The organism is Aeromonas sp. R10-1 (genome assembly GCF_040908465.1).
Classification (GTDB): Bacteria; Pseudomonadota; Gammaproteobacteria; order Enterobacterales; family Aeromonadaceae; genus Aeromonas; species Aeromonas caviae.
The window spans coordinates 1-57671 of sequence record NZ_JBFODT010000007.1; the positions used below are offsets into that span (position 1 = coordinate 1).

Consider the following 57671-nt stretch of genomic DNA (forward strand, 5'->3'; position numbering starts at 1 on the left):
GGTGTAAGAGGTATCCAACGACTTGGTGGTGTTCATCAAGTTACGCTGGGCGTTCAGTGATGAAGTGTTGGTGTTGATAAACATGGCCATAAAAGGTCTCTCCTGATGAACAAGGAACTGCGGGCCCTGTGTGTTGTGTCATACACAATCAGGTTCCCACCGTTCAGATGGACAGATTGAACGGTCTGTCTCATCTGGCGGGTCCTCTGTTTGAACGGACATCGGACCCGCAGTTGCGCAAATGTTGGTTTTCCGAACACCCCTCGATTTGCTTCATCTTCTGTAACGGCCTGCCTCTCAGAACCTTTAAAACAATTTATGCATACCAGGTCACTAAAGTGAGAAAGCGGAGCCTTGGTAGCCCATCGGCCACTTCATTTCCCCCTCCCTTGGTCCTCTCCCGCCTTTTTCATATCTGATGCCATAAATTGGCATGGGTTGTGCAGTGTTTTCTGTGTCGCCATTTTTTCGGCGCCCATAAAAAAGGCCGACAATGTCGGCCAAAGAAGAGCTTACGCTCAGGAGAACAACCTCGAGGGTGACAGAGTGAACGATCTGCGCAACACTCGAGGGGTATACCAATAAGAGAACTTCTCTTTCGATAGAACAAGGCGTAAATCCGAACACCCCATTGTTCCATCTTGTTTACTAGGGCGGCCTGAACAACCGCCCTTTTCTTTTTCTCGGCATCAGGACCTTAGTTCTGCAGCAGGGAGAGTGCAGACTGGGGACGCTGGTTGGCCTGGGCCAGGATGCTGGAAGCCGCCTGTTGCAGGATGTTCTGCTTGGTCATGTTGGCGGTCTCGGTCGCAAAGTCTGCATCGCGGATACGGGAGCGAGCGGCAGAGACGTTTTCCGAGATATTAGCCTGGTTGCGAATGGTGGAGTCCAGACGGTTTTGCACCGCACCCAGTTCGGCACGCTTGCTGTCGACCACGGTCAGCATGGAATCAACCGCCGCCAGCACGTTTTGGGCGTTGCTCTGGCTGCTGATACTGATACCACCAGCGCTACCGCCGATAAAGACAGTAGAGATACCGACAGCTGCGCCCGTAGTAGCAATCGTCGTTGCCGCCGCAGCCGCAATCCCGGAGATGCTGAAACCATCGGCCTGACTCAGGCTGAAGCTGATGGTCTGGTTGGCATCCGCACCAACCTGGAAGGTGCCACCGAAGGAGCCGTCCAACAGCTTGGTACCTGCGAAGGTGGTTGCAGTGGAGATACGGTTGATCTCGGCACCCAGCTGATCCACTTCTTTTTGCAGGGCTTCACGATCCTTGGCGGAGTTGGAACCGTTGGCGGATTGTTGAGCCAGGGTACGCATGCGTTGCAGCATACCGGTCACTTCATCCATCGCCCCTTCAGCAGTCTGAGCAAGGGAGATGCCGTCGTTGGCGTTGCGGTTGCCCTGGTCCAGACCGTTGATCTGGGAGGTCAGACGGTTGGAGATCTGCAGACCTGCCGCATCGTCCTTGGCGCTGTTGATGCGCAGGCCGGAGGCCAGACGGGTGTAGGAGGTATCCAGGGATTTGGTGCTGTTCATCATATTACGCTGAGCGTTGAGCGATGAAACGTTGGTATTGATATACAGACTCATGATTTTTCTCCTAAGCTATTAAAATTTAACTTTAATTCACTCAGGCTTTATTGTGTTTTGTGCCTGATATGTTTAGTTAACGGCGCCTTTTCACAAGACTTTAATTTCTTTTTTCTGCCTTTCTGGCAGTAATCGCCGCCTAACCTATATATCGGCCTCTATTCCCTTCCCTTGAGAAAAAAATCGGGATTTTTTGTCACCTGACTACCTGCCCCCCGGGCCATAGTGGCCACAGCCCGCATCAGACAAGGCGGGAGCGTGATCTTCACCCAGCCTTCAGAAACCGGCGCTGGCTCCCACTTTTGCACGCCAGCATTGCTCATCCCCACACCTTGCCCCTAAAATCGCCGCCCCATCATCTATTGGACGTGAGTTGTTCTCCATGCAGACACTGGTTGAGCAGATTGTTTACATCAGCGACATGTTTGGTACTGCGGTATTCGCGTTTTCGGGCGTACTGGTGGCCGGCCGTCTCAGGATGGATGGTTTCGGTGTCATGGTGCTGGCGGCGGTCACCGCCATCGGGGGTGGCACCATCCGCGACATGATCCTGGGGGCAACCCCCGTCTTCTGGGTGCGCGACCCCCTCTATATCTGGGTGGTCATTGCCACGGCGCTCATCGGCATGTGGATGGTCAAACTGCCCCGTCGCATGCCCTGGTACGTGCTGCCGGTGGCGGACGCCTTCGGTTTGGCGCTCTTTACCGTGATCGGGGCACAAAAAGCCCTCAACTTTGGTACATCGGGGCTTATCGCCGTATTGATGGGCACCATGACGGGGGTTGCGGGCGGCATGATCCGTGACGTGCTGGCCCGGGAAGTGCCCATGGTGCTGCAAAAGGAGATCTACGCCACCGCCTGCATTCTGGGCGGCATCCTCTATACCTTGTCGCTGGAGGTCGGGGTAGAGAGGGTCAGCGCCATGCTCATCAGCATGCTCGGGGTGTTTGGTCTGCGGGTGGCGGCCATCTACTGGCACCTCTCCCTGCCCACCTTCTCGCTGCAGCGCAACTGAGAAGCCTCAGAGTGGGCGAGATCCCATCCCGGCAGGGACAAGATTGAACCAAGCCGGCTTTTCTGTTGTCATACAGGGGTCGTTTCAAGCCGGAAAACCTCATGCAAAAACTTGGGCTCATTACCACGCTTGTTCTGATGATGGTGGCAGCGGCTCATGCGGGGGCACAGGCCCTGTTCGGGCGTCTGGCATCCACCCCGGTGCAGCAGTTCAACCAGCAGATCCGTCAGGCGAGCAGCAGTCAGCAAGGCTGGGTCAACGACTATCGCGAAGTGGCTCGCCGCTTCGTCGGCCATAAAGATGTACCCACCCGTATCCATGCTCAACAGCTGGACAACGATCTGGTGCTCTCGGTGGCCCTTGATGGCCAGCGTAGCGACATGCTCTACATCCTGACCCTGTTTCGCAGCAACAACCTGTGGCAGATGCGTCAGGCCGAGATGGGCTGGCGCTGTCAGGGTCAGGAAACCTTCACCCCGGTCCCCTGCCCCTGAGCATCTACCTTCATCCGAGTGAAATAAAAAATCCGGCGCCTTGGCCGGATTTTTTATACGCGTCTTGCCGTCACATCACGGACGGTAGACCTTGACGTTGGCAAAGCCCTTCTCTTTCAGGTAAAGCGCCTGCAACTTGCTCATCACGCCGCGATCGCAATAGAGCAGGTAGGTCTTCTCTTTCGGCAGATCACCAAAGGCGGTGGCCAGCTTGAAGAAGGGGATATGCATGATCTCGCGCCCTTCCACCACCAGCGGCTTGTCGTCATGCTCCTCCATGGAGCGAATGTCCAGGATCACCTCGTCGTCACCGCTCTCGGCGGTGGTCTCCACCTCCTGCACCTCGGCGGCAGTCTCTTCACCGATGCGACGAATGTCGAGGTAACGGGCCTCGGCCACCACCTTGTCCAGAATGGCAAAGTCGAAGTTCTCCTCTTCCGCCTCGATGCGGGAGAGCTCGGCCTTCACGGTCGGCTTCTTGGAAATCACGCCGCAATACTCCGGCATGGTCTCCGCGAACTCCAGGGTGCCGATGCGGCGGGCTTCGCTGATGATGTCCGGCTTGTCCCAGGTGATGAGCGGGCGCAGGATCACCTTGTCGGTCACCCGGTCGATGACGTTCAGATTGGTGAGGGTCTGGCTGGAAACCTGGCCAACGCACTCGCCGGTCACCAGGGCCGGGATCTGGAACTCGTCGGCCACCTTGGCAGCGGCACGCATCATCATCCGCTTGAGCACCACACCCATCTGGCCGTTGTCGATCTTCTCGAGGATCTCGGCCACCACGGGCTCGAAGTCCACCGCGGTGAAGCGCACCCGGTGGGAGGAGCCGAAACGGTTCCACAGGTGATAGGCCACCTGCTTGACGCCAATCTCGTGAGCCGCCCCACCCAGATTGAAGAAGCAGTAGTGCACCCGGCAGCCGCGCTTGATGAACTGGAAGGAGGCGACACCCGAGTCAAACCCGCCGGAGAGCAAGCTCAGCACATCTTCCTGGGTGGCGATGGGCATGCCGCTCAGCCCCTGGTGGATGGCGCTGACGATGAAAAGCTCCTCGCCATCGATCTCGAGGTTGATCTTCACATCCGGGTTCTTGAGGCGCACGCCGTTGCTCACGCAGTGCTGGTTCAAACCACCGCCCACGTAGCGCTCCACTTCGAGGGAGGAGAACTCGTGCTTGCCGTGGCGCTTGGCACGCACGCAGAAGGTCTTGCCCTCGAGCTGATCACCCCAGACGGCTTTCACCTGCTCGAAGATGTCGTGCAGGTCGGTAAACTTGCTGGCCTGCACCTCGAGGAAGGCCTGAATGCCGGGGATGCAGGCCAGGGCTTCGATGGCTTGCTCGCGGAACTGGTCATTGCGCGAGCTCACGATCAGCTTGTCCCAATCCATCCGCACCCGGGCATCGTCGTCGAAGCGGCGCAGGACATTGCGGATGTTGCCCTGCAGGATCTTGATGAAGCGCTGGCGAACCGACTTGCTCTTGATGGTGATTTCAGGGAACAGCTTGATAATGAACTTCATGGTAATGACTCGGGTGGCCTTGATTTAAGGGCGCGAATTATATCAGAACTTTGTGACCAGCGCCTACTGCATGAGCGGCCGCTCACATTCCCCCACGCAAAGTTTGCCGCATCCGGGCAATCATGCGTATATTCCCACCCCTGCATCCTGGCAACACAGCATTCATGAAAACCCATATCTACTACCCCGGCATGGAGGTACGCGACGAGCTCTGGCTCAAGTTTGCCCTGCTCTATCTGGAGCGGCTCGCCTTCGTCTTCACCGTCAGTGAGAAGAGCGGTCTCACCGCCCTGCTGGAGACCCTACGCCAGCAAACCGACCTGCTGGCCGAGCCGCCAGAACCCGCCTTCTTCGCCCATATCACGCCCCAGGTGGAGAGCCAGATTGCCGGCCTGGTCGCCCCCGACTTCGTGCGTCACAAGGTGTTTGGCAACAAGGAGCTGATCGGTCGCTGGCGCCAGCCTGCCAACCACGACTGCTTCTGCCCGGCTCAGGCGGGACTGGAGCGGCTGCACGGGTTTTGTCTGTCCCACGGCTTTGCGACGCAGGATGAAGGGGGGATCAGAATGGCGCGCCGCTTTGCCAACCTGCTCTCCATGCGCCTCGCCCGTGAGTGGGCACTCGCCAATGACGGGGCGCTTATTACCGATCACGACTATCTCGACCGCCTGCTTCACCTGCTCGAATCCCGCTACCACAATCGCGGCGGTCAGGATTGCTTCCACCTCGAGATCCCGCTGCAAGTGCCCACTCACCTGGCCGACATCCCGTTTGCAGAGCTCATTGCCCTGCGGGGGCGAAGCGGCTTTCGTCAGCAGCTCGCCGAGCTCCATCAGGCCCTCGATGCCCTGCTCGCCATGCTGGGCAGCGGCTACGCCGAACCCGCCGTGTTGACCCGCTTCGAGCAGGCCCAGCAGGGGTTCACACCCTTGCTGGGACCCGAGACCGTCACCCTGCCGCTCACCACGCTCGTCAGTACTGGCTTACCGGCCATGGCGATGATCCACCACCTCAAGGAGAGTCACCCACAGAGCGACCTGGTATTTCATCCCATCAAGAAGAGCCACTTCCACCAGCGCAAGAGCCGGCATTTCTTCACCCGGCTGGGGCAGGTCAAGCCCTGACTCCCCACTTCTGCCGGGGAATCGACAATCCACTGACGGCATCGGTACCATCCCCGATGCCGTCAATATTCTGGCGCTCACCACGCCCTCAGGAGGGGTTTTCCAGCCGAAACTCGATGCGATCGCTGTTTCCCGCCTCATCCACTACCACCAGCTGATAGCGGCCCGCCTTGCTCACTACTTGATCCCCGTCCCAGCGCAGCCGCTGGCCGTTGAGAAACCAGGCCGGCTTGCCGACACCGCCGAGCACCCTGGGCTGCAACCGATAGCGCTGACTGCGGATAAGGTTGCCCTCCCCCAGCGCCAGGATGCGGATGGGGGCCTGCTGCTCGGCGCTCTGCCCCTCCCCCGCGCAGCCCCTGGCAAGCAGCGCCTGACGCCGCTCGCCCGGTGAGCGCCACGGCTCCAGCGACAGCGGCCAGAGCGCTCTAAAAGTGGATTGTGCCGCATCGGGGCAGCGGGTCAGCGTCGGCTTGCCGTCGACAGTGAGCGCAACCTGGCGCAGCGGCGAGGGCCAATCCATGGGGTCCGGCAAGGTGGGAGGGTCGCGCCCTTCCAGCAACCAGGCGCTCTGATGCTGCAAACAGGCCTCAGGCAGGGTCGTGCTCCCCTTGCGCCCCAAGGGCCAGCAGATCTCCGCTTCGCTCACCGTGTTGGGTTGTGCTGGCAGGGGACTGTTGTCGGCCAGCCGCGAATAGACAGAGAGCAGCAGTGGCACTGCCGCACTCTGTCCATAAAAGCCGGGCATGGGGGTGCCGTCGGGGCGCCCCAGCCAGACGCCGATGGTCCAGCGACCGGAGACCCCCATGGCCCAGCTGTCGCGATAGCCATAGCTGGTGCCGGTCTTCCAGGCCAGTCGGTTGACCCGGCCGGTCGCCTCGCTGGCAAAGGGTTGGTCCGCACGTCCCTGCGCGCTCAATATTTGCCAGATGATCCAGGCCGCTCCCGGGCTCAGCAAAGGGCGCGACACCGCCTGCTGCCCCGCCAGCCAGACCGGCATCGCCACCTGCCCCTGCCGGGTCAGTGCGCTGTAGAGGGCCACCAGCTGCTCAAGCCGAATGCCCGCTGCCCCGAGCGCAATGGCCGGATTGGGTTTGTCGGAAAGGGCCAGCCGCACTCCGGCGTTGTCGAGGCGGCTGACCAGCTTGTCCGGCCCCAGCGCCTCCAGCACCTGCACCGCCGGCACGTTGAGGGATTGCTGCAGTGCCTGGGCGAGGGTTACCGGCCCCTGAAAGGCGCCGGAAAAATTGGCGGGGCGATAGTCCGAGCCCAGCCTTGGCGCATCGGAGAGCAGGGAGGCCGAGTGCACCAACCCTTCGTCCATGGCCAGACCGTAGATGAAGGGCTTGAGGGTGGAGCCGGGAGAGCGGATCGCCTGCACCATGTCGAGGTAACCGTGGCGACGCAGATTGCCATACTCGGCGCTGCCCACATAGGCGCGTACCGCCATGGTTCTGTTGTCTACCAGGAGCAACGCCGCTGAGGTCTGCTCGGGGAAGCGACGGATATAGCTCGCCACCCGCCCTTCCAACCAACGCTGCAGATCGCCGTCGATGGTGGTATGCACCAGGGCCCCGGCCTGATGGTCGGCGGCGAGGCGGGCAAACAGCGGCGCCTCCATCGGCGTGAAGTGACCGCGGGCCAGCACAGGCTCGATACGCCCCTCCAGCCACACCTGTTCGGGCCAAACGCCCTGTGCCACTAGCCGCTGCATCACCTTGTCACGGGTGGTGCGGGCCCGCTCGGGATGCCGGTCCGGCCGGTTGCGGCTGGGGGCCTGAGGCAGCACCGCCAAGAGCGCCGCCTCGGCATGGGTCAGCTTGGCGGCGCTCTTGCCGAGATAGGCAAAACTTGCCGCCTGTACCCCCTCCAGGTTGCCGCCAAACGGCGCCCGGTTCAGATAGACGGTAAGCAAGGTGCGCTTGTCATAGTGCCACTCCAGTTGCAGCGCGCGCGCCATCTGACGCAGCTTGCCGGGCACGCTCCTGTGGTAGGGCTCGATAAGACGCGCCACCTGCATGGTGAGGGTCGAGCCGCCCGACACGGCGCGCCCGTAGCGCAGCCACTGCCAGACCCCACGCACCATGGCCACCGGATTGACCCCGGGATGACGCCAGAAATGGCGATCCTCGTAGCCCAGCAGCGCCTCGATATAGCGAGGGGAGACCTGCTCCAGGGTCACGGGGTAGCGCCACACGCCGCTGGTATCGGCAAAGGCGCGCAGCGGCCGCCCCTTCATGTCGAGCACCACCCGTGCGTAGGCACGGTCGAGTGGCGGCGGCGGGAATAGTCGATCCAGCGCCAGCAATGACAGGGGCAGTGCTACAACGCCCAGCACCGAAAAGCGCAGCCAGCGTGGCAGGCCACCAAGCCAGAGCCAGCCAGCGCGGCCAGTGCGACCCAGGCTCAGCCAGCCACGCTGCCAGAAAGTGAGCGGGCGAACCCGCTCAAGGGAGGGTTTGTTACTCAGAGATGATCACCTCGTGGATATCCTCACCCACAGCCCGCAGCTCGGGGCGGTACATATCCTCCACCTGGGTCGGCGGCACCTGATAGCGACCCGGCGTCACCGCCCGCATCAGGTAGATCAGTTGCTGGTTGCTCCCGGCACTCAGATCCAGCGCTGCCGTGTAGCGGTCATCACGAAACTCCTGATGCTTGAGGTAGTCGTTCCACTCGCTCTGCCACGCTGGTTTCCCCTCGATGGAGAGCTCTTCGAGCTTGATGCTGTTGCCAAGGGCCGGGTTCTCCAGCTCGAAGCCGGCGGGCACCATCTCCACCAGCAGGGCATCGGGCACCGCCGATTCACTGCTGACATTGAGCCGCACCACCACCAGATCGCCGACCTTCACCTTGGCCGGGTCAAAACGCTGACCGTCGCTGTTGAACCAGCTGCGGGTCACGCTCATTCCCTTGCTGATCCGTGCCGGCGCCTGCTCGGGGTAACCGACCAGGGTGCGCTGCACATAGAGGGATCCCTTGCCCTCATTGGTAACCACACTGGCCGCCAGTGCCTCGGGGGTGCCCTGCTGCAGCGGAGCCGAACCGCTCAGGGATCCAATGCCAAGAGAGGAGGTCACCCTGGCCTGCCAGTCGACGGCCGGATCGACGCGGGCGAGTCGCAACAGGGCGAGCCGCTCCTGAGTGCTGAGCCACTGACGATGGGCCAGGGTATCGGCCACCTTGGCACTGAGGGCCGGCCAGATCTCCGCAGCCAGCTTGTGCTGGCGCAACAACGAAAGCTCAAGGGCTTGGTCGCGCAGCGGCGAGCCGTAATCCCCCAGATAGTCGTCCCCGCGCTCGGTCGCCAATGCCCGGCTGAGGGCCTTGGCGGCGTTCTGCTCATCCCCCATGGCCGAGAGGGCCAGCGAGAGGTGGAGCAGCGGCAAACCGGAGCGGGCGTGATCGGCCTGCTGCTCCCAGATAAGACGCAGGGTAGCGAGTGGGGCCTTGCCCACCCGGGCCAGCACATAGGCACTGTAGGCCTGATAGGCCAGCCGGCTGTGCTCGGGGGCACTGCTCCAGCGCTCACCATACTGACTGTCGGTGAGATAGCTTTGCAGCCGGTTCAGCGCCTGATTGAGCATTGCCTCCGGCACGGCATCGCCCGCCTCCTTGCGCGCCAGCAGGTAGTCGGCGGCATAGGCGGTGAGCCACTGCTCCTCGTCGGAGCGAGCATCCCACAGACCAAAACCACCGCTTGACAGTTGCAACCGCTGCAGCCGCTGTAGCAGGGCGCGCTGCACGTCTGCCTCGCTCGCCGCTTTCTTGCCCTCTGCGGGTTTGCTCCAGAAAGCCCGCTCATCGGCCGTGGTCAGCAAGTAAGGCCAGGCACGGGACAAGGTCTGCTCCAGACAGGCGTAGGGGTAGTCGGCCAGCGCCTGCCACTGGGCTGCCGGATCCCAGGGGGGAGTGCCGGAGAGGCTGAGCAGCCCCTGCAGGTTGGCACGATCCAGCCCGGCCAGCTCAGCTGGCGCAAAGCTCATATCTTGGCCGGGAGCCAGCATCTGGTAACGCTGGCGAGTCTCGGCCGGCCAGGGGGAGCGCAGCGGCAAAGTCCAGTCGCGGCTGATGGCAAAATCCTTGCCGCTGGCAGCCAACTGCAGGCTTGCCACACCGCTCGCCCCGGTCACGGTGAGCGGCAGGGTCAGCCACTGCTCCTCGCCGTTTTTAAGGGCCAGGGTGCGGGGCAGCTCGCCGTTTGCTTTCAACCCACCATTGAGGGTCCAGACAAGGGAGAGGGTCTGATCCTCGCCGCTCATGTTGCGCAGCTGCACCAGCGCCCGGGTCTCATCCCCTCTGGCACCAAAGCGCGGCCAGCCAATCTCGGCCACCAAGGGCGCCACCACCTTGACGGCGCGCTCGGCCTCACCGACCTGCTGTTCGTTCCAAGCCAGCGCCATCAGCGCCAACTCGCCGTTGAAGTTGGGCAGCTCGAGCGGGATCACCGCCTTGCCCTGCTGGTCAAAACTCACCTCGCCGCTCCAGAGCGCGGCTATTTCGACCCGGCTCTCCAGCGCACCGCCCTTTTTCAGCGGCGCCCGATCGCCGCCGTAGTTGAGGCGGGCCAGCTTGCCATCCTGCGGCGGGATCACCTGGCCGTAGTTGTCGAACAAATCTTGGGCGAAGCGCTTGCGACCAAAGAAGATCTCGAACGGGTCAAGAGGCTGGTAGTCGCTGATATTGAGCACGCCCCGATCCACCGCAGCCAGCACCACCCGTCCCTGACTGTTGGGGGTGGAGGTCGCGGTCACTTCCAGCCGGGTGAGCGGCACCGCTTTATCCGGCGCGCTCAGGGTAAGCGGCAGCCGGCGCGCTTCCCGATCCAGGGTGAGCGACACCAGACCGACCGAACGCAGGCTCTGCACACTCTTTTGGCTCACCGGCTTTGAGTCACTGTCTGGCGCGGCGATCTGGGCCGAGATATGCAGATCATGGCGCTGCCACTCGGGGCTGACCGGGATCTCGAACTCGCCGCGGGCATCCTTGGCATCGCCACCGGCCCCCTTGAGCTCGATACGCTGCCACCAGCGCAGGCCGTCGCCATCTTCCACCAGCAGCAAGCCCTTACCGGGGCGCGGCGCCACCAGGGTCACTTTGGCCTTCTCCCCGGCCTGATAGGCGCGTTTGTCGAGGGTGATGGCAATCTTGTCAGGCCGTGCCTGCTCGCCACCACCGCCCCAGGCGTAACTACCTATCTCCACCCGCAGGCTGGATTGATGGCCCTGACTGTTCTCCACTTCCAATCGATACCAGCCCGCCGCCAGTTGCAGCGTGAGCGGGGTCGGCCCCTTGCCATCCAGCTGCAGGGTCTGCTCCTGCTCCAGATAGGGCTGGCTGTTGAATTCGTACTTCCACCCCTCCCCATCGGCGTAGTGCCAGTAGTAGTCGCGGTACTCGTTGATGAGGCGCACCTTCACCGCCCCCGCCACCGGCTGGCCTTGCTCATCGAGGTTGAGGATCTGGAAGGGGAGCGGCTTGCCCCCCTCTACCCGCTCTGCTACGAAATCGGCCTTGAGTGCCGGCCACTGGCTGCCCTCGGGCCAGCCATACTGGGTGCGGCTGCGATTGACGGCGCGGCCACCGGGCTCTGAGAGCGACACCCGATAGGCCACCTCCAGCGGCCCGAGGGCGCGCACCCCATCGAGCTCATCAGCAAGCGAAAAAGTCCCCTGCCCCTGTGCATTGAGAGTGAGATTCAGCGCCTCAAGATCCTTGGCCTGCTCGGCAAGCAGCACGTCACCCAACGTGAACTCCTGCCACTGGGTAAAGGGCATGGTGGCGCGGCTTAACTTCACCTCCGCCTTGGCCTTGGTGGCACTGGCTGGTGCGCCGTAGAGATAGTCCCCTTGCAGTGGCAGAGTGAGGGCGGCGTCCAGACTCGTCACTTCCCCATCCGGCCCCTTGCCAAGCTGCAGTTTCAGCCGCTCCGGCAGAAACTCCTCCACCAGAAAAGGCCACTCGAAGCGGCTACCGGCGGCGGTCTTGAGGTTGATGGTCCAGCGCCCGAGCGGTGAATCATCCGGCAGGCGCAGGCCGTAGTGGGCCGCGCCAAGGTTGTCCGGCAGCAGGCGCTTTTGTTCGAGCAGCTGGCCGTCCGGCTGTTTCACCTCCAGCTCCACCGCCATGCCCGGCAACAGCTGGCCATCCTGCCCTTTTAGCAGGATCTCGCTGTCGAGCCGCTCGCCGGGGCGATAAAGGTCGCGCCCGCTGAACAGATAGAGCTGCTGAGCCTGCCAGGGCTGGGTGCCGAGATCGAAGGTGGAGAGATCGAGCGCCGCGCCATCGAGGCGCAGCACCGCCAGATGCTTGCCCTGCTCGGCCAGCAGCAGGCGAGCCCCCTGCACCTGATCGAAGCGGCGATGACCTTGGGGGTCGGTGGTTTGCACCTGCAGCCGGTTGCCCTTCTGGTCGAGCAGGGAGAGCTGCACATCCTTGAGGGGGTCGGCGCTGGCCAGGGAGCTGACGAACACCTCCAGCTCATCGCGGTAACGGCGGGCACTGAGCCCCATGTCGCTCACCGCAAAGTAGGTGGTCTCCTTGCGCCAGTCATAGTTGCCAAGGGGGGACATCACCGCAAAGTAGACGCCAGCCTCCGCCAGCTGCGGCTCCTTCACATTGATGAGGCGGGTCTCGCGCCGGTTGGCATCGAGCTCCAACGCATAGCGGCCGCTGAATACCCGCTTGGCCCGCTTGGTGATCTGCTCAAGCTCCCAGTTGCCCATGCCGGCACCGGGGCGATACTCGGCCAGGAAACGGGGCAGGTATTCGGCATCGACCCGAAAGAAGTCGATATTGACCTCGTCCACATTGACCGCGCTGATGGGCAGGCGCAGCTCGTCGCGCAGCGGCAATACCATGCCGCTCGCGGTAAAGGAGGCCCCCGCCTCCAGCGGCCGGGTCTTGAGGGTCCAGCGCTGGGGGGATGGGCCCAGCCCCGCCTTGAGGCTCACCTCGTAGCGTTTGTCGGGCTGAACGTTCGGGAAATAGAGGGTGCGACCATCGTCGGCGAGGATCCACTCCCCCTGCACCTGCTTGCCCCCTTCACTCACAGAAAGCCAGCTCTGCCAGTTTGCCTTGGGCGCCAATGGGCCGGAGAAGACCAGCGCCAGCGCCGGGGCATCGCGATATTGACGGGCATTGGCCTGCACCACGGAGGCGGGCGCTCCCGCCTCCTGCCGGGCCATCGGGTCAGTCGTCGGCACCTGGCTGACAGGCTTGTCGGGGCCGCAACCAGCCAGCAGCAGCGCCGCCAGCCAGGCCACACGGGGAAGACGAGTCACGGGGCAGGAGAGAGAGAGGTGCATGGTGTTCATCCCGGGTTGGATCGCCGCAGCGCAGGAGCCAATAGAATAAAGCGTCACTCCCGGGAACACCAACTGCCATGTCGGGCGGCATCGGCCAACAGAAATGGGCACATCGCCTCGGACGGGAGCGCGACGCCCCGTGAACCGCGAGGTTTATTCGAGACCCTGCATGCGATGTCCTGTTCCATGAAAGAGGATTGTCGTGATTTTCTGAACCCAGGCTAAACCGGGCACCACTGTTCACTTGTGCGTGATCGGGCCATTCATTATTCTCGGCCCTGCTCAATGCAGGCCTTCCAATCAACGACATATCAAGCAGATAAATATTTTTTAAGCCTTGAACACCTGTGCCATACATAACGTGCAGGTGCGCTCGATGTATGCCTCAACCATTGAAAACAAACTTATTAATTGTCCATCGACCAGAATGCCGACCTTGAGTTCACACAGGGTCAGCGGGGTCATGCATCCATCCCTCTCTGGAGTCATATCAGCATGGAAAATAACGATCTGTCCCTCGTCGAAAAAAGATTGGTTGCCCGATTCCTGGACATGTTCATCAAATTTGGCCTTATTCTGGCGCTAGGCTCGTTCTGCTTCACCGTGTTCTACCCCTTCATGAACATGATGCTGTGGGCCCTGATCCTGGCGGTCACCCTTTACCCCCTCCATCAGCGCTTTGCCGCCCGACTCGGGGGAAAACAGGGCCAGTCGTCCACCCTGCTGGTCCTGCTGGGCATCCTGCTCATCGTGGCCCCCACCGTTGCCATGCTCGGCTCCCTGGGAGACAGCGTCAGCGCCCTGATAGACAAGGTGAACAACAACACTCTGGTGATTCCGGCGCCTTCCGCCGACATCGCCAGCATCCCGCTGATCGGTGCCAAGCTGCACGCCTTATGGACCAAGGCATCCGTGGATCTGCCGAGCCTCCTCATCAGCTACAAGCCGCAGCTCGGCGACATGGCCAAGCAGACTGTCGCCATGCTCGCCAGCATGGGAGGCGGCCTGCTGGGCTTCGTCGCCTCTTTCATCGTGGCTGGCATCATCATGGCCTGGGGTGCACCGGGTGCCATCAGCGCCGAGCGCATCGCCATGCGCATCACCGATGAGCGCAAGGGCCTCGCCCTGACCAAGCTGTGCACCAGCACCATCCGGGCCGTGGCCATGGGGGTCATCGGGGTCGCCTTCATCCAGGCCCTGCTGGCTGGCGTCATCATGTCCCTCGCCGGGATCCCGGCGGTCGGCATCTTCTTCGTCCTGGCGCTGATCCTGGGTATCGCCCAGGTCCCCGTCATCCTGGTCACGGGACCGGCCATTGCCTTCATGTGGATGGCGGGGGATCACGGCACCCTGCTCAACGTCATCTACTCAGTGCTGCTGGTTGTGGCCGGCATGGCCGACAACGTGCTCAAGCCGCTGCTGCTGGGGCGTGGCGTCGATGCGCCCATGCCGGTAGTGCTGCTGGGGGCCCTCGGCGGCATGGCCACCAATGGCATCCTCGGCATGTTCATCGGTGCCACCCTGCTCTCCATCGGCTATCGCATCTTCATGGCCTGGGTCAACGACGGTCTGGCCAACGCGGAAAAATAACCCCATGGCCGACGCACTTTCTCTCCTTCGCCCCCTGTTTGCAGGGGGCACCTGCCTGCTGCTCGGTGCCTGTACTCTGCTCGGGCCCGATTATCAGGCCCCCGGTGTCGAGGAGATGGCCAACTGGCACAGCGCCAGCGAGGGTCAGCAGGCGGTGACGGTGACCGACTACCGACGATGGTGGGACAACTTGCACGATCCCGTGCTGAGCGCCCTGGTGGAGGAGGCCTTCCTCAAGAATCCGGACGTGCGGATCGCCGGCCTGCGGATCCTCGAGGCCCAGGCCCAGCTTGGCATCGCCGAGAGCCTGCTCGGCCCCCAGGCGACGGTGGGAACGGCAGAATTCCTCCAGGCAGGTCAGACCCGGGGCGGCCACAGCAGCGCGGGCAGCAGCTACGGCGCCGGCTTCAACCTCGGCTGGGAACTCGACTTCTGGGGCAAGTTCCAGCGCGGAGTCGAGGCGGCGGATGCCAGCTATTTCGCGAGCCTGGCCCAGTATGACGACATCCAGGTGTTGATGGCCGCCCAGGTGGCCCAGCTCTATGTGAGCATCCGTACCCTGGAGGCCAGGCTCCAGATCGCCCGGGAGAATGCCCGCATCCAGCGGCGCAGCCTGGAGATCACCGAGCGACTGTTCAAGAGCGGCAACAGCGCCGAGCTGGACGTGCAGCAAGCCAGGACGCAGTACCTGGGCACCCTGTCCGGCATTCCCCAGCTCGAGACCAGCCTGCGCCAAAGCCAGAACGCCCTCTCCACCCTGCTCGCCCGCGCCCCGGGTCCCCTGCCCGAGATGACCACCAACACCGGCAAGATCCCCCAGGGCGAGCTGGCCCTGGTCACCGAGATGCCCGCGGATCTGCTGCGCCGCCGTCCCGACGTGCGGGTGGCGGAGCGCCAGCTGGCCGCCCAGTCGGCCCTCATCGGGGTGGCCGAGAGCGAGCTCTACCCCTCCATCACCCTGCTCGGCACCCTGGGAGTCAATGCCAGCGGCGGGGAAAGTGGCACCTTCTCCTGGGCCGTCGGGCCGTCGCTGAGCTGGAACCTGCTGGATCAGGGGCGGCTCGGCAACCAGATCCTGGTGCAGGACGCCCGCTTCCAGCAGCTTCACGAACGCTATCGCGACAGCGTGTTCAAGGCGGCCCGCGAGGTGGATGACGCGGCCGTGGCCTATGCCAACGGCCAGGAGGAGATCGCCCTGCTGACCCAGACCGGCGAAGCCGCCCGCCGCTCCCTCGAAATCGCCAACACCCAGTACCGCGAGGGGATGGCGGACTTCCAGCGGGTACTCGACTCCCAGCGTGCCCTGTTCAACCAGCAGGAGCGCCTGGTCAACAGCCGTGGTGCCCGGATGCGCGACCTCATCACCCTCTACAAGGCACTGGGTGGCGGTTGGGAACAGGGGCGCGAACGTCCCCTGGTGACCCCCAAGGTGGAGGCTCAACTGCGCACGCGCGCCGACTGGGCCCCCCTGCTCGACGCAGCCCACTCCCCCATGACACAGAAGGCAAACTCCCATGACTGACACAGCCTCTCCCGGCCAGGCCAGCCGCCGCGCCACCCTCGGGCTGCTGGCCGCGATCCTCCTCCTGCTCACCTGGTATCTGCTGGCGGACAGGTTGACCCCCTACAGCTCCCAGGCCCGGGTGCAGGCCTTCGTGGTCCCCGTCGCCGCCGAGGTGGCAGGCCAGATCAAGCGGGTCTATGTCCACGACAATCAGGACGTGGAGGCTGGCGCCCCCCTGTTCGAGATCGATCCCGAGCCTTATGACATCGCCCTGGCCAAGGCCAGATCCGACTACCAGACGGTGCTGAGCGGCGTCAAGGCAAATACCGAAGGGGTCAAGGCGGCCGAGGCTTCCCTGATGGCCATGCGCGCTGCCTACGACAACGCGGCCAAGGATGCCGAGCGCCAGGAGCGGCTCTATCGGGAAGATCCGGGGGCCATTTCGGTGCGTCGCCTGGAGGTGGCCCAGGCCAGCCGCGAGACCGCCAAGAGCCAGGTGGCGGCGGCCGAAGCCGACGTTCGCCGCGCCATCGAGGCCGCCGGGGAGAGCGGCGATGACAACTCCCAGCTGCTCAGTGCCCGCTCGGCGGTGCACAAGGCCGAGCTGGATCGCCAGAACACCCACGTGGTGGCGCCGGGCCGGGGGCTCATCACCGACTTGAGCACGGATGCGGGCCAGTTTATCGGGGCCGGCGCCCCGGCCATGACCCTGATCGCCATCCACGACGTCTGGGTATCGGCGGATCTGACGGAGAACAACCTCGGCAACATTCGACCAGGGGACAAGGTCGCCATCCTGCTCGACAGCCTGCCTGGACAGCTGTTCGAGGGGAAAGTCCGCAGCGTCGGCTACGGGGTGGGCGATGGCAAGAACCAGCCCGCCGGTACCCTGCCCACGGTGGACAACAACCGCGACTGGCTGCGCCAGGCCCAGCGTTTCCCGGTCAAGGTCGCCTTCAAGGGCGACGACTTTCCACCGGTCGAGGCGCTGCGGATCGGTGGTCAGGCCGACGTGCTGGTCTACACCGGCGAGAGCGGGGTGATGCACCTCCTGGGGACGCTCTATATCCGCCTGATGAGCCTCTTCTCCTTCCTCTATTGAGACGCCAGATGCATAACGCCGACAAGGCTGTACTGCGCATTGGCACGGGCATCGGGCTCGCGACGGGGATCTGTTACGGCCTGGCGCTACCCATGCCCCACCTCGGGGTCATCATGGCCTGGGTGGTGTTGTGCCGACCCGGCGAGCCGCTCAGCCTTGGCAAAGGGTTGCTGGGTGGCGCTCTGCTGCTGGCCGTGATGGTCGGCGGCGTGCTGCTGGTGCCCCTGCTGACCCACTATGCCCTGGCGGCCATGCTGCTCGTCGCCCTGCTGCTCTACCTGCTGATGCAGCAGGCGATGGCCGGCAAGGGGGCCGCCGCCATGCTGCTCATCATGGCCATCACGGTGATCCCGGTGGCCGGTCTCATCGAGCAGTCCCTTGCCATCGCCCTTGCCCAGATGATGGGACTGGGGATCCTGATAGGCACCCTGGTCAACCGCCTGGCCCACGCGCTCTTCCCTCCCCTGCCGGTGGCCGGGGCGGCGGCAAGGCCCGTGCCATTGCCCCCCGAACACCCCGAGCGGCTGGCGCTGCGCGCCGTCGCCATGGTGCTGCCGGTGTGGCTGATGGCCCTCGGCAATCCGGCGTTCTACATTCCGGCGGTGATGAAGACGGTGACCCTGGCCCAGCAGAGTACCTCCCTCAACGCCAGACAGGCGGGCCAGGAGCTGGTGCTCTCGACCCTGATGGGCGCCCTGCTGGCGTTCGCACTCTGGCTCGGGCTCAGCCTCTGGCCCTCGCTCCTGATGCTGGTGCTGATGCTGGCCCTGATGACCCTCTGGCTGGCGCGGCGCCTGGTGCGGCTGGTGGCGGGGCGTTTCCCGCCATCCTTCTGGAGCAACGCCTGGATCACGGCGCTCATCCTGTTTGGCCCGGCCATCGAGGACAGCGCCACCGGCAAGGATGTGTGGTTGGCGGCCGCCATGCGTTGCGGCCTCTATCTGGTGGTGGCCGGCTATGGCTGGCTCTGTATCTTGCTGCTCGAACAGTGGTGGCCAGTCGGCCGCCCACTGGCAGAAGCCAAGCTAGGAGATTGATATGTTAACGATTTTTTTGGTCGGCATCCCGGTGATCCTGGTCAACATGCTGCTGCAATCCCTGGTATCCGTCTGGTGCATCCGCTTCTACGTCAAGCGATTCAATCGACGCGAGGGGGCCCTGGCCGGCATGCTGGCTTTGTTTGGCATCATCACTCTGGTGATGCTGGGCAACCTGGCCCAGATCGGCGTCTGGGGCGGGCTCTTCCTGTGGCTAGGGGAGTTCGATACCCTGCAGGAGGCCGTCTATCACTCCGGGGTCAACTTCGCCACTCTGGGCTATGGCGACATCGTCATGAGCCCGCAGTGGAAGCTGCTCGGCCCCCTGGAGGCAGTCAACGGTGCCCTGATGATAGGCCTCTCCGGCGCCTCCATGCTCGCGGTCTTGCAGCACCACATTCGCAAGCAGTTCGATGACGTGACCCCCTGACAGCGAGGGGCCACCTGCGGCAAACCCCTGCGGCAACAAAACGGGCCACTCACTGGAGTGGCCCGTTTGCATACAGAGTGATCAATCGGGCCATGTCAGCCTGGGGCATCTACTCGGCGATCACCGTCTGCCAGGTCTTGAAACCGCCGGAGAGGTTCTTGACCCGAAAACCGTGCTGGCTCAGCAGGCGGCAGGCCACGTGACCGCGCAAACCCACCTGGCAGCTGATGAGCAGCTCTTTATCCTTGGGCAACTCATCAAGACGGCTGCGCAGCTCGTCCAGGGGGATGTGCAGCGCCCCCGGGATGCGCCCCAGCTTGTCGAGTTCGGGGCCGTTTCGCACATCCACCACCTGCTGATGGGGGTGGCGAGCCTGCACCTCGGCTGCGTGGCAGAGCAGGGTGTCCCCCTTCAGATGGTTGCTCGCCACGAACCCGGCCATGTTGATCACATCCTTGGCCGAGCCAAAGGGCGGCGCATAGGTGAGCTCCAGATCCTGCAGATCAAACACGGTGAGACCGGCGCGCTGGGCCACCGCCAGCACGTCGATGCGCTTGTCGATGCCATCCTTGCCGATGGCCTGGGCGCCGTAAATCTTGCCATCGGGGGCAAACAGCAGCTTGAGGCTGATCGGATGGGCGCCAGGATAATAGCCGGCGTGGCTGCCCGGGTGGACATAGACCTTCTCGAACGGCAATCCCAGTTGCACCAGTCGCTTCTCGTTCAGCCCAGTGCTCGCCACCGCCAGATCGAACAGCTTGCAGATGGCGGTCCCTTGCGTCTTCTTGTAGGTCTCGCTTCGCCCCAGCATGTTGTCGGCGGCAATGCGCCCCTGGCGGTTGGCCGGGCCCGCCAGGGGAATGAGCACGGATTCACCGGTGACGAAATCGGTCTCCTCCACCGCGTCCCCCACCGCGAAGATGCAGGGATCCGAGGTACGCATCCCGGCATCCACTTTGATGCCGCCCCGCGGTCCCAGCACCAGCCCCGCCTTGGCGGCGAGCAGAGTCTCGGGCTTGACGCCGATGGCGAGGATCAGAAGGCCGGTGTCGAGATGAGAGCCGTCACTCAGGGTCAGGCGCAGTCCACCCCGCTGGGCGGTCGCCACGGCGGCAGTCTTCTCGGCAGGCACCTCCAGGCTTTCGATGGCAGCGAGGCCGGTACGCAGGCGAAGATCGACCCCCTCCTCCCGGATGCGGGCGTGGAGCAGGTTGGCCATCTCCTTGTCCACCGGCGCCATCACCTGATCGGAGAGCTCCAGCAGGGTGACATCCAGCTTGCGCTGGTGCAGCGCCTCCATCATCTCCAGCCCGATGAAACCGCCCCCCACCACGGTGACGTGGCGGGGCTTGTCGTGCGCCAGCGCCGCCAGGATGCGATCCATGTCGGGAATGCTCCGCAGGGTGTGTACCCCCGGGCTGTCGATGCCGGGGAAGGGAGGCCGGATGGGGGCAGCGCCCGGGCTCAGCAGCAGCACGTCGTAGGCTTCGCGCCGCTCTTCGCCGGTGAGCAGGTTGCGCACCAGCAGGCTCTTGCCGGCCCTGTCTATCTCGATGACGTCGTGAAACACCCGCACATCCACGTTGAAACGGCGCTTGAAGCTTTGCGGTGTCTGCAGCAGCAGGGCATCCCGATCCGGGATATCCCCCCCGATGTGATAAGGCAGACCGCAGTTGGCGAAGCTCACGAACTCGCCCCGCTCGAACATCACGATCTCCGCCTCTTCGCTCAAACGGCGGGCACGGGCGGCGGCGGACGCTCCCCCGGCCACACCACCCACAATCAGGATCCGTTTCATCTGCAAGACTCCACTCAACATGAAATGACCAATAAATTAGACTTATCTAATTTAGAATTCAATGAAATTTTGTTTGCCACGGATTTGCAGTATTCTTGCCCTCCGACAATTGCTCAACAGGATAGTGTCAGTTCATGTCGTCTACCGCGCTCAGCCATCTTCCGACCGCCAGCCAGGCCCCCCTGTTTTTCCGCCTGGATACCCGTAGTCAACGGCTGGTCGCCCTGACCGATGTGATGCAGACGCCGCTCCACTGGCTCGACGAGCCCCGCAGTGCCTGGCCGGCCCAATTGCCGGACGCCCTGCGCCAGCCCATCGAGCAGCGGCTGGCCAGCGGCAAGGGGGGCAAGCTGGTGCTGCGCTTTGACGCTCTCCTCTGGCACATTTCCCTCTCCCACGAGCAGGACGCCTTCTGGCTCATCTGCCTGCAGACCCAGTCCCAGCAGAGCGCCGCCAGCCTGTCCCTGCAACTGCCGCGCCTGAGCCAGATGGCCAGCCAGCAGCAGTATGACGCCATGCTGGAGAGCCTCAAGGAGTGCCTGGGGGCCGATCGCCTGATCCTCTGGCACTACCAGGCCCATGGCGCCCTTGGCGGCGAGCAGCTGACCCCGGTGTTCACCCTGGGGGTGGACGCGCTCGGTGCCATTCGCGGAGACAGCCGTTACATCCGGGCCCTGCGCGCCCGGGGCGCCCTGAGCTTCTCGGAGGCGGCCCACCAGCCCATGTTGAGCCAGCACTACTATCTGGCCGATGCCAATGTCTGCTCCCGCCTGGACGGCGCCTTGCTGGAGCAGGAGAAGCTCATCGGCGTGCTCAGCCTGGAGTATGCCGAGAGCACCCTCATCAGCGATGACACCCTGCAACTGGTGCGTCATTGCGCCCGTTTGCTCGGCCACTGGCAGCCGGACCCCGTGGCGACCGACACCCCGGACCTCGCGCCTCCCCCGGGGCTGGCCAACCTGACCGGCAACGATTACTGCCGCGCCCTGCTGCGCTGGGCCATGGGCCTGAGCGGTGCCCACAGGGGCTGGATCGGCGAGTTTCAGCCTCGCGGCCAGGATCTCTGGCTCATTCCCCGCTGCGTGGTGGAGGGGGATGCCTTCGCCGTCGTCAAACCCATGCCCATGGACATCGGCCCGGGCCGGGAGATCTTCCAGCACGGGCAGAGTCTCTACGTGGAAGATCTGGCCCTGCGCTATCCCCAGTCCAGCCAGCTGCTGGCCCTCGACGCCAAGGCCTATGTCGGCATCCCCTTCCCGGGGCCAAACGGTCTCCCCCTGGGGCAGCTCACCCTGCTGCTCGCCACCCCTCTGGCCGATCCCGCTCCACTGCTGGACGTCCTCTACGAACAGCGCGAGCGGGCCGCCAGCGAGTTGCAGCGCCTGGCCAATGACGATGCCCTGCGCCTGGCCGAAGTGGCCTTCAACACCCACGACGGCCTGCTGGTGATGGATCACGGGGGCATCATCCTCAAGGTCAATGCCTCCTTCAGCCGCATCACCGGCTTTGCCAGCGAGGAGATGCTGGGCCTGCACATCGACGCCCTGAGGCCCACCTACTATGGCGACACCCTCAAGGAGGAGGTGATCGCGGCGGTCAACCGGCAGGGATACTGGCTCGGGGAGGAACAATGCCTGCACAGGGAAGGACACCTCTTCCCGGTGCGGCTCATGGTGAGCGGGGTCAAGGACGAGGAGGAGGAGATCAGTCACTTCGTCTGCAGCTTCCACGACATCACCCAGGAGAAAGAGACCGCCCGCCACATCGAGCGCCTCGCCTACTACGACGACCTGTGCGATCTCTACAACAGGCGTAGCCTGACCGACATCATGCAGCGCACCCTGCAGGCCCCGAGTGGTCAGTGGGGGGCCCTGCTGCTGCTGGATCTGGACAACTTCAAATCCATCAACGACTCCCTCGGTCACGCCTGCGGCGATCTGCTGCTCCAGGCCGTGGTGGTGCGACTCAAGTCCCTGCCCCAGGAGAACCTGGTGCTCGCCCGCACTTCGGGTGACGAATTTGCCCTGCTCTTCACGGCACTGGGCCAGGGCTATATCACCGCCAAGATCCTGGCGGAGCACTTTGCCCGGGAGCTGATGGGGATCTTCCGTGCCCCCTTCGACATCGGCGATCACAAGCTGCACTGCAGCGCCTCCGTGGGGATCAGCCTGTTCAGCGATGACGACAAGGATCACCTTGTCCTGATGCAGCAGGCCGATACCGCCGTCCACATGGCCAAGCGCGCGGGCCAGGGCAACCATATCTTCTTCAGTGAAGCCATGGCGGAAAAAGAGAAGAGCAAGCTTTCTCTCAACAACCAGCTGCGCGATGCCCTGCGCAACAACGAGCTGGTGCTGCACTACCAGCCCCAATACCGGGTCGACAACGGCACGCTCTCGGGCATAGAGGCGCTGCTGCGCTGGCAGAAGGCCGACGGCACCATGGTGCCACCCGGGGAGTTCATCCCCATCGCCGAGGAGACCACCCTGATCCAGGAGATAGGCTACTGGGTGATGAAGACCGCCTGCGCCCAGTACAGCTTCTGGCTCAACAACGGCCTCGCCATCCCCCATCTGTCGGTCAACGTCAGCGCCCGCCAGTTCCACACCGCCGGTTTCGTGCAGCAGGTGGAGTACATACTGCGGGACACCGGGGTGCCCCCATCGCGCCTGTTGCTGGAGATCACCGAGTCCGTGGTGCTGGAAAACCGGCTGGAGAGTATCGCCAGGATCCGCCAGCTCAAGGCCCTCGGCCTGCTCATCTCCATCGACGACTTCGGCACGGGCTACTCCTCCCTGGCCTATCTGCGGGATCTGCCCGCCGACGAAGTGAAGCTCGACAGAAGCTTCATCCAGACCCTGGTCCACAGCGAACAGGACAAGGCCATCGTCAAGGCCATCCTGGATCTCGCCCGGGTGTTTCGTTTCACCGTCACCGCCGAAGGGGTGGAGGAAGAGGAGCAGCTCGCCGTGCTCAAGGCCCTGGGATGCCAGCATTATCAAGGCTTCCTCACCAGCCGGCCGCTCCCCGTCAAGGCACTGGAGAGCCTGCTGGGTGCCACCCCTGCGGGCTAAACTGGTAGGATTTATAGGGCTTTCTGTCATAAAATAACGACCGCTCGAACCTTGTCCGCACCATTGGAGTCGTCTATGTCAGTCATTAACCGGATCCCCGCCGTTGAATCCAAGGGACCTGCCACCCCCGGCACGCAGCGGATCCCGACCGTTGAAGCCAGCGACACCGGCACTGCCGACATCATTGGCCGGATCCACTCCGTCGAGACCTGCGGGACCGTCGACGGCCCCGGCATCCGCTTCATCGTGTTCATGCAGGGCTGCCTGATGCGCTGCAAGTATTGTCACAATCGGGACACCTGGGACACCCAGGGCGGCCGCGAGGTCACCGTGCCCGAGCTGATGAAGGATCTCACCAGCTATCGTCACTTCATGAATGCCTCCGGCGGTGGCGTGACCGCCTCCGGCGGCGAGGCCATGCTGCAGCAGGAGTTCATCGCCGAACTGTTCACCGCCTGCAAGGCCCAGGGGATCCACACCTGCCTGGATACCAACGGTTTCGTGCGTCACTACGACGAGCTGCTCGACCGGGTGCTGGACAACACCGATCTGGTGCTGCTCGACATCAAGCAGATCAACGACGAGAAGCACATTCCCCTCACCCACGTCAGCAACAAGTACACCCTGGAGTTCGCCCGCTACCTGGCCTCCCGCGGTCAGACCATGTGGATCCGCTACGTGGTGGTGCCCACCTGGTCCGACGATGACGAGAGCGCAGAAGGACTCGGCCAGTTCATCGCCGAGCTGGGGGAGTGCGTCGAGAAGGTGGAGCTGCTGCCCTACCACGAACTTGGCAAGCACAAGTGGGACGTGCTGGGAGATACCTATGATCTGGTCGGCATCAAGCCCCCCAGCAAGGAGACCATGGACAGGGTCCAGGGCATCCTTGGCAAGTATCACCCCAACGTGAAGTATTGAGACAGGAGGCCGCCCGGCAGAGGGCGGCCTCTTTTCATTGCGCCGGCGTTCGCCACGGCGCCATCACCGACAGCCGCATCCGGGGGAACCGCTCATGAGTGAAGGACAAGTCGCCGCCCTCCTGCTCTGGCTGGTGCTGCTCGCCTTCAGTCTGAACGCCTCCCTGCTGCGCACCCTTGGCGCCCACCCGCTCTATCAGCATCTTTGCCTCGGCGGCGCCATCGTGCTGGTACCGCTGTGGACCTTGCGGGCCGGGTTGCACGAGGGGCTCGAGATCCACTTTCTAGGCCTCACCAGCCTGACCCTGTTGCTGGGCTGGCGCCTCGCCCTGCTTGCCCCCTGCCTCACCCTGCTGCTCCTCGCTTACTTCGGGGTCATCCCCCTGGCCGACATTGGCTGGCAAGCCCTCATCGGCGTTGCCCTGCCGGTGGCCACCAGCTGGCTGCTGTTTCTGGGGAGCTGGGCCTGGCTGCCTCGCCACCTCTTCGTCTATCTGTTCGTGGCAGCATTTCTCGGGGGGGCGCTGAGCATCTCGGCCAAGGTGATCGCCAGCGCCTTGCTGATGGGGGTGAGCGGCACCTACTCCTGGCACACCATCAGCGCCGACTACCTCTCCATCTGGCCGCTGCTGCTCTTCCCCGAGGCGCTCCTCAACGGCATGACCATGACCCTGCTCGCCGTCTATCGCCCCCACTGGGTCAACACCTTCTTCGACAGGGAGTACCTGGGGCGCTGAGCCTGCCCGGGGTCCATAAAAAAAGCCCGCAGTTGCGGGCTTTTTCTCTGCTGGCAGTCAGACGCTGCGCGGGCGCAGGTGGGCATGCCAGCGGGCTTCCCACTTCTTGAACAACCAGACGATGACGAAGGTGAGCAGCATGTAGAGCAGACCTGCGGTCAGGAACGCCTCGAACGGGCTGTAGTAGCGGGAGTTGATGATCCGCGCGGCCCCCGTCAGATCGACGATGGTGATGATGCCCGCCACCGCCGATCCCTGCAGCATGAAGATCACCTCGTTGCTGTAGGCCGGCAGCGCACGGCGAAACGAGTTGGGCAGGATGATGCGGGTCAGGGTCTGCCAGCGGGTCATGCCGAAGGCGCTTGCCGCTTCTATCTGCCCCTTGGGCATGTTCATCACGGCGCCGCGCACTATCTCGGCGGTATAGGCGCCGGTGTTGAGAGTGAACGCCAGCAGGGCACAGAACCAGGCTTCCGAGAAGAGGGTCCAGGCCGCACTGTTCTTGAGCCACTCCCACTGGGCGGCACCGTAGTAGATGATGAAAAGCTGCACCAGGAGCGGGGTGCCGCGAAAGAAGTAGATATAGGCCCAGATTGGCCCCTTTATCAACCAGTTGCGGCTGTTGCGCAGTATGCCCATGGGCACCGCCAGCATGAGCCCCAGCATGAGCGAGGCGGCCACCAGCCAGATGGTGGTATAGAGACCCTCCCAGTAGGTGGGCCACTCCTTGAGAATGATCGAGAAATCCATGGCTTACCTCGTCTTGATGGCGTAGTGACGCTCGGCCCACTTGAGCGCCGAGGTAGAGACTGCGGTGAAGACCAGGAAGATCAGCGCCACCGCCATGTAGAAGGTGAAAGGCTGCTGGGTCGAACCCGCCGCGAGCGACGCCTTTCGCACCATGTCATCGAGCCCGATGATGGAGACCAGGGCCGTGGTTTTCAGCAGCACCAGCCAGTTGTTGCCAAACCCGGGCAGGGCGTGGCGCATCATCTGGGGAAAGAGGATCCGCACAAAGACCTGGCTTGCCCGCATGCCGAAGGCACGGGCCGCCTCGAGCTCCCCCTTGTCCACCGCCAGGATGGCGCCGCGGAAGGTCTCGGTCATGTAGGCACCGAAGATGAAGCCGATGGTGGCGACCCCGGCCGCAAACGGGCTGATGTCGATGTAATCGGGCAGCAGGGAGACCCACTCCTGGTTCGGGTTGCTCGCCAGCAGGTGGTTGTTGTAGGCCTCGTTGACCCAGGTGCAGATCCCGTTGATGAGCACCTGACCACCGAAGAAGAGCAACATCATCAGCACCAGATCCGGGATGCCGCGAATGACGGTGGTGTAGGCCGCCGCGATGCCGCGTGCCCACTTGTAGGGAGAGAGCTTGGCCAGGGCCCCCAGCATGCCGAGCACCAGGGCCAGCAGCAGGGAGGCAAGCGCCACCTCCAGGGTGATCCAGGCCCCCTCCAGCAGAGAGGTTTCGTATCCTTTCAAATCAAACATATGCAATGCAGCTCCATCGCAATCGGGCCCGTCACTCCCAGCGGAAGGCAACGGGCCCGATGACTACTGACGGGATCAACCTGTCGTTGTTCGCCTGACGTCGGCTTACTCGCCGTACACGTCGAAGTCGAAGTACTTGTCGTTGATTTCCTTGTACTTGCCATTGGCACGCAGGGCCAGGATGGCGGCATTGAATTTCTCTTTCAGATCCTTGTCAGCCTTGCGCACCGCGATGCCGGCACCCTCGCCAAACCACTTGGGATCGGTCAGTTTCGGGCCGATGAACTCGAAGGCATCGCCCCCTTCCTTCTTCAGCAGGCCGTCGCTGATGGCGGCGGAGTCGGCCATCACGTAGTCGACACGGCCGGATTTCAGATCGAGGTAGGCTTCATCCGCAGTGCCGTAGCGCTTGATGGTGGCGTTGGGGAAGTTGTCGGTGATGTAGGTATCCATGGAGGTGGCACGCTGCACGGCGATGGTCTTGCCGTCCATGAAGGCCTTGTCGAGCTGGATCTCGGTCCCTTTCTTGGCGGCGAAGCGCGCCGGGATGTGCTGGTACTTCTGGGTGAAGTCCACCTTCTTCTTGCGCTCTTCGGTGATGTCCATGGTGGCGATGATGGCGTCATACTTGCGCGACAGCAGCGCCGGAATGATGCCGTCCCAGTCCTGCTTGATCAGAGTGCACTTCACCTTCATCTCGTCGCACAGGGCATTGGCGATGTCGATGTCGAAGCCTTTCACCTCGCCGCTCGGCTCGGTCCAGGAGAAGGGGGGATAGGCTCCTTCCACCCCGATCCGGACCTCTTTCCACTCCTTGGCCATCAGGCTACCGGAACACAGGGCCGTCATCACGGCAGTCGCCAGCATCAGCTTGTTCATGTATCTCTCCTTGATAAACACGTCGATCGTTGAAAGTACGGATGGTTGAAATTGAATCCCGTCCATCAATAGATGGACGAGATGAATTGCTTGAATCGCTCCGACTTGGGATGGGCGAAGATCTCCTTGGGATTGCCCTCCTCCTCCACGCGCCCCTGGTGCAGGAACATCACCTTGTTCGACACGTCGCGGGCGAAGGACATCTCGTGGGTCACCACCATCATGGTACGCCCCTCTTCCGCCAGCTCGCGCATCAGGCCAAGGACCTCCCCCACCAGTTCAGGGTCGAGGGCCGAGGTGGGCTCGTCAAACAGCATCACCTCCGGCTCCACCGCCAGCGCCCGGGCGATGGCGGCCCGCTGCTGCTGACCGCCGGAGAGGTGACCGGGATAATAGTCGCGACGCTCCCACAGCCCCACCCGGTTGAGCAGATGCTCCGCCTTGGCGATGGCCTCGGCACGGGGCACCTTGAGCACCTGGATGGGCACTTCGATGATGTTCTGCATGATGGTCATGTGGGACCAGAGATTGAAGCTTTGAAACACCATGGCCAACCGGCTGCGGATACGCTCCACCTGGCGCATGTCTTCCGGCAGGCGTTCGCCGGAACGGCTGGTTTTCATCCGGATCAGCTCCCCATGGAGGGAGACGCTGCCCGATGAGGGAGTTTCAAGCAGATTGATACAGCGTAGAAAGGTCGACTTCCCCGAACCCGAGGAGCCGATGAGGGAGATCACATCCCCCTTGTGGGCCGTCATATCGATGCCCTTGAGCACTTCGTGGGTGCCAAAATACTTGTGCAGATCACGAACTTCCAGTGCGGCAACGTCGCTCATCCATTACAACCTTGTCTGTCCCTAGACGCCGCTTCGGCGTGACTCCACCATCGTCCATTTAACAAAACGTTAACCGATGGCAACCTTCAGCGAAAATATCATTGAGGTAGTGAAAAAACAATACAGAACCGAGGTATTTGGTGTTTTATCTGTATTTTTATTGGCCTACTGAGTATTTTTCAGCACTTTGTCTGCATAAAATCCATTTTTTGTCGCACCTTCCCTACCGCTCTTTTATACCCGCAGCGCACTGGTAGCAAGCATATTTCACCATATCCGCCAGATGTCACCCAAAAGGACTTTATTCACCCGGGCAGATTCCCCTTCTCTCGTCATTTCATGGGGATGAAATTGATTTTTCAGGTGATGTGGCCCTCTTTCCCCGTTTGCGTACAGAGCCGACTGTCATCAAAAAACACAACAATATGATAAAAAAGTCCTGTATGGGCCATGCTGATGCACAGATCCGTGACACAGGTGCAACAAGTCGTGATAAGGTGCCGTTTTTCCACGTTTTGTGATCGAGGCCCCGATGTTGCTCAATGTGTTGCTGATCCTGCTGCCGCTCGTGATCGGCTATCTGGTTCCCCTCTCTTCCGCCCGTCTGATCAAGCTGGTCAACCAGTCCCTGGGCAAGATGGTCTACCTCATCCTGTTCCTGATGGGGCTGGGACTGGCCTATGTGGAGAACCTGGGCAGCAACCTGGCAGTGATCTTCAAGGTGGCAGGGGTGATGCTCGCCGCCATTACCCTGTGCAACCTGCTGGCCCTGTGGTGGCTGGACAAACGCAGCCCCCCCACCCACGAGGCCAGCGACGGCAAGATGCCGAGCAAGCTGCACCTGTTGTGGGAATCCCTCCAGCTCTGTTTCGTGGTGCTGGGGGGCGTCTTGCTGGGGCTGGTGGTGGACCTGCGCGCCCTGCCCATCGACAAGTTGAGCGAGTGGGCCCTGATGCTGCTGCTCTTGCTCATCGGCATCCAGATGCGCAACTCCGGCATGCGCCTGCGCCAGATCCTGCTCAACCCCTGGGGCATGAAGATCGCGCTCACCGTCATCCTCAGCAGCTGGCTCGGCAGCCTGCTGGCCGCCCAGCTGCTCGGCATGCCCTTTGCCCATGGCCTCGCGATGAGCTCCAGTTTTGGCTGGTATTCGCTCTCCGGCATTCTGGTAGCGGACAAGCTGGGCCCGGTGCTGGGCTCCGCCGCCTTCATCAACGATCTGGGGCGCGAGCTTATCGCCATCCTCATCATCCCGGTGCTGATGCGCCGCCACCCCAGCGCCGCCATCGGCTACGGCGGCGCGACGGCGCTGGACTTCACCCTGCCTGTAATCCAGAAATCCGGCGGCATCCAGGTGGTGCCGGTGGCCATCGTCTCCGGCTTTATCCTGAGCCTGCTCGGCCCCATTCTGATCCTGGGGTTCCTGGCCATCTGAACCCCATGGCACGACAAAGCCCGGCACTGCTGCCGGGCTTTTTGTTGATGAACTGAGCGGGCTGGATGACAGGCGCCGGTATTCAGGTGCGCCACCGCCCCCCACTCATCACCCGCTCGATGGCGAACGTATCAGGATCGATCAGCAGCAGATCCGCATCCTGCCCTACTCCCAGGGTACCTTTGCTCGCAAGCCCCAGCGCCCTGGCCGGATTGGCCGTCACTACCGCCAGTGCCGTCTCCAGCGCCACCCCCTTGCCGCAGGCCGCCACCACCTCCTGCCACAGGCTCCCTATCTGGCCGCAGCGCAGCTCGATGAGCCGCCCCTCGCCGTCAAAGCGCGGCAGACTGGCGTTGGCATCCGAGCTGAAGCTGATGCGATCCACGGGCACGCCCGCCGCCAGCAACGCCACCAGGGCGTCGGCCGCGAGCTGCTCCCCGTCATCCAGCAGATCCGGGAAGCTCGACGTGGTGAGGTCGACCCAGCCGCCTGCCCGACCCCACTCGATGGCCTCGGCAAAGAGCCAGGGATTGCGGTTGCAGTGGGTGGGGTAGAGCTGGCGCAGCGGGATGTCGGTGTCATCGCGCAGGGCCCGCAAGGGCGACAGCGCCCCGCGGCCATCCCCCAGGTGAAAGAAGCTGACGCCACTTTTGCCGGACAACAGCCCGGCCACCCGCGCCTCGCTCGCCAGCCGCGCCAGCTCGTCGTGGGTGGGGGCGCTGGACCTGTGATCGCTGATGGCCACCTCCCCCACCCCCAGCACTTCGGGGATCAGCATGATGTCCGACTCCACCGTGCCGGTGAGGGTCTTGACCGGCAGGTGATAGGAGCCGGTATACATGTAAGCGCTCACCCCGGCGGCGCGAAACTCGCGCACCTTGCCGAGCACCTGGGCCGGGCTGCGGGTCAGGCTGTCGGTGCCGAGCGCCGCCACGAGCGTGGTAACCCCCGCCGCCAGAGCTTCCCTTGCCGAGAGCTCCGGTGTGCGAAAGCCGAAGCCTCCCTCACCGCCGCCTCCCGTGATATGGGCGAGCGGGTCAACCAGTCCGGGCACCAGATAGCGGCCGCCAGCGTCCACCCGCGTCAGTGGCCAGTCGACCGGAACCGTCAGTCCCTTGCCCATCCAGGCGATGCGACCATCCGCCACCAGCAGATCCTGCTGGCCGAGCGGGGCCGGACTATGGATCTGCGCACCCTCGATCAGGGTCAACATGGGGTCTCTCCTTGCTGCATGAAAAAGGAGGGAGCAGGCTCCCTCCGACTGTTACCCATCAACCGCCATAGATATCGTACTTGAAGTACTTCCGGTTGATCTCCTGATACTTGCCGTTGGCGCGCAGGGCCTTGATGGCGTCGTTCAGCTTGGCCCTGAGATCCTGATCCCCCTTGCGCACCGCGATCCCCATGCCATCGCCAAACCATTGACGGTCGGTCAGGGCCGGCCCCACATAGTCGAACTTGTCGCCCCCTTCCTTGCCAAGCAACCCCTGTTCGATGGCCGAGGCGTCGGCCAGCAGGGCCAGCACCCGTCCCGCCTTCAGGTCGAGGTAGGCTTCATCGGCACTGCCGTAACGCACTATGGTGACGCTGGAGCCGAAGTTGTCGGTCAGGTACTTGTCGTGGGTGGTGGCCCGCTGCACGCCGATGCGCTTGCCCGCCATCCCTTCCGGCGTCAGCGTCAGTTCGGTGCCCCTGGCCGCCACGAAGCGGTTGGGAATGTGGGCATATTTCTCGGTGAAGTCGACCTTCTTGCGCCGCTCGTCGGTGATCGACATGGCGGCGATGATAGCGTCGTACTTGCGCGACAGCAGGGCCGGGATCATGCCGTCCCAATCCTGGGCCACCAGCTCGCACCTGACGGCCATCTGCTGGCACAGGGCGTTGGCAAGATCGATGTCAAATCCCTTGATCTCTCCGGACGCATCGGTCCATGAGAAGGGTGGATAGGCCCCCTCCACGCCAAAGCGTACCGTCTTCCACTCCTTGGCGGTGACGGGGGCGGCGAGCAGACAGGCAGCAACAAGGGCTGACAGGGTCAGTGTGGTCTTCATCGTGAGTACTCCATTACATAAAAAGCGCACAGGCGCGGTCAAGGCATCGCAGGCAGAGGCAAGCGATGGCCAACAAACGGCAAATTGCAGATGAGCGGGATTACGCCGCCATGGGCGTCAATGAACTGCTCCGGGGCCTCGACCTATTCGTCGAACCACTCGGAGAGATAGAAAGGCTTGAAGTAGAAGGCCAGAAAAAAGCCTCTGGCTTTGCGCATCATGGTGATTTGTCGCGTCCTGTGACAAAGATGGCAAGCACCTTACCACGCCTCAAATTTGCCCGGCAAGGGGACTTGGGGATGAAACATCCTGCCCATGGTCAATCCGGCCACGATTCGTTAGGCTCGGATCACCCGTTCACGCCCAGGCACGCGAGCCCCATCCCATGAATTTTCTCGCCCACCTCCATCTGGCGGCCCATACCGGCAGTTCCCTCACCGGCAACCTGCTGGGGGACTTCATCAAGGGCCCGCTGCCGACGGGTCTCGCTGACCACTTCGACGAGGGGATCTGGCTGCACCGCAAGATAGACGCCTTCACCGATGCCCACCCGGCCCATCGGGCCGCCGTGGCGAGCTTCGACCCCCCCTGGCGCCGCTTCGGCGGCATTGTGGTGGACATGCTCTACGATCACTGGCTCAGCCAGCACTGGCAGAGGTTCAGCGCAGCCCCCCTGCCCCACTTTCTGGCGCAGAGCTATGGTCAACTTCTCCTGGATCATCACAGCCTACCACAGGGACTGCCGATGGCCCTGCGGCGCATGGCCGAGCAGGACTGGCTTGCCTCCTACCTGTACCGGGAAGGGGTGGGGGCGGCCCTCAACGGCATCGGTCGTCGGCTGCGCCGCCCCGTGCCGCTCGGGGAGGCGCTCCACGCCCTGGATCAGGCTCGCTGGATCGAGGCCGAGCACGCCTTCCTGCACTTCTACCCGGAGCTGATGCGCTTTTGCGAGGCGCAGATCGCCGCCCACCGCACTGCCACCTCATCCCCACCATAAAAAACGCCCCGAGCGGGGCGTTGTCATCGGGGGAATGCTCAGGCCTTGGGGCTGGCCGGCAGGAAGCGAAACGCCTTGGCCGGGACGAATTTCTCCGCCGTCTCCCCCGCATAGAGCTGCTGCTCGGTCAGGGGCAACTTGCGCACCGGGGCCCCCGCGGCGAGATCCAGCTTGTCCATGCTCACCCAGAAGGTGTTGGGCAGATGGGTCAGCTCGAAGAAATAGCGGCGATGCTGCTGATCCGCCACGCTGCGCCACAGGGTGGTGGAGATGTTGGGCTGATCCGGGGTGCTGATCCCCATGGGTACCGAGACGTTGCGCATCACGCTCATCACCCCGGCTACCGCCTCGTTGGCCTGGTCGGTCTTTGGCAGGGTCTTGATGTAGAAGGAGGCGCGGGCAAATCGATCCGCCGAGCGGTTGGTGCCGGGCAGCATGGTGAGACCGCCAATCTCCTCCCAGTAGTCGTTGAGGGCCAGTTGCTTGTCAAAGGTCGGCGAGTTGGTCATCACCTGATAGCTGCGGTCGTGGTAGATCTGCAGCTTGCCCCCCACGTACTGGAAGATGGCGGAATCGCCGCTCGCATCGGAGAGGGAGAGGTGCAGCTGGCCCGGCTTGCCATCCGGGGTCAGGGTGGTCACCACATAGAACTCGTCCTTCGACAGGGCGGCGACCGCCTCGGCCACGGTGGCGAAGTTGTCCAGGGCATACTGGGCCCAGAGCGAGATGGAGAGGGTCTTGCGCGGATCCTTGTCGCTCGGGGTCACATACTCGGACTCGGTCAGATAGAGGAGGTTGGCCACCAGCCCCTTCTCGTTCATGCCGTCGGCGGTGCCCGCATCGAAGCCTGCCGCCACCACGGAGCCGTAGCGCGACGTCCACGTCATGGAGTGCGCGCCGGCCTCCCCTTCCCGCGCGATGCCACGGGGCAGCGCCCAGAGATTGGTCGGCATGGCGCTGCGCCAGTCCATGGTACGACCGGTCACCACCAGCGCTCCCTCCCCCTGATAGACGGCGCGGGTACAGGCATCGGCGAGGGAGCTGACGGAGAGGGAGACGGTCAGGGCCAGCAGGGTCTTGTGCAACAGGGGGGAACGCAGGATTGTCATATGGATCACTCGAGTCTGGTGAAAACACAAGCATACCCCTTTTTGCATAACAGGGGCTGACTGAGGCTGGCAAACCAGGTGGCAGATCTGTCAACAGAGGCGCGTCCCTGCCAATCAGCGATCAATATCCATAAATTAATCAAGGAGATAAGCAAGTCACTTCGGGGCGATACCGCCAGATGCCATTCGCTGGCTTGCGTCGGTTTCAGACACATTCCCTGCCCGCCAGCAGGCGGACAGGGAGGGGCTCAGCCTTCCTTACTTGCGGATACTCAGCCCCAGCTCGCGGCCGCGCAGGCGGGCGTAATAGATGGTGCCCACAAACGCCAGGGTGGTGAGAACCAGCTCCACCACCGCCAACCACCGCTCCCCCTCATCCGTGGTGATCAGGGTCAGGGCGTGTAGGAAGTAGGGCATCAGCACGAAGTTGCCCCAGGCGTGGGTGTAGGGATTGCCCTGCACTATGCCCTTGAGGGGGAAGAGCAGCGGCACCGTCCAGATCACCGGCAACAGCCAGGGATTGAGGTCCGGGTGAGGCGAGAGCCACAGATGCCAGAGGATGACCCAACCCAGCAGGCCGAAAAAACCGGCCAGGGTCAGCAGGCGAGCGAAGCGGGTGGTCACTTGAGGATCTCCAGCACCTGCTCGGGCGGACGACCGATGCGGGCCTGCCCGTTCTTGATGACGATGGGGCGCTCGATGAGCTTGGGGTGCTGGTGCATGGCACGAATGAGGTCATCGCCGCTCACCTCGCCGAGCCCCAGCTCCTTGTAGAGATCTTCCTTGGTGCGCATCAGCTGCCGGGGATCCGTGAAGCCAAGCTGACTCAGGAGGGTGCGGATCTGTGCCTCGCTCGGGGCCTGCTCCAGATAGAGCACCACCTCGGGGGCGACCCCGTGCTGTTCCAGCAAGGCCAGGGTTTCACGGCTCTTGGAGCAGCGCGGATTGTGGTAGATTTGGGTCTCGCTCATGATAACTCCCTGATTAATCGCAAGATGGGACAAGCAATGGCGCTATTGTAGGGGAAACGGATGGTCAGGGTAAGCGGGAAGGCTATGGAAATGAAACGGATCTGTTGGCTGATTGTGGCAACCCTGCTGGGGGCCTGCAGCCCGGCACCCGACTTCACCGACGGCGCGGGAAAGAAGGTCAGCCTCGCGGATCTCGGTGGCAAGCCGCTGCTGGTCAACTACTTCGCCCCCTGGTGCGCCCCCTGCCTGCGGGAGATGCCCTTGCTGGCAACATTGCACCAGGAAGGGCGGATCCGGGTGATCGCCATCAACTATGACCCCGCCTCCCCCACCGAACTGACCGAGCTGGCAAGGCGCCACGCCATCAGGGTTCCCCTGATGATCCCGGATGACGACGCCCGCCTCCCGTTCCCAAGGCCCGGGGCGCTGCCCACCAGCTATCTGCTCGATGCCAGGGGCACGCTGCTGGAGACCCTGGTGGGGGAGCTGGACGAGCAGAAGATAGGTGAGATAAAACGCCGCCTGGCGAGCGCCCCATAGCAGAGCCATCCATCACATTCATTTCTTCATCATCAAGATGCGTTGAAACCGATGAAAGGCCCTATTTTAGCCTGCAAAACAAGGCGGGGTGCCCCCAAAGGAGCACCCCGCCTGCCATCAACCCGCTCCGGACTCAGCCCTTGAGGCTGTCCAGATCCTTCTTGGCCCGCTCCAGCTGGGTGATGCGCGCCTCGATGCGGGCCAGGGTCAGCTTGTCACTGGTGGTGCCCCGGGCCACGATCAGTTCGTCGATGGCCGCCTGATAGTCCCCGCGCAGGGAAAGGGTCTCCGCCCGTGCCATGTGCAGGTCCGTCATTCTGCCCGCCTTACGGTAGGCGTCAGACAGCAGGCTCCAGGCCAGGCTGTTCTCGTCGTGCTCCCGGGCGTAGGGGTCCAGGATGGCGATGGACTTCTTGTAGTTGCCCCCCTCCAGATAGGCGTTGCCGAGGTTCACCACCACCACCTCGTTGTCCGGCATCCGGGTGCGGAAGCGCTCCAGTCTGGCGATGGCCTGGGCGCTGCGCCCCTTGGCGAGATCGATGTCGGTCAGGGCATCCACCACGAAGAGATCCTCCGGGTGACGAGTCGCCAGCTCCTGCATCAGGGTGTCGGCCTCGTCGGTGCGCTTGAGCTGCAACAGGGCCAGCGCCTTGCCATAGATGGCGGCATCCTTGAGGGGGTAATCCCCCTTCTGCAGGCGGCTGTCGAAGTAGGTGAGCAGCGCCTGGGGCGTCTCGGTGCCATAGCGCACCTGGATGCGCACCTTGGCCAGCCAGAAGTCCAGGCTCGGCGGCAGGGCGCGCGCGCCATAGCTCCCTGCCCGGGCTCGGGCTTCGCTGATCCGGGTCTCCGGCAGGGGGTGAGTCAGCAGCATCTCCGGCGGCTTGCTGGCGTAGCGGTACTCCGCCGCCAGCTTCTGGAAGAAGTTGGCCATGCCCATGGGATCGAACCCGGCGTCATACAGCGTCTTCATGCCGATGCGATCCGCCTCGTATTCGTTGTCCCGGGTGTAGTTGATGGCCGACTGCATCGACAAGCCAAGCGTGGTCTGCAAGGCCGCGATGCCGGCGGTGGGGTTGATCACCGCGAGTGCAATGGAGCCCACCAGGCCGGCCAGGGTCATGGCGGAGCTGCTCGCCTGTGCCTCCATGTAACGGGCGATGTGACGCTGGGTCACGTGGGTGATTTCGTGGGCCAGTACCGAGGCCAGCTCGCTCTCGCTCTCGGCGTAAAGGAAGAGGCCGGTGTGCACCTTGACCCGGCCACCGAGGAAGGCCGCCGCGTTGATGCTGGGATCATTAATGAGGAAGAAAGTGAACGGGAAGCGCACCCCGTCGGCATTGGTCAGCAGCCGCTGGCCCAGATCGTCGATGTATTCGTTGAGCACGGGGTCATCGATGATGGGCAGGCCCGCCCGTGCAAAACGCATGAAGGCGTTGCCGTAGCGCACCTCCTGCTCGATGGGCAGTGCGGCGACCCCGGCGGTACCGATGTCGGGCAACTGGTTGCTCCCCTGGGCGTGGAAGGTCGCCCCCATCAGGGTGACCAACAGGGGAAGCGATGCTATCAGGGGGGAAAAACGTGCCACGTTATCTCTATCTCCAATCAGACCCCAGCGGGCATCGGCAGAATACCCTTGCCATTCAAGGCCCACAAGCGTTGTTTCATCCTCTCATCACGGCCATAATGACCGCCACGCACGCGATGGAGATCTCATGGAACAGCTCGACCTGACCCCCTGGCGTTGTCCCGAGCCCCTCATCCGGCTCAAGCTCTGGTTGCGCCAGGCCCGGCCCGGTCAATCCGTGTGCATCCAGCTCGGGGATGCAGGCTCCCGGCAGGACATTCCCGCCTATCTGCGCCGTCAGGGTCACCATGTCCAGACCCGGGAAGAGTCAGCTGTCCGCCTCTCCCTGCTGCTCGTCGTTGCCCGTCCCCCCCGGGACGCCCTGCTCGCCCCCTAGCCCATGCCACCCACCCCGTGAGCCGCCATTCAAGGAAGCCTCGATGTTAGATGTATTGAAGCGCTGGTATCAGACCCGTTTTTCCGACCCCGATGCCGTCACCCTCTTCCTGCTGCTGGTCTTCTGCTTTGCCGTGCTCTGGCTGTTTGGGGATCTGCTGGCACCGCTGCTGGTGGCCCTGGTGATGGCCTATCTGCTGGAGTGGCCGGTGAGTCGCCTGCAACGAGGCGGCCTCTCTCGCACCGTCGCTACCAGCCTGGTCCTGCTGTTGTTCATCACGGTGACGACCCTGATGCTGCTGGGCCTCATCCCGACGCTGGTGAGCCAGGGGGTCAACCTGGCCAAGGAGGCCCCCGCCATGCTGGCCCATGCCCAGGACTATGTGCGCACCCTGCCGGAAAAATACCCCGAGATCATCGACGTCAGCCTGGTGGAAACCATCATCGACAACATTCGCCAGCGCATCCTGACCGGCGGCGAACAACTGGTGAGCGCCTCTTTGAGCTCCCTCATCAACGTGGTGGCCATCCTCATCTACGCCATCCTGGTGCCCCTGATGGTCTTCTTCATGCTCAAGGACAAACAGGTGCTGATGGGAGGCCTGCGCCGCTTCCTGCCCCGCAACCGCACCCTGGTGAACCGGGTCTGGGTGGAGATGAACGACCAGATCATCAACTACATCCGCGGCAAGGTGATCGAGATCGTCATCGTCGGCATCGCCACCTATGTGCCCTTCGCCCTGATGGGATTGCGCTACTCCGCCCTGCTGGCGGTCGCGGTGGGCTTCTCCGTGCTCATCCCCTATATCGGCGCCGCCGCGGTGACCGTGCCGGTGGCCATGGTGGCCCTGTTCCAGTGGGGGCTGACCCCCGACTTCGCCTGGCTGATGGTGGCCTATTTCGTGATCCAGGCCCTCGACGGCAACCTGCTGGTCCCCCTGCTCTTCTCCGAGACGGTCAACCTGCACCCGGTGGCCATCATCATCGCCGTGCTGGTGTTTGGCGGTCTGTGGGGCTTTTGGGGTGTCTTCTTCGCCATTCCCCTAGCCACCCTGGTCAAGGCGGTGCTCAACGCCTGGCCCAAGCGGGAAGATCTCCCCCGCCCAGCCCCCTGACCCTGGCAAGGGGCGAGGCCGGGTCTCGCCCCTTTCAGATACCGGCCACCAGCTGCACTTCCGTGACGCTGGCTCATGCTTGCCTTATCGGGTTTAATTGAAAACCGACATCCGTTTGACTTGCTACGCCGGTCTGATTCGTTCCCACGCCCACCCACCGACAAGGATCTGTCATGCCCCCACTCCCTGCCCTGCGCCATGCCTCTCTGGGTGCCTTTCTGGCACTGCTGTTCTGTTCTCCCGTCCGGGCAGACCTCGACATCGGGGCCCTCAGCGCCTTCTCCAGCGACAGCCCTGACAGCCCCATTCCCAAGGGGCTGGTGCTGGGCGGGGCCGTCATCGGCGGTCAGGCCCGTTACCAGCACCAGGACGACACCCTGATGCCCATCCCGGGGGCCCTCTATTTTGGTGACAACCTGATGTATCTGGGGGATCGGGCCCGCTACTACCTGAGCCGCAATGGCAACCTCTCGACCTATGCCTTCGGCCGGATGCGCTTTGGCAACCTGGACCCGGACGACGATCCCTTCCTCCATGGCATGGAGAAGCGCAAGGGGCAGTTCGAAGCGGGGTTCGGGGCCGATCTCATCACTCCCTACGCCCTCTGGAGCGTGCGGGCCACCACGGATGTGACCGGCACCAGCAACGGTCAGGAGCTGATGCTGTGGGCCAACTTCCCCATCATCCGCGGTCCCCTGCTGCTGATGCCGGGAGCCGGCGTCATGCTGCGCAGCCACAATCTCGCCAACTACTACTTCGGCGGTGTCTCGCAAGACGAAGCGAGGGCGGACAGGCCGGCGTGGAACACGGGCACCACCCTCTCCCCCATGGTCTCCCTCATCGGCAGCTATCGCTTCAGTGCCAACTGGATTGGCGGCTTTGGCATCAACTACGAACGCTACGACGACGACATCGCGGACAGCCCCATCGTCCAGCATCCGGGAGAACTCTATGCAGGCTTCGGGGTGGGCTACCTCTGGTAGCCCCATCCGGACTGGGCAACAAAAAAGGAGCCCATGGCTCCTTTTTTACGGCTATCCGGCGCAGTGCCACCCTGCCACTTCGGCGAGAAATTCGGCGAGCGCCCGGTTGATGAACGCGGGGTTCTCCAGGGTCGAGATGTGACCAGCCCCCGGGATCTCCTTGAACGGGCACCCCAGCACCTCGGCCATCAGATACCCCTCCAGCACAGGGCGAGCCTTGTCCTCACACCCCGTCATCACCAGTGCGGGCAGCCTCATCTCTTCGATCCAGTCGATGCGATCCTCCCGGGTCACGAAGCTGCGGCCCACCGCCACCAGGCTCGCCACCTTGTCGGCGGGCCATTGGGCCAGCCGTGTCTTGAAACCGGCCATCAGGGCCGCGTCCGGTTGATGGGCGAAGAAGAGCGGCGCCACCTGATCGGCGATGGGCGCAGGCACAGCGCCGACCTGTTCGATCATCGCCAGCATGCCGAGATAGCGCTCGCAGGTGATCTGGGGTTCAAGGCCGACGAAGCTGTCCATCAGCACCACTCCTTTGAGGCGAGCAGGCGCCATGCGCGCCAGCTCCACGCCCCACATGCCACCGATGGAGAGCCCCACCAGCACGCACTCGTCGATGCCAAGGGCATCGAGCAGCGCCAGGTGATCCCGGGCCAGGGTCGCCAGGGTGCAGGGCCCCTCGGGCAGCACATCGGAATCCCCGTGACCCCAAAGCTCGGGCACGATGCAGCGATACTGCCCCTTGAGGGCCTCGATTTGCGGTGCCCACATGGCACTGTCCCACAGGTAGCTGTGCCCAAAGAGCAGTGCCGGACCCTGCCCCTCGTCCAGATAGGCCATGCGGCGGCCCGCTATCTCCATAAACTGCTTCATGTTTTCTCCTGTTGCCAGCGGCGATGAAACTGGCTTTCCTGTTTTTCTGTTGCCAGCGGCTGATGAGGCGGCAGTGTAACACGCCACCCTTGGCAGGGGTGTCCGCCTGGTGCAAGCTGGAGAGACTCACAACGAGGAGTCACCAAGGAGAGGATGATGGCCAAGGAAAAGAGCAAGAAACGCCCCCGTCTGGACAAGAAGACCTACGAACATCACCTCGCCCACTTGCAGGAGGAGCTGGTCAAGTTGCAGGAGTGGGTCAAGCAGGAGGGGCTCAAAGTGGTGGTGCTGTTCGAGGGGCGCGACGCCGCGGGCAAGGGGGGCGTCATCAAGGCGATCACCGAGCCCCTCAACCCCCGGGTCTGCCGGGTCACCGCCCTGCCCGCCCCCTCGGATCGGGAGCGCACCCAGTGGTACTTCCAGCGCTACGTGGCGCACCTGCCCTCGGCGGGCGAGATGGTGCTGTTTGACCGCTCCTGGTACAACCGGGCCGGGGTCGAACGGGTGATGGGCTTTTGCAGCGACGACGAGTATCGCGAATTCCTGCGCGCCTGCCCCGAATTCGAGCGGATGTTGATCCGCTCCGGCATCACCCTCATCAAATACTGGTTCTCAGTCAGCGACGAAGAGCAGGAGAAACGCTTCAAGGAGCGCATCAACACCCCCATCAAGCGCTGGAAATTCAGCCCCATGGATCTGCAATCCCGCTCCCGCTGGGTCGAGTATTCCCGCGCCAAGGATGACATGTTCACCTACACGGATACCGAGGATTGCCCCTGGTTCGTGGTGGACGCCGATGACAAGCGCCGCGCCCGCCTCAACTGCATCTCCCACCTCCTTGGCAAGGTGCCCTACGAGGCGATCCACTACGAACCTATCACCCTGCCCCCCATCAAGACCGAAGGCTATGAGCGCCCGCCGCTCACCAGCCAGCACTTCGTGCCGGATGTCACCGCCGCCCTCGAGTCAGACAAGCACGGGCAGTGACGGGCCCTGGCCAGCCTCCCCTGCTGGCCGGGCCCGGGCTTCGGATGACGGGCAATAAAAAGCCGGTCTTGCGACCGGCAAAAGGCATTGAACGTATAGAAAGGAAAACCTGGCACTCTCGCCCTCTCAGGCGCGGATATATTTGGCCGTGCGCGGGAACGCCTGCTCTTTGGCATCGAACAGGTAGCAGGCTTCGGCCGGGATGCCGACGCTGTACTCCTGGCCGGTGGCCACGTCGATGTCGGAGCTCGCCTTGACGGTGAAGTCATGACCATCCACGTCCATGTAGACGAAGGACTCGGCCCCCAGGTGTTCGGCTACCTGCACCACGCCGCTCACGCGGCTGTCGGCATGGGCATGACCCAGCGGCACCAGGTGCTCGGGGCGAATGCCCAGCTCCACCTTGTCGCCCACCGCGCCGCGACGGGCATCCACCCGGGCACGCACGGTATCGCCGGAGGTGAGCTTGACCAAGCACTCCTGCTCGCCGATCTCCACCAGTTCGCCCGCCAGGAAGTTCATCTTGGGGGAGCCAATGAAGCCCGCCACGAACTTGTTGTCCGGGTTGTGGTAGAGCTCGAGGGGGGTGCCGAACTGTTCCAGGTTGGTGGCCGCCTCGCCCTTGAGCGGGCTCAGCACCACGATGCGGTTGGCCAGCGTCATGGCCTCCACCTGGTCGTGGGTCACGTAGATGATGGTGGAGTTGAGCTCCTTGTGCAGCTTGGCGATCTCGATGCGCATCTTGACCCGCAGGGCGGCGTCGAGGTTCGACAGCGGTTCGTCAAACAGGAACACCTGCGGCTGCTGCACGATGGAGCGGCCGATGGCCACCCGCTGGCGCTGACCGCCAGAAAGGGCCTTGGGCTTGCGGTCCAGCAAAGGCTCGAGACCCAGGATCTCGGCGGCGCGCATCACCCGCTTGTGGATATTCTCCTTGTCCATCTTCTTGAGCTTGAGGCCAAAAGCCATGTTCTCGTAGATGTTCATGTGCGGGTAGAGGGCGTAGGACTGGAACACCATGCCCACGTTGCGCTCCACCGGCGGCACGTCGTTCATGTAGCGCCCGCCGATGGTCAGCTCGCCGCTGGTGATGTCTTCCAGACCCGCGATCATCCGAAGCAGGGTGGACTTGCCGCAGCCGGACGGGCCGACGAAGACGATGAACTCCCCTTCCTTGATGTCGAGGTTGATGCTGCGCAGGGTGTCCTTGTGGACAGCCGGGTCGTAATTTTTGCGAACGTTGTTGAGTACTACTTCAGCCATGTCGAGCTCCGCTCTTGAATCTTTGCAAATCGTGATGACGGGGGGAGCCAGCTCCCCCGGCCATGAACCGTTAACCTTTCACGCCGCCTGCGGTCAGACCGCCCACCAGCCAGCGCTGGGCGAGCAGGAAGACGACCGTGATGGGGAAGCCTGACAGCACGGCGGCTGCGGCGAAGTCACCCCACAGGTAGTTCTGCGGATAGAGGTACTGCTGGGCCCCGACCGCCAGGGTCAGATTGTTCACATCCTGCAACAGGATGGAGGCCATGGGCACCTCGGTGATGGAGCCGATGAAGGCCAGGATGAACACCACCGCCAGGATGGGCACCGACAGGGGCAGCAGGATCAGGCGGAACGCCTGCCACGGAGTAGCGCCATCGATGGCCGCCGCCTCCTCCAGGGAAGAGTCGATGGTCTCGAAGTAGCCCTTGATGGTCCAGACGTGCAGGGCGATGCCCCCCATGTAGGCCAGGATCAGGCCGCCGTGGGTGTTGAGACCCAGCCAGGGGATGTAGTCACCGATCTTGTTGAAGAGCGCGTAGATGGCCACCAGTGCCAGCACCGCCGGGAACATCTGGAAGATCAGCATGCCCTGCAGGATGGTGGACTTGCCACGGAACCGCAGACGGGCGAAGGCGTAGGCACAGGTGGTGGAGAGCACCACTATCATCAGGGCGGTAATGCCCGCCACCTTGATGGAGTTCCACAGCCAGGTCAGCACCGGGAACGGCGGCGGCGTGATGCTGCCATCGGCGTTGGTGATGGACATGCCGAGCGCCAGCTTCCAGTGATCCAGGGTCGGATTGGTGGGGATGATCTCCCCCACCGAGAAGTTGCCGTTACGGAACGAGATGGCGATGACCATGATCAGCGGGAAGATGATCAGTGCCAGGAAGCCCCACATCACCAGGTGGGTTGCCCACACCCGGTATTTGACTGATTTGGGTTGTACGATTGCCATGTTGAAGCCTCCTTACAGTTGCTTGTCGGCTTTGGACAATTTCAGGTTGAGCAAGGCCAGCGCACCCACGATGAGGAAGATGGCGGTGGCGATGGCACTGGCCAGACCGTAGTCCTGACCACCCGAACCCTGGAACGCGATCCGGTAGGTGTAGCTCACCAGCAAGTCGGTGGTCCCGGCCGGCGTGGTGGCACCGATGATGTCCGGCGCCCCGTTCGTCAACAACTGGATAAGTACGAAGTTGTTGAAGTTGAAGGCAAAGGATGCAATCAACAGCGGTGTCAGCGGCTTCATCAAGAGCGGTACGGTGATCTTGAAGAAGTTCTGTACCGGCCCCGCCCCGTCCATGGCGGACGCCTCGTAGAGATCTTCCGGAATGGCCTTGAGCAGGCCCATGCAGAGGATCATCATGTAGGGGTAACCGAGCCAGGTGTTGACGATGAGGATCATCACCTTGGCCAGGAAGGGATTGGTGTACCAGTCCGGCTTGATGCCGAAGGCCGCCTCCAGGAACAGGTTGATTTCACCGAAGTTCTGGTTGAACAAGCCCTTGAACACCAGGATGGAGATGAACGCCGGTATCGCATAGGGCAGGATCAGCATGACCCGGTAGAAACCACGCCCCCTGAGCTGCTCCCACTGCACCAGACACGCCAGCACCATGCCGATCGCCAGGGTGAACGCCACCGAACAGGCGGAGAAGATCACGGTCCAGACGAAGATCTGCATGAAGGGACTCTGGATACCCGGGTCCGTCATGATGCGCATGAAGTTTTTCCAACCCACGCTCACCACGAAACCGGGGGCAACGCCCTTGCCGACGAAGTGACCTTCCGCATCGATGTACTGGTAGAAGCCGGTGTCACCGTTGGGCAGCATCAGCTCGCCGCTCTGGTTGTCACGCAGCAGGTTGCTGTCCTTGATCATGACGCCGGACTTGAGCACGGCGCCGTCGACCAGCTGGGTATAGAGCTGTTTCTGGGCGGCAAACTTGCGCAGGCTGCTCAGGGTCAGATGGATATTGCCTTCGGGCAGTACCACATCCAGGGCACTCAGGTGGGTGCGGTGATCAACGGTGGCACGAATGGGTGCCGCCTCGCCGACCGTGGCCCCGTCCAGAGGCTGCAACTGAACAACCTGGGGCTCGTCACGGACCCGTCCTTCACGGACGGCCAGGGTACGCGCCTTGTTGTTCAGCAAGGTAAGGGGTTGACTGATAAAGGATTGGTCGTCCTGTTTCAGCAGCAGCTGAAACTGATTGTTCTCACCACCCAGGAGGGTGAAATCGAATTCACCGCCGGTCACCTTGTAGGTTTTTTTCAGATGGTAATCCCGTGCCTGCTCAAGGGAGAGCAAGTTGGATCCCGAATAGTTGGTGAAGGCGATGCCGATCGTGTAGGCAAGAGGGAAGATGATAAAAACAACCATGCCTGCCACACCGGGGAAAATATAACGGTGGGCATAGGTCTTCTTGTTCATGAAGACATAGAGACCGACGGATACGACCACCAGATCGAGCAGGGCAAATACCCACTCGCCGCTGGCATACATCATCACGGCCGCATAACCATTAAGCACTGCGATCAGTGCCGCCATGGTCCATTTCAGCCAGACGTACTTGTCTTTCTTCGGACCGGCATAGGATTCGATAGAAGGTACTACTTCCATGCCAATTAACCTTTATTGCGCCAAGAGAGATTGAGAGAGTGGGAGGCCCGAAGGCCTCCCGGGTAGTGCATGCTTACTGGACGATACGCTTGGCAGCGGTATCCAGGGCTTCGTCAACACCCTGACGGCCAGAGGTGACATTCTTGAGGGCGGTTTCGAAGGAAGACCAGAAACGGCTCATCTCGGGCACGGACGGCATCGGTTCGCCGTTCTGGGCGTTCAGCATGGTGGCCTTGATGTTGGGGTCGGCTTCCAGGGTCTTCTGGAAGGACTTCAGGGCCACGGCACCCAGCGGCTTGTCGGCGTTCATCGGCGCCAGACCGGCATCGGTCAGCAGGTAGTTCTCGAGGAACTCGATGGCCAGATCCTTGTTCGGGCTGGCGGCGTTGATGGTGGCACCCAGTACGCCAACGAAGGCCTTGGCCGGCTTGCCTTTCAGGGTCGGCAGCTGGGCTACGCCATACTTGATGCCGCTCTTGTCCAGGTTGCTCCAGGCCCAGGGACCGTTGATCATCATGGCCACTTCGCCCTTGTTGAACTTGGCGTCCATCACACCGTAGTCGATGCCCTTCTCCAGGTGACCGGATTTGATCATCTCGGAGATGTAGCCGACGCCGGCCTTGGCACCTGCGTTGTTCACGCCGGTGTCTTTGACGTCATAGCCGGTGGCGGTCTTCTTGAAGGCATAACCACCGTTGGCAGCCACCAGGGGGTAGCTGAAGTAGGGGGTGTCATAGGCCCACATGATGGCACGCTTGCCATTTTTCTTCAGGTCTTCGTCGATCTTGGCGATCTCTTCGAAGGTCTTCGGCGGGTTGGGCAACAGATCCTTGTTGTAAATCAGGCTGACGGCTTCTACCGCGACCGGGTAGCCATAGGTCTTGCCATCGACGGTCATGGCATCCCAGGCGAATTGCTCGAACTTGGCCTTGGTGGCGGCATTCGGGGTCACGGGAACCAGCAGACCGGACTTGACCCACTCACCGTAACGGTCGTGAGCCCAGAAGAAGATGTCCGGGCCGTTGCCGGTGGCGGCGGCTTGCTGGAATTTGACTTCAACCTGATCCGGGTGGGCGACGGTTACCTTGATGCCGGTTTCGGCTTCAAACTTCTTGCCGACTTCGGCCAGGCCGTTGTAGCCCTTGTCACCGTTGATCCAGATGGTCAGCTGACCTTCATCAATGGCAGCAGTGGCAGAGCAGGCCACGCCCAGGGTAGCCAGACCGATCAGGGATGACAGCAATTTCTTTTTCATGAGCCTTTCCTTGTATTAGTTCCGCGCTGTAAGAGCATTGTGTGCAGATGAATATTATCCCAAGCAGTCAATGCCTCACATGACACGCCTCGCATTTTTGAAATGCAATTACGTATTTTCTTCCAGAAAGTTATGAAAACATTTTCTTATTTCAGCGACTTAGGAAGGGATATCCCCATATTTTTGCCAAGATATGGAAATTAAATTACAGAAAGGAAATTAATTTACGTCATTGAAAGGGATTTCACCCCACTGAAAACCCTTTCATTCCCGATATTTTGTTCAATGTGTTAACAAAAGTACTGAGGTGGTTTCCATCTACATCACCCCCTTAAATAAAAAGGCACCGGAGCGGACTCCGGTGCCTTTTTGCAAGAAATGACGGCTGGATCACATTACGACTGGCGCAGCAATTGATCCTTGAGATTGGGCGGGACTCCCCTGATGGTCAGGGTGTCGGTCTGGGGATCGTAAAAAACCCGGTTGTTGAGCAACTTCTGCTCGAAGCTCAGGGTCAGGCCGCCACCGGAGCCCACAAACTTGGTCAAGCCCCGCAGGGTGGAACGGTCCGCCGGGAAGCGCTCCTCCAGCTCGTACTCCTGACCGATGAAGCTGTAAAAATCGAGGTCCCCATCACCGGGCAATTCCGCCGACAGCTCCTTGATCTCGATCTCCTCGCCGGCGCTGGCCTGCTCGGTGCAATATTTGAAGACCTGCTTCTTGTAGTCATTGCGCTCGGCCGGTTCGAGCTGGCGGCTGTCGCAGTAATCGTCCACCGCCTGCAGCAACCCCTTGTTCTGGATCTTGGCATCCATGCCCTCCCGGGCCCCCAGCAGATCCATGAAGAAATCCCCCAGCTTGCGACCGACCCGGCCCTTGCTGAAGGTGATATAACGACGCGAATCCACCTGGGTTTTCCACTCGGTGAGATCGATGCGGGCCACCAGATTGAGTTTGCCGATATCCAGGTACTGGATGTGGCGCAGCTCCAGCGCCTCGCTCACGGTGACGCTCTCCTTGCCTTCCAGCAGGGCGATCATCAGGTAATCCACCCCCACATAGTTGTACTTGGCAATCAGCAACACCCCCTGCTCGTCCAGGGCATGCTCCACCAGCTGCTTGACCAGCATCTGGGTCAGGTTGACGGAAAAGGGGACGAACTCGGTCTGCTCCGCCAGCAGCTGCTCCAGGGCGATGCGAAAGGCGGGGGAAGGCTGCTTGGGGGCGTCTTCCCCCTCCGCCAGCTCGGCGACGGCGGCCTCGGGATCGGCGAAGAAGCCAAAGCCCTTTCCCCCCTTGCCGTTGTAGATGCGATGCAGCTCCGCCATCAGCCCTTGTACCGCCTCGTCGGCAGGCAGGGTCTGGCTGCGGGTATCGGCGTGGGGCTGGCCATCGTTGCCCGCCCGCAGGGAGTGAAGAATGATCTTGTCGATATCGAGACTCATGTCACAAAGCCATAGTGTTAGCCGAAAGGGTGAAGTATTATAAGGCGCTTTGAACCGAGGTGAACCCAAGATTATGCCCATCGTATCAAAGTACAATAACGAGCAGTTTGACGCCCTGATGAACGACCTGATCACCGCCCTGGAGAAACACAAGGCACCGGTGGATCTCAGTCTGATGGTCCTTGGCAACCTGACCACCAACATCATCAACGGCATGGCCCCGGCCCAGCGCCAGGCGATCACCGAGAAGTTCATCCAGGCACTCACCGCCTCGGTGGGCCATCGCCACGATGCGCACTGAGTTTCTTCGCATTCTTTGATGTTTTTCAAGCAGATGGATCATTATGGTCGAAACCGGCAACCCCTATCGCGATAATGTCTCTCGCCTGATCACCTGGGGGCATTGGTTCTCCTTCTTCAACATCATCCTGGCCATGCTGATCTCGACCCGTTACCTGGGCGCCATCAGCTGGCCGTCGACCACGCTCGGCGTGACCTATCTCGTCATCAGCTGGATAGGTCATTTCTCGTTCCTGAGCTTCGTCACCTATCTGCTGACCATCTTCCCCTTGAGCTTCATCCTGCCCAGGGAGAAGCCGCTGCGCTTCATTTCATCCATCATCGCCACCCTGGCGCTGGTGCTGCTGCTTATCGACACCCAGGTGTTCCAGCTGTTCAAGTTCCACTTGAATGGCCAGGTGTGGCAACTGCTGCTGGATCAGGCGCAGACCGAAGAGGGCTCTATCTGGAGCATCATCTTCGTGGCGGTGCCCGCCATCTTCCTGCTGCAACTGCTGCTGTCGGCCTATGTGTGGCGCAAGATCAACAAGCGCAAACGCCGCCAGTACGGCAATCAGGTGGGGCTGGCCCTGCTGGTCTGCTTCATCCTGACCCATCTGGTCAACAGCTGGGCGGATGCGACCCTGTATCAACCCATCACCATGCAGCGGGCCAACTTCCCCCTCTCCTACCCCATGACCGCCAGGAGCTTCCTGGCCAAGCATGGCTGGCTCGACCTCGAGCAGTATGAGAAGAAGGCCGAAGATCAGGGAAGCGCTGAGCACCGTCTGCTCTATCCCTTGCGCCCCCTCGGCGTGAGCGCACCCAGCGATCACAAGAACCTGCTGGTGGTGGTGGTCGACTCCCTGCGAGCCGACATGCTCAACAACATCAACATGCCCAATCTGCAACGCTACGCGGACAACCACTTCAATTTCCGCCAGCACATGAGTGGTGGCAATGATGAAGCCATGGGGATGTTCAGCCTCTTCTACGGGCTGCCCGGCCACTATTACGGAGACATCCGGGCCGACAAGCGCCCCCCCGTGCTGTTCGACGAGATGCTGCGTCAGGACTACCAGTTCGGCCTGTTCGGTGCACTGGAAGATGCCAAGCAGTATCGCCAGAGTCTGCTTGCGGGTCTGCGCAAGCAGGTCTTCGTCTCCCGCCAGACCGATGACCGCAGGCTCATCGACGACTGGCAGCAGTGGCTTGGCACGCGCACCGCGGACAGACCCTGGTTCTCTCTGGTCTATCTCTCTAGCCCGGGGGATTATCAGGTGCCCGCCAGCATCAAGGGTCCCTTCCAGCCCGAGTTGACCCGCTTCAACCCGGCCACTGCCTATCGGCCCGAGAACCTGCAGAAGCTGGAGAACCGCTACAAGAACGCGGTCTTCTATACCGATCAACTGCTGGAGCAGATGCTGACCCAACTGCAATTGCAGGGGCTTGATGATCAGACCATCGTCGTGGTCACCTCCAACCACGGTCAGGAGTTCAACGAGACCCAGAGCAACAGCTGGGGCTATGGCAGCAATTACTCGACCTATCAGGTGCAGGTCCCCCTGGTGCTGGCCTGGCCTGGTGCCGAACCTGCGCCCCAGGCGCAGGCGAGCAGCCACCTGGATCTGGTACCGACCCTGATGAAGAACATGCTGGGTGTACGCAACCCCTATCGTGACTACAGCACGGGGCGCAACCTGTTCGAAGCCAGTGCACGCACCTGGCTGCTGGCGGGGGATCAGAATGACTTCGCCATCTATCAGGGCAACACCATCACCCAGTTCAACAAGCAGGGGGACTTCGAGCTGCTGGACCGCGACACCTATCGCCCCATCAAGCACGGCACCCCGGACATGGGCACCCTGATCCAGGTGATGAACGAGCTCAATCGCTTCTATCGCGCCCCCTGATCTGCGCCAGCCCACCTCCTTGAGCCCGCCCCTATGGCGGGCTTTTTCTTGCCCGCACCACACCCGTCCTCCTGTTTCTCATGGCGTCATTCGCAAACGTATGCCACCACCTTACTGATTTAACTCTCAAAAAATTCAATTCGATCAATATCATAAAAACAAAATGATAATGATTGTCATTTATTGATCTACTTGACTCCCTCTGCAATAATCCGCGCCCTTCAGGCTTAAATAATAATTATTCTCAAATATGAAAATTCGACTTCTTCACTACTGGCCCATGCTGCTGTCCGGTACGGCGCTGGCTGCCAGCGATCCCGCCGGGGTCGACACAACGGACATGCCCCCCGAACTCAAGGGGCGGGAAACCATCGTGGTCAAGGGACAGCGCATCGAGCAGAAGCTCTCCGACGTGTCGGGTTCCATCACCGTCATCACGGAGGAGGATCTGGATCGCCAGGTTGCCACCGAGCTCACCGATGTGTTCAAGAACGAACCCGGCGTCTCGGTGACCGGCTCCGCCGGCCGCCCCCAGAACATCATCATCCGCGGCATGGGCGGCAACCGGGTGCTCATCATCAAGGACGGGGTGCGGGTCAGCGACGGTTTTGGCGCCGACGACCTCAACGACAAGGTGGGCCGCTTCAGCTTCGATCTCGACGATGTCAAACAGATAGAGGTAGCCAAGGGAGCCGGTTCCTCCCTCCATGGCTCCGATGCCATCGGCGGCACCATCGTCATCAGCACCAAGCAGCCGGAAGATTACCTTCAGGGCCAGGATGCCTATCTCGGCAGCAAGGTGCTGCACGATGGCAGCAGTGACAAGCAGAAGCTGAGCGCCACCGGCGCCGCCCGGATACGGGATACCGAACACCTGCTGCGCCTCTCCGGCTGGCAGGGACATGAGACCGCCAACTACGACGAGAGCCGCATCCCGGCGGATCTGGATGGCCTCAGCGCCTCCACCAGCTCTCGCATCCAGCTGAACGAACATCATCTGCTGCGCCTCGAACTCGACTACTTCGAGGACAACGCCGAACGGGATCAGGGGCCGCGCGAAGTGCCCCAGCCCGATGGCAAGTGGCAGGTGCGCCAGTACCACGAGCAGGGCAGCCAACGCACGCAGGGGGGAAAGCTGGCCTGGGAGGCGAGCAACCTCGACACAATACTGGCCGACAGCCTCACCTGGAGTGCCTACGGCAATCACTCGAAAAACACCGCCAACAAGCGCAGCCTGCTGCAAAACGATCTGCTGAGCGGTTATCCGCGCTATCGCAGCGAACGGGAACTCGCCACCTTCACCGAAGACAGGATCGGTACCGAGCTGGATGTGCGCCGGGATCTCGCCACCGGCCCTCTCGCCCATCAGCTCAGTTACGGCATCGAGCTCGAGCGCACCACTCACGAGCGGCCGGTGGAGAAGCTGAGTCTGGAGGCCGGCATTCCCCAACCCGGCCAGTCCGCCCCCTTCAGCCGCGCCCGTACCGACAGGGCCGGAGTCTGGCTCGGCGACGTGGCCAGCCTGGGCCAGTGGCAGTTCACCCCCACCCTGCGCATGGATCACCAGTGGCTCACGCCGCTGGACGGCAGCCACGACAGCAACCACAGCTGGCACCTCTCCCCGAGCCTGGCCACCAGCTACCGCTTCAACGACCAGTGGCGCAGCTGGCTCAGCTATGCCAACGGGTTCCGGGCGCCTTCCTACGACAAGGTGTACGGCAACATCCCCCACTACTTCGCCCTGCCACCCTTCGAGATCATCGCCAACACCGGGCTCAAGGAGGAAACCAGCCACAGCATAGAGTGGGGGCTGAGTGGCGAGGGGGACAACTGGAGCATCAAGCCAGCGATCTTCTACAACCGCTACTACAACTTCATCGACTGGCGCGAGGTGGGGCTGCGCCTGAGCGATGGCGTCATCCTGCGCCAATATCGCAACGTCGCCAAGGCCGAAACCTGGGGGGCCGAACTCGCCGCCAGCTACTGGCTGACCCAGGAGTGGGAGCTCGCCACCAAACTCGGCTGGGTCGATGGCGAGGACAACAAAGGTGAAGCGCTGCGCACCCTGACGCCCCTCGAGGGCAACACCCGTCTTAGCTATCAGGCCAATGAGTGGAGTCTGGGCATTCAGGCGGACTATGCCGCCGCCATGAGCCGGGTGCCCACCTGCGGCAACAGCCTGACCGGCCGCCAGGGGGACTGCCTCGAAAGTGCCGGCTGGCTCAGTTTCGCCCTGACGGCCGACTGGCTGGTCACCGACGCCCTCAAGGTCAACCTCAAGCTCGACAACCTGTTCGACACCCGCTACACCCGCTATCAGGATGTGGCCGGGCTGGAAGCCGGGACCGATGCTTCCCTCTTCACCCAGAGCGGCCGCACCCTGAGTGCCAGCCTGCGCTACACCTTCGTGGGGATCTGATGCACAGCCTATTGATCCTGGCCAGCCTGCTGGCCACGCCGGCCCCCGCCTCTCCCCTGCCTGAGGCAACCCTGGAGGCCGCGCCCCTCATCCCCGAGCGCCCGCAACTGATGAAGGGGGAGATAGCCCGTCTCGATCCCTATGGTGGCTGGCGTGACGACAGCCGCCAGGATCCCGCCCTCCTGACGCTGCTGCGCGAGCAGAACCGCTGGACCGAGCGGCAGCTCGCCGACCAGACGCCACTGGTGCAGCGCCTGCAGACGGAGTGGCAGGGCCGGGAGCGGGGCGAACCCGTGCCGGACGACTGGCTGAGCCAGGCTGGCAGCCAGTGGCGCATGGAGGCGGACGGCAGCCTGTGGCAACGCAGCGACGCCAATGCCGCCCCCCGAAAGCGGCTGGCTCCCCGCCAGCCGGCCGAGGGGTATTACGAGCTCGCCGCCTGGGCCCTGCACCCGGACGGGCACCTGCTTGCCCTGGCCGAAGACCGCAGGGGAGATCGGGACTACCGCATCACCCTGCTGGATCTGGCGAGTGGCGAGACTCTGGCCTCTTTGCCTCACCGCGCCGGCGATCTGCTCTGGAGTCTGGATGGCAAGACCCTCTACACCCTCGCCAACGAGCGCCAGACCCTGCGCCCCTGGCAACTGCTGGCCTGGCAGGATGGCAAGGAGACCCGGGTGTATGAGGAGCGCGATCCCGCCTGGCTGCTCGGCCTCTATCGCACCACGGATCGCCGCCATCTGGTGCTGCAAAGCAACAACCACGACAGCTCGGAGCAATACCTGCTGGACGCGGGTCGGGCCGACCTGCTCAAGGGGCGCGAGCGCGGCCTCGAATACTACCTGGATACCCAGGGGGACAGGGTGCTGCTCAAGAGCAACCGGGACGGCGCCCTCGGCCTCTATCAGGTGGCCGACCTGAGCCTGGTGGCGAAGGGAGAGTGGCAACGGCTCTGGTCCGGCGAGGGCCGGGAACTCGAGAAGTGGCGCCTCTTTGCCCGGCACACCGTGCTGCAATACCGCAAGGAAGGGGATGACTGGCTCGATGTGCTGGATGCCAAAGGTGCGTTGACCCACAGCCTGCCGCTCACCGATGGCGCAGGCACGGCCTGGATCCAGGGCAGCCAGGAACCGGCCAGCGACAAGGTGCTCATTCGCCGCCAGGGGATGGCCGAGCCACCTCACCAGCGCTGGCTGGATCTCGCCTCCGGCGCCTGGGAGGGGACACCCGAGAGCAGGGACACCTCCCCCTATCAGAGCGAGCGGCGCTGGATCGCGGGCAAGGATGGGGTCAAGGTGCCTGTCTCCCTAGTCTGGCGCAAGGGCATTACCCACCCCCGGGCACTGCTGCTCTACGGCTATGGGGCCTACGGCACCCCCATGCGCCCCTACTACCAGCCCCGGGTGCTGAGCCTGTTGGATCGCGGCTTCGTCTACGCCATCGCCCATGTGCGCGGGGGCGGTCTGCTCGGCGAATCCTGGTACCGTGAGGGTCGTGGCCGTGACAAACAGCACAGCGTGGATGATTTTCTCGCCGTGGCCGATGCCCTGGCCCAGGATCCCGCCATCGATCCCGCCCGGCTGTTTGCCATGGGCGGCAGCGCCGGCGGCCTGCTGGTAGCTGCGGCACTCAACCAGGCGCCCACCCGTTTCGCCGGGGCCGTGCTGCAAGTTCCCTTCGTCGACCTGCTGGGCACCATGCAGGATCCCGAGCTGCCCCTCACCCGGCAGGAGTACGCCGAGTGGGGCAATCCGGCCATCCCGGGTGACTATGCCGCGATGCGCCGCCTGAGCCCCTACGACAACCTGCACAATGCCCCTTATCCCCCCGTCTATGTGACGGGCGGCCTGCACGACAGTCAGGTGCCCTACTGGGAACCCCTCAAGTGGATAGCCCGCCTGCGATCCCATAGCACGGGAACAGGCCCCTATCTGCTGCGCACCGAACTCGACGGCGGCCATCTGGGCGCCCCCAAAACGGCGGCGCTGCGTGCGGCGCAGGAGTTTGCCTTCCTGCTCACCCTGGCGGGCGTCAACCACTGACCCCTTGCCCTCTTTTTCTGGAGTGAACCATGAAACCCTCTTCCCTAGCCCTCTGGCTGGCGGCAACCCTGATCTCATCGCCGCTGCTGGCGGCCGATCTGCAGTTTGTCGATGAACCACCCCTCACCACGACGCCGAAGCGCTGGCTCGAGCAGCGCCTCGGTGTGCTCCTCGCCCCCGATTACGACAGGGCCAGCCTGCTCGGCCACCATTACAGCTTTCGCCAGCTGGTGAACGGCCTGCCGGTGGCCGCCACCCAGGCCGCCGTCAGTGTCGACGGGGACGGCCGCCCCTGGCGCCTCTACCACAACCTGCGCCCCTTGCAGAGCACAGCGCCCGGCTGCGATGCCAGCGGCACCCTGGATCCCCTGCTCGCCACCCTGCGCACCGACGGCAACCAGATAGAGACGCTGGGACCGGTCGAAGCCTGGTACTGGCGAGACGGCGATACCCTGGTGCCAGCCCTGCGCCAGCGGGTGCGCGAGCACAAGGCAGGCAATGCCAAGGCCAGCCAGGTGCAGCTGTTTGCCCGTTGCGACGGGGAGCAGGAGCTTGGCCGTCTCGGGGATCAGGCAACTACCCGCCCTCTGCATGTCGCCGACGCCGGCGATCAGCAGGTTCAGGCCCGGGTGTTCGACCCCGATCCCCGCACCCGCCTGCAGGACGCCAGCCTGGTCTGGCACGACGCGCTGGTGCTGGCAGAGGCCGCCTACCAGGATCCGGTTCCCCTGCCGGTGAGCCTGCAAGCCGGGCAGTATCGCCTGAGCGGCCCTCATGCCAGGGTGGTGGATGTCATGGCCCCCGAATCGGCCCCCTACAGCAGCAGTGACGTGCAGGGTTTTCGCCTGACCCGGGACGATCGCGGCTTTGCGGACATCAACGCCTACTACCATCTGGATCTCGCCCAGCGCCACCTCAAGGCGCTCGGCTTCACCGATCTCATCCCCGGGGCGCTCGACATCGACACGGACGCGGGCTATCAGGACAACTCCCTCTACGATCCGTTCGAACGCAGGCTGGAGCTGGGTCGCAGCGGCGTGCCCGATGCCGAGGATCCCATGGTCATCTGGCACGAGTTCGGCCACGGGGTACAGCACCACATCCTGCCGGATCTCGGGGAAGAGGGAGACTGGGGGGCCATCGGCGAGGGCTTTGGCGACTACCTGGCCGCCAGTCATCGCCAGCGCAGCGAAGCCGGTCGCCAGTTCGAACCCGCCATGGTGTTCAACTGGGATGCCCGCTTCACCGACCGCACCCCACGCCAGCTCGACGATCTGCGCGCCCGCTACCATCCGGACTACCGCTACCCCGCCCACCGCACCATCAACGGCAGCAACGGGGATCAGCTCTGGGGCACCCCGCTGTTCCAGGCCCTGCTGACGGCGGTGGCCGAGCACGGCGAGGCGGCCAGGGACGAGTTTGATCGCGTCATCATCGAATCCCACTTCGGCCTGGGGCCGGCCATTCGCATGCCGCAACTGGCCCGGATCACCGTGGATACCGCCGCCCGTCTCTACCCGACGCGAGCCTATGCCCGTCTGCTGGAGCAGGCATTTCGCCAGCACGGGCTGCTGCAAGCTCCCGTCAATATCGCCCTCGCCGAGGGGAGCGCCATCCCGCTGGGGCAGCGCCAGTCGGTGCAGCTGACTCTCAGCAACCCGGGCAAAGGGGAAGTGACCCTCAACGAGCTGGCCCTCACCCTGCCAACCGGGTTGCAGGCCGATCCTGACAACTGGCAACCAGCGACCCTGGCCGCCGGTGCCATCATGACCACCACCCTGCGCCTGCTGGCCCAGAGCCCGCTCGCCTGCGGCGACGAGGCGAGCCTCTCGGTGAATCTCGCCATGAGCGGTACCAGCCCCACCGAGCGCCAGTGGCAGCAATCCCTGACCCTGCCCATCGGCACCCCCGTCATCAGCCGGGCCAGTGGTCGGTCGCAGCGACTGAACGATGCCCAGAGCGAGGAGGTGCGCGGCCTGAGCGAAACCAGCCTGCTGCTGGAGAAGAGCGATGCCCGTGTGAGCGACAGGCTGCAACTGAGCCTGGATCTGCAGCACGAGGCGCTGGATGAGCTGGAGATCTGGCTCAGCTCCCCCGCCGGCACCCGGGTCCAGATCTGGGACAAGGGTTACAGCCCCCTCCCGAGCCTGAAAGGGGTCTTCCCCACCGAGTTGCAGTCCCTGCAACCTTTCAGCGCCTTCGAAGGAGAACCCCTGGCCGGTCGCTGGACCCTGGAGGTGGTGGACAGCAAACCGGGCAATCAGGGTTTCCTGAACGGGTGGAGCATCAGTCAGCGTACCGGCGCCCAGTGCGGCAACACCGTGCCCGTGCCGGATGACGGCATCATCCGCTTCGATACCTCGGACAGCAGTGGCGGGGGGGCCTTCCCCCTGCTCTGGCTGCTGCCGCTGGCCCTGTGGCGCCGTCTGCGTCGCCTCTGACTCTCCCTATATAAAGAAGAGAGGGGCCAAGGCCCCTCCAAGGACACACCATGACCATGAGAATGACCCCGATCGTCTGCCTGCTGGCCCCCCTGCTCAGCGCCTGTGGCGGCGGTTCGGACGAGGCTCCCCTGACCGTGCCGGACTACCGCCTGACAGTCAGCCTGCCCGCTGCGGGCACCCTGTGCATCAACCTGAACCAGAACGACGGCTGCGAAGCCAATGAGCCCGCCGTCAGCGGCGAGGCCGGTGCCCACACTCTGACCCGGCGCCACCCTGATCTGCTCACCGCTCCCCTGCTGTTCATTCCGGCGGATCCCGCCGCCCTGCCCCTGGCCCACCCGGCGGCGCGCCAGGACAACCAGCACCTCACCCCCAGCCCCCTCAGCACCCTGCTGCAAACGCGTATCTCGGACGGGCTGCCACCGGCTCAGGCCCTGACGGACGTCCTACTCGCCCTGGCGCCCCTTCACCCCGGCCCAGATCTGGCGGCACTGGCGCA

The 57671-nt window shown here is 62.9% G+C and carries 47 protein-coding genes (1 of these 47 running past the window's edge); 25 read left to right on the forward strand and 22 right to left on the reverse strand.

Annotation, left to right across the window (positions count from 1 at the left end):
• Positions 1-697 precede the first annotated feature (697 nt).
• The gene (locus AB5Y93_RS03625) at positions 698-1597 is read right to left on the reverse strand and encodes a flagellin (RefSeq protein ID WP_041215448.1); all 900 of its coding nucleotides are present in this window, start codon (positions 1595-1597) and stop codon (positions 698-700) included.
• Positions 1598-1979: 382 nt separating this feature from the next.
• Here AB5Y93_RS03625 and AB5Y93_RS03630 point away from each other — a divergent pair, with 382 nt between their 5' ends.
• Together AB5Y93_RS03630 and AB5Y93_RS03635 are read left to right on the forward strand one after the other, a co-directional pair.
• Complete coding sequence (locus tag AB5Y93_RS03630) at positions 1980-2612, forward strand: trimeric intracellular cation channel family protein (protein ID WP_042863619.1); 633 nt, start codon at positions 1980-1982, stop codon at positions 2610-2612.
• A 101-nt stretch (positions 2613-2713) separates the two neighbouring features.
• On the forward strand, positions 2714-3106 hold the full coding sequence (locus AB5Y93_RS03635; RefSeq protein WP_039038657.1) for a hypothetical protein: 393 nt from the start codon (positions 2714-2716) through the stop codon (positions 3104-3106).
• A gap of 75 nt (positions 3107-3181) precedes the next feature.
• On the opposite strand, the gene thiI is transcribed toward AB5Y93_RS03635, so the two are convergent.
• On the reverse strand, positions 3182-4630 hold the full coding sequence (thiI, locus tag AB5Y93_RS03640; protein ID WP_010674285.1) for a tRNA uracil 4-sulfurtransferase ThiI: 1449 nt from the start codon (positions 4628-4630) through the stop codon (positions 3182-3184).
• A gap of 164 nt (positions 4631-4794) precedes the next feature.
• Here thiI and AB5Y93_RS03645 point away from each other — a divergent pair, with 164 nt between their 5' ends.
• Complete coding sequence (locus tag AB5Y93_RS03645; RefSeq protein ID WP_368228819.1) at positions 4795-5754, forward strand: hypothetical protein; 960 nt, start codon at positions 4795-4797, stop codon at positions 5752-5754.
• Positions 5755-5842: 88 nt separating this feature from the next.
• On the opposite strand, the gene pbpC is transcribed toward AB5Y93_RS03645, so the two are convergent.
• The 3 genes from pbpC to AB5Y93_RS03660 form a co-directional block, all read right to left on the reverse strand.
• On the reverse strand, positions 5843-8164 hold the full coding sequence (pbpC, locus tag AB5Y93_RS03650) for a penicillin-binding protein 1C (RefSeq protein WP_368228858.1): 2322 nt from the start codon (positions 8162-8164) through the stop codon (positions 5843-5845).
• 52 nt (positions 8165-8216) lie between these two features.
• Positions 8217-13061: an alpha-2-macroglobulin gene (locus AB5Y93_RS03655; protein ID WP_368228820.1), complete on the reverse strand. Its 4845-nt coding sequence runs from the start codon at positions 13059-13061 to the stop codon at positions 8217-8219.
• Between the two features lie 330 nt (positions 13062-13391).
• A complete protein-coding gene (locus AB5Y93_RS03660) occupies positions 13392-13526 on the reverse strand; it encodes a hypothetical protein (protein ID WP_010674281.1) in 135 nt (44 codons plus the stop codon).
• Between the two features lie 87 nt (positions 13527-13613).
• Between AB5Y93_RS03660 and AB5Y93_RS03665 the strand changes: the two genes are divergently transcribed.
• The 5 genes from AB5Y93_RS03665 to AB5Y93_RS03685 are packed head-to-tail and all read left to right on the forward strand — an operon-like array spanning position 13614 to position 18724.
• A complete protein-coding gene (locus AB5Y93_RS03665) occupies positions 13614-14651 on the forward strand; it encodes an AI-2E family transporter (protein WP_368228821.1) in 1038 nt (345 codons plus the stop codon).
• Between the two features lie 4 nt (positions 14652-14655).
• The gene (locus tag AB5Y93_RS03670) at positions 14656-16173 is read left to right on the forward strand and encodes an efflux transporter outer membrane subunit (RefSeq protein ID WP_368228822.1); all 1518 of its coding nucleotides are present in this window, start codon (positions 14656-14658) and stop codon (positions 16171-16173) included.
• Positions 16166-17257, forward strand: coding sequence for an HlyD family secretion protein (locus AB5Y93_RS03675; protein WP_368228823.1), 1092 nt, complete (start codon positions 16166-16168; stop codon positions 17255-17257). The genes AB5Y93_RS03670 and AB5Y93_RS03675 overlap by 8 nt, the downstream gene beginning before the upstream one ends.
• Before the next feature lie 8 nt (positions 17258-17265).
• Positions 17266-18294 carry a hypothetical protein gene (locus AB5Y93_RS03680; protein WP_368228824.1) on the forward strand — a complete coding sequence of 343 codons (1029 nt, stop codon included), beginning with the start codon at positions 17266-17268 and terminating at the stop codon, positions 18292-18294.
• Position 18295: 1 nt separating this feature from the next.
• The gene (locus tag AB5Y93_RS03685; protein ID WP_042015948.1) at positions 18296-18724 is read left to right on the forward strand and encodes an ion channel; all 429 of its coding nucleotides are present in this window, start codon (positions 18296-18298) and stop codon (positions 18722-18724) included.
• 109 nt (positions 18725-18833) lie between these two features.
• Here the strand turns inward: AB5Y93_RS03685 and AB5Y93_RS03690 are convergent, their stop codons facing one another.
• Positions 18834-20522 carry an FAD-dependent oxidoreductase gene (locus AB5Y93_RS03690; RefSeq protein WP_368228825.1) on the reverse strand — a complete coding sequence of 563 codons (1689 nt, stop codon included), beginning with the start codon at positions 20520-20522 and terminating at the stop codon, positions 18834-18836.
• 134 nt (positions 20523-20656) lie between these two features.
• Between AB5Y93_RS03690 and AB5Y93_RS03695 the strand changes: the two genes are divergently transcribed.
• The 3 genes from AB5Y93_RS03695 (at position 20657) to AB5Y93_RS03705 (ending at position 25250) form a co-directional block, all read left to right on the forward strand.
• Positions 20657-23596: an EAL domain-containing protein gene (locus tag AB5Y93_RS03695; protein WP_368228826.1), complete on the forward strand. Its 2940-nt coding sequence runs from the start codon at positions 20657-20659 to the stop codon at positions 23594-23596.
• A gap of 75 nt (positions 23597-23671) precedes the next feature.
• A complete protein-coding gene (gene pflA, locus AB5Y93_RS03700; protein WP_368228827.1) occupies positions 23672-24514 on the forward strand; it encodes a pyruvate formate lyase 1-activating protein in 843 nt (280 codons plus the stop codon).
• A 94-nt stretch (positions 24515-24608) separates the two neighbouring features.
• Positions 24609-25250, forward strand: a complete 642-nt coding sequence (locus AB5Y93_RS03705) for an energy-coupling factor ABC transporter permease (protein ID WP_041215455.1) — start codon at positions 24609-24611, stop codon at positions 25248-25250.
• Between the two features lie 57 nt (positions 25251-25307).
• On the opposite strand, the gene AB5Y93_RS03710 is transcribed toward AB5Y93_RS03705, so the two are convergent.
• The 4 genes from AB5Y93_RS03710 to AB5Y93_RS03725 form a co-directional block, all read right to left on the reverse strand.
• On the reverse strand, positions 25308-26000 hold the full coding sequence (locus AB5Y93_RS03710) for an ABC transporter permease (RefSeq protein WP_043156313.1): 693 nt from the start codon (positions 25998-26000) through the stop codon (positions 25308-25310).
• Between the two features lie 3 nt (positions 26001-26003).
• Positions 26004-26744, reverse strand: a complete 741-nt coding sequence (locus tag AB5Y93_RS03715; protein ID WP_010674269.1) for an ABC transporter permease — start codon at positions 26742-26744, stop codon at positions 26004-26006.
• Between the two features lie 105 nt (positions 26745-26849).
• Complete coding sequence (locus tag AB5Y93_RS03720) at positions 26850-27623, reverse strand: ABC transporter substrate-binding protein (protein ID WP_041212797.1); 774 nt, start codon at positions 27621-27623, stop codon at positions 26850-26852.
• Positions 27624-27688: 65 nt separating this feature from the next.
• Positions 27689-28459: an ABC transporter ATP-binding protein gene (locus tag AB5Y93_RS03725; RefSeq protein ID WP_010674267.1), complete on the reverse strand. Its 771-nt coding sequence runs from the start codon at positions 28457-28459 to the stop codon at positions 27689-27691.
• A 532-nt stretch (positions 28460-28991) separates the two neighbouring features.
• Between AB5Y93_RS03725 and AB5Y93_RS03730 the strand changes: the two genes are divergently transcribed.
• Positions 28992-29894 carry a lysine exporter LysO family protein gene (locus AB5Y93_RS03730; protein ID WP_041215456.1) on the forward strand — a complete coding sequence of 301 codons (903 nt, stop codon included), beginning with the start codon at positions 28992-28994 and terminating at the stop codon, positions 29892-29894.
• An 82-nt stretch (positions 29895-29976) separates the two neighbouring features.
• On the opposite strand, the gene iadA is transcribed toward AB5Y93_RS03730, so the two are convergent.
• Entirely contained in the window at positions 29977-31107 is a 1131-nt protein-coding gene (gene iadA, locus AB5Y93_RS03735) for a beta-aspartyl-peptidase (protein WP_368228828.1), read from the reverse strand.
• Between the two features lie 58 nt (positions 31108-31165).
• The gene (locus AB5Y93_RS03740; protein WP_161646882.1) at positions 31166-31945 is read right to left on the reverse strand and encodes an ABC transporter substrate-binding protein; all 780 of its coding nucleotides are present in this window, start codon (positions 31943-31945) and stop codon (positions 31166-31168) included.
• A 65-nt stretch (positions 31946-32010) separates the two neighbouring features.
• Here AB5Y93_RS03740 and AB5Y93_RS03745 point away from each other — a divergent pair, with 65 nt between their 5' ends.
• Together AB5Y93_RS03745 and AB5Y93_RS03750 are read left to right on the forward strand one after the other, a co-directional pair.
• Positions 32011-32334, forward strand: coding sequence for a hypothetical protein (locus AB5Y93_RS03745; protein ID WP_029314324.1), 324 nt, complete (start codon positions 32011-32013; stop codon positions 32332-32334).
• A complete protein-coding gene (locus AB5Y93_RS03750; RefSeq protein WP_368228829.1) occupies positions 32331-32942 on the forward strand; it encodes an ACP phosphodiesterase in 612 nt (203 codons plus the stop codon). Before AB5Y93_RS03745 ends, AB5Y93_RS03750 begins: the two co-directional genes overlap by 4 nt.
• Positions 32943-32980: 38 nt before the next feature.
• Here the strand turns inward: AB5Y93_RS03750 and AB5Y93_RS03755 are convergent, their stop codons facing one another.
• The 3 genes from AB5Y93_RS03755 to arsC form a co-directional block, all read right to left on the reverse strand.
• Positions 32981-34051 (reverse strand): linear amide C-N hydrolase, encoded by a 1071-nt coding sequence (locus tag AB5Y93_RS03755; RefSeq protein WP_103243378.1) that lies wholly within the window; start codon positions 34049-34051, stop codon positions 32981-32983.
• A 258-nt stretch (positions 34052-34309) separates the two neighbouring features.
• Complete coding sequence (locus AB5Y93_RS03760) at positions 34310-34675, reverse strand: DUF2069 domain-containing protein (RefSeq protein ID WP_324040661.1); 366 nt, start codon at positions 34673-34675, stop codon at positions 34310-34312.
• A complete protein-coding gene (gene arsC / locus AB5Y93_RS03765) occupies positions 34672-35022 on the reverse strand; it encodes an arsenate reductase (glutaredoxin) (protein WP_010674260.1) in 351 nt (116 codons plus the stop codon). Before arsC ends, AB5Y93_RS03760 begins: the two co-directional genes overlap by 4 nt.
• Before the next feature lie 60 nt (positions 35023-35082).
• Between arsC and AB5Y93_RS03770 the strand changes: the two genes are divergently transcribed.
• A complete protein-coding gene (locus tag AB5Y93_RS03770; RefSeq protein ID WP_368228830.1) occupies positions 35083-35562 on the forward strand; it encodes a TlpA family protein disulfide reductase in 480 nt (159 codons plus the stop codon).
• A 133-nt stretch (positions 35563-35695) separates the two neighbouring features.
• On the opposite strand, the gene AB5Y93_RS03775 is transcribed toward AB5Y93_RS03770, so the two are convergent.
• The gene (locus AB5Y93_RS03775) at positions 35696-37150 is read right to left on the reverse strand and encodes a M48 family metalloprotease (RefSeq protein ID WP_223918331.1); all 1455 of its coding nucleotides are present in this window, start codon (positions 37148-37150) and stop codon (positions 35696-35698) included.
• Positions 37151-37277: 127 nt separating this feature from the next.
• Here AB5Y93_RS03775 and AB5Y93_RS03780 point away from each other — a divergent pair, with 127 nt between their 5' ends.
• From AB5Y93_RS03780 to AB5Y93_RS03790, 3 genes are all read left to right on the forward strand, one after another.
• Positions 37278-37526: a sulfurtransferase TusA family protein gene (locus tag AB5Y93_RS03780; RefSeq protein WP_368228831.1), complete on the forward strand. Its 249-nt coding sequence runs from the start codon at positions 37278-37280 to the stop codon at positions 37524-37526.
• A gap of 43 nt (positions 37527-37569) precedes the next feature.
• Positions 37570-38640: an AI-2E family transporter gene (locus AB5Y93_RS03785; RefSeq protein WP_368228832.1), complete on the forward strand. Its 1071-nt coding sequence runs from the start codon at positions 37570-37572 to the stop codon at positions 38638-38640.
• A 173-nt stretch (positions 38641-38813) separates the two neighbouring features.
• Complete coding sequence (locus AB5Y93_RS03790) at positions 38814-39623, forward strand: MipA/OmpV family protein (RefSeq protein WP_324048860.1); 810 nt, start codon at positions 38814-38816, stop codon at positions 39621-39623.
• Between the two features lie 51 nt (positions 39624-39674).
• Here AB5Y93_RS03790 and AB5Y93_RS03795 read toward each other — a convergent pair whose 3' ends face one another.
• A complete protein-coding gene (locus tag AB5Y93_RS03795) occupies positions 39675-40496 on the reverse strand; it encodes an alpha/beta fold hydrolase (protein ID WP_042015929.1) in 822 nt (273 codons plus the stop codon).
• A 156-nt stretch (positions 40497-40652) separates the two neighbouring features.
• On the opposite strand from AB5Y93_RS03795, the gene ppk2 reads away from it, so the two are divergent.
• The gene (gene ppk2 / locus AB5Y93_RS03800; RefSeq protein WP_010674253.1) at positions 40653-41483 is read left to right on the forward strand and encodes a polyphosphate kinase 2; all 831 of its coding nucleotides are present in this window, start codon (positions 40653-40655) and stop codon (positions 41481-41483) included.
• Between the two features lie 126 nt (positions 41484-41609).
• Here ppk2 and AB5Y93_RS03805 read toward each other — a convergent pair whose 3' ends face one another.
• The 5 genes from AB5Y93_RS03805 to yejK all read right to left on the reverse strand — a co-directional run bounded on the left by AB5Y93_RS03805 (position 41610) and on the right by yejK (position 48075).
• Positions 41610-42746 (reverse strand): ABC transporter ATP-binding protein, encoded by a 1137-nt coding sequence (locus AB5Y93_RS03805; protein WP_039038631.1) that lies wholly within the window; start codon positions 42744-42746, stop codon positions 41610-41612.
• A 70-nt stretch (positions 42747-42816) separates the two neighbouring features.
• Positions 42817-43707 carry a maltose ABC transporter permease MalG gene (gene malG / locus AB5Y93_RS03810; protein ID WP_010674251.1) on the reverse strand — a complete coding sequence of 297 codons (891 nt, stop codon included), beginning with the start codon at positions 43705-43707 and terminating at the stop codon, positions 42817-42819.
• Between the two features lie 12 nt (positions 43708-43719).
• Positions 43720-45375 (reverse strand): maltose ABC transporter permease MalF, encoded by a 1656-nt coding sequence (gene malF, locus AB5Y93_RS03815; RefSeq protein WP_368228833.1) that lies wholly within the window; start codon positions 45373-45375, stop codon positions 43720-43722.
• Positions 45376-45448: 73 nt separating this feature from the next.
• Entirely contained in the window at positions 45449-46630 is a 1182-nt protein-coding gene (gene malE / locus AB5Y93_RS03820) for a maltose/maltodextrin ABC transporter substrate-binding protein MalE (protein WP_010674249.1), read from the reverse strand.
• Between the two features lie 395 nt (positions 46631-47025).
• Positions 47026-48075, reverse strand: coding sequence for a nucleoid-associated protein YejK (gene yejK, locus AB5Y93_RS03825; RefSeq protein ID WP_368228834.1), 1050 nt, complete (start codon positions 48073-48075; stop codon positions 47026-47028).
• 73 nt (positions 48076-48148) lie between these two features.
• Here yejK and AB5Y93_RS03830 point away from each other — a divergent pair, with 73 nt between their 5' ends.
• From AB5Y93_RS03830 to AB5Y93_RS03855, 6 genes are all read left to right on the forward strand, one after another.
• A complete protein-coding gene (locus AB5Y93_RS03830; RefSeq protein ID WP_039038627.1) occupies positions 48149-48376 on the forward strand; it encodes a YejL family protein in 228 nt (75 codons plus the stop codon).
• Between the two features lie 43 nt (positions 48377-48419).
• Positions 48420-50267 carry a DUF3413 domain-containing protein gene (locus AB5Y93_RS03835; protein WP_368228835.1) on the forward strand — a complete coding sequence of 616 codons (1848 nt, stop codon included), beginning with the start codon at positions 48420-48422 and terminating at the stop codon, positions 50265-50267.
• A 250-nt stretch (positions 50268-50517) separates the two neighbouring features.
• Positions 50518-52686 (forward strand): TonB-dependent hemoglobin/transferrin/lactoferrin family receptor, encoded by a 2169-nt coding sequence (locus AB5Y93_RS03840; RefSeq protein ID WP_368228836.1) that lies wholly within the window; start codon positions 50518-50520, stop codon positions 52684-52686.
• Positions 52686-54728 carry a prolyl oligopeptidase family serine peptidase gene (locus tag AB5Y93_RS03845; protein ID WP_368228837.1) on the forward strand — a complete coding sequence of 681 codons (2043 nt, stop codon included), beginning with the start codon at positions 52686-52688 and terminating at the stop codon, positions 54726-54728. Before AB5Y93_RS03840 ends, AB5Y93_RS03845 begins: the two co-directional genes overlap by 1 nt.
• A gap of 29 nt (positions 54729-54757) precedes the next feature.
• Positions 54758-57169, forward strand: a complete 2412-nt coding sequence (locus tag AB5Y93_RS03850) for a proprotein convertase P-domain-containing protein (protein WP_214004592.1) — start codon at positions 54758-54760, stop codon at positions 57167-57169.
• A gap of 50 nt (positions 57170-57219) precedes the next feature.
• Positions 57220-57671: the beginning of a DUF1566 domain-containing protein gene (locus AB5Y93_RS03855; RefSeq protein WP_368228838.1), read on the forward strand. It continues 916 nt past the right edge of the window; 452 of the gene's 1368 nt are visible here — the first part of the coding sequence; its start codon is at positions 57220-57222; its stop codon lies off the right edge, out of view.

Bases quoted from the DNA above. Each gene is read 5' to 3' on its own strand.
- AB5Y93_RS03770 (WP_368228830.1), top strand. From the start codon at position 35,083: ATGGTCAGGGTAAGCGGGAAGGCTATGGAAATGAAACGGATCTGTTGG.
- ppk2 (WP_010674253.1), top strand. From the start codon at position 40,653: ATGGCCAAGGAAAAGAGCAAGAAACGCCCCCGTCTGGACAAGAAGACC.
- AB5Y93_RS03705 (WP_041215455.1), top strand. From the start codon at position 24,609: ATGAGTGAAGGACAAGTCGCCGCCCTCCTGCTCTGGCTGGTGCTGCTC.
- thiI (WP_010674285.1), bottom strand. From the start codon at position 4,630: ATGAAGTTCATTATCAAGCTGTTCCCTGAAATCACCATCAAGAGCAAG.
- AB5Y93_RS03795 (WP_042015929.1), bottom strand. From the start codon at position 40,496: ATGAAGCAGTTTATGGAGATAGCGGGCCGCCGCATGGCCTATCTGGAC.
- malF (WP_368228833.1), bottom strand. From the start codon at position 45,375: ATGGAAGTAGTACCTTCTATCGAATCCTATGCCGGTCCGAAGAAAGAC.
- malE (WP_010674249.1), bottom strand. From the start codon at position 46,630: ATGAAAAAGAAATTGCTGTCATCCCTGATCGGTCTGGCTACCCTGGGC.
- AB5Y93_RS03670 (WP_368228822.1), top strand. From the start codon at position 14,656: ATGGCCGACGCACTTTCTCTCCTTCGCCCCCTGTTTGCAGGGGGCACC.
- AB5Y93_RS03680 (WP_368228824.1), top strand. From the start codon at position 17,266: ATGCATAACGCCGACAAGGCTGTACTGCGCATTGGCACGGGCATCGGG.
- iadA (WP_368228828.1), bottom strand. From the start codon at position 31,107: ATGTTGACCCTGATCGAGGGTGCGCAGATCCATAGTCCGGCCCCGCTC.
- arsC (WP_010674260.1), bottom strand. From the start codon at position 35,022: ATGAGCGAGACCCAAATCTACCACAATCCGCGCTGCTCCAAGAGCCGT.
- AB5Y93_RS03805 (WP_039038631.1), bottom strand. From the start codon at position 42,746: ATGGCTGAAGTAGTACTCAACAACGTTCGCAAAAATTACGACCCGGCT.
- AB5Y93_RS03685 (WP_042015948.1), top strand. From the start codon at position 18,296: ATGTTAACGATTTTTTTGGTCGGCATCCCGGTGATCCTGGTCAACATG.
- AB5Y93_RS03730 (WP_041215456.1), top strand. From the start codon at position 28,992: ATGTTGCTCAATGTGTTGCTGATCCTGCTGCCGCTCGTGATCGGCTAT.
- AB5Y93_RS03695 (WP_368228826.1), top strand. From the start codon at position 20,657: ATGTCGTCTACCGCGCTCAGCCATCTTCCGACCGCCAGCCAGGCCCCC.
- AB5Y93_RS03830 (WP_039038627.1), top strand. From the start codon at position 48,149: ATGCCCATCGTATCAAAGTACAATAACGAGCAGTTTGACGCCCTGATG.
- AB5Y93_RS03790 (WP_324048860.1), top strand. From the start codon at position 38,814: ATGCCCCCACTCCCTGCCCTGCGCCATGCCTCTCTGGGTGCCTTTCTG.
- AB5Y93_RS03745 (WP_029314324.1), top strand. From the start codon at position 32,011: ATGGCCAACAAACGGCAAATTGCAGATGAGCGGGATTACGCCGCCATG.
- AB5Y93_RS03725 (WP_010674267.1), bottom strand. From the start codon at position 28,459: ATGAGCGACGTTGCCGCACTGGAAGTTCGTGATCTGCACAAGTATTTT.
- AB5Y93_RS03710 (WP_043156313.1), bottom strand. From the start codon at position 26,000: ATGGATTTCTCGATCATTCTCAAGGAGTGGCCCACCTACTGGGAGGGT.
- AB5Y93_RS03630 (WP_042863619.1), top strand. From the start codon at position 1,980: ATGCAGACACTGGTTGAGCAGATTGTTTACATCAGCGACATGTTTGGT.
- AB5Y93_RS03740 (WP_161646882.1), bottom strand. From the start codon at position 31,945: ATGAAGACCACACTGACCCTGTCAGCCCTTGTTGCTGCCTGTCTGCTC.
- AB5Y93_RS03835 (WP_368228835.1), top strand. From the start codon at position 48,420: ATGGTCGAAACCGGCAACCCCTATCGCGATAATGTCTCTCGCCTGATC.
- AB5Y93_RS03780 (WP_368228831.1), top strand. From the start codon at position 37,278: ATGGAACAGCTCGACCTGACCCCCTGGCGTTGTCCCGAGCCCCTCATC.
- yejK (WP_368228834.1), bottom strand. From the start codon at position 48,075: ATGAGTCTCGATATCGACAAGATCATTCTTCACTCCCTGCGGGCGGGC.
- AB5Y93_RS03665 (WP_368228821.1), top strand. From the start codon at position 13,614: ATGTTCATCAAATTTGGCCTTATTCTGGCGCTAGGCTCGTTCTGCTTC.
- AB5Y93_RS03785 (WP_368228832.1), top strand. From the start codon at position 37,570: ATGTTAGATGTATTGAAGCGCTGGTATCAGACCCGTTTTTCCGACCCC.
- AB5Y93_RS03755 (WP_103243378.1), bottom strand. From the start codon at position 34,051: ATGACAATCCTGCGTTCCCCCCTGTTGCACAAGACCCTGCTGGCCCTG.
- AB5Y93_RS03850 (WP_214004592.1), top strand. From the start codon at position 54,758: ATGAAACCCTCTTCCCTAGCCCTCTGGCTGGCGGCAACCCTGATCTCA.
- AB5Y93_RS03720 (WP_041212797.1), bottom strand. From the start codon at position 27,623: ATGAACAAGCTGATGCTGGCGACTGCCGTGATGACGGCCCTGTGTTCC.
- AB5Y93_RS03690 (WP_368228825.1), bottom strand. From the start codon at position 20,522: ATGAAACGGATCCTGATTGTGGGTGGTGTGGCCGGGGGAGCGTCCGCC.
- AB5Y93_RS03660 (WP_010674281.1), bottom strand. From the start codon at position 13,526: ATGACCCCGCTGACCCTGTGTGAACTCAAGGTCGGCATTCTGGTCGAT.
- AB5Y93_RS03625 (WP_041215448.1), bottom strand. From the start codon at position 1,597: ATGAGTCTGTATATCAATACCAACGTTTCATCGCTCAACGCTCAGCGT.
- pflA (WP_368228827.1), top strand. From the start codon at position 23,672: ATGTCAGTCATTAACCGGATCCCCGCCGTTGAATCCAAGGGACCTGCC.
- AB5Y93_RS03750 (WP_368228829.1), top strand. From the start codon at position 32,331: ATGAATTTTCTCGCCCACCTCCATCTGGCGGCCCATACCGGCAGTTCC.
- AB5Y93_RS03645 (WP_368228819.1), top strand. From the start codon at position 4,795: ATGAAAACCCATATCTACTACCCCGGCATGGAGGTACGCGACGAGCTC.
- malG (WP_010674251.1), bottom strand. From the start codon at position 43,707: ATGGCAATCGTACAACCCAAATCAGTCAAATACCGGGTGTGGGCAACC.
- AB5Y93_RS03840 (WP_368228836.1), top strand. From the start codon at position 50,518: ATGAAAATTCGACTTCTTCACTACTGGCCCATGCTGCTGTCCGGTACG.
- AB5Y93_RS03845 (WP_368228837.1), top strand. From the start codon at position 52,686: ATGCACAGCCTATTGATCCTGGCCAGCCTGCTGGCCACGCCGGCCCCC.
- AB5Y93_RS03635 (WP_039038657.1), top strand. From the start codon at position 2,714: ATGCAAAAACTTGGGCTCATTACCACGCTTGTTCTGATGATGGTGGCA.
- AB5Y93_RS03715 (WP_010674269.1), bottom strand. From the start codon at position 26,744: ATGTTTGATTTGAAAGGATACGAAACCTCTCTGCTGGAGGGGGCCTGG.
- AB5Y93_RS03675 (WP_368228823.1), top strand. From the start codon at position 16,166: ATGACTGACACAGCCTCTCCCGGCCAGGCCAGCCGCCGCGCCACCCTC.
- AB5Y93_RS03655 (WP_368228820.1), bottom strand. From the start codon at position 13,061: ATGCACCTCTCTCTCTCCTGCCCCGTGACTCGTCTTCCCCGTGTGGCC.